The organism is Jannaschia sp. 2305UL9-9 (assembly GCF_041403465.1).
Classification (GTDB): Bacteria; Pseudomonadota; Alphaproteobacteria; order Rhodobacterales; family Rhodobacteraceae; genus Jannaschia.
Genome location: NZ_JBGEHM010000006.1, coordinates 57,672 through 106,165, shown reverse-complemented (window position 1 = coordinate 106,165; position 48,494 = coordinate 57,672). Strand labels below are relative to the sequence as shown.

Below are 48,494 nucleotides of genomic sequence, written 5' to 3'. Positions count from 1 at the left end.
ACGGTGGTGATCGTCGTCATGAAAGTGCCTCCTTGGCTTGGAGCCACAACGGAGGCGCGGTGGCGGTGGTTCCATCACCCTTGCGTCACCGCGCACGCCGTCACCGGCGGGCGATCCGGTCGCCCGTGGCCTCGGCCCCGGCCTGGATCGCACGGCCCAGCACCATGCCGGCAAACAGCATCGCCGCCGCTCCCCCGAACAGCGCGAACTTGCGGGCGAAATCGCCGTCGACGATGATCCCGTCATCCTCGGCCCGACCGTCGAAGGTGCCGTGGGCCGTCGACGGATAGGGGGCGGGCCCGTCCAGGTTGTCGCGGTCATGGGGTGCCGGGCGGTCGTCCTGCTGTGCCTCGACACCCATTTCGGTCAACTGCGCCTCGACCGTGTTCGGGAACAGCATGTTGCCCGCCATCAGCTTGAGCACGGATCGCCCGACGAGGATCTCGCGCGCATTGGTGTCGATCGCGCGCAGCACGGCGCGGGCCGCGACCTCGGGCTGATAGATCGGGGGCGCGGGCTGGGCGTGGTGGTCCATCCGGTTGCGGGCCCATTCGAACTGCGGCGTATTGACGGCGGGCAATTGCACCATCGACAGGGTCAGCGGACGCTTGTCGCGCAACAGCTCGATCCGCAGCGCCTGCGTGAAGCCTTCGATCGCGTGTTTCGCCCCGCAATAGGCGGCCTGATTGGGGACGGAGGTATAGGCAAGGCCGGATCCGACATTGACGATATTGCCCCGCGCCATGACGCGCAGCGCCGCGCGACAGCCGTTGACGGTGCCAAGATAGGTGGTTGCGGTGATCTTGCCGAACTCCTCCGCGTCGACCTTGTCGAAGGGCGAGAAGCTGGTCAGCATGGCGGCGTTGATCCAGATCTCGGGCACGCCGAAGTCGGACAGGATGTCATCGGCGGCGGCCTCGACCGCGGCGGCATCGGACACGTCGACGGACCGTGTCCAGACGCGATCCCCGAACGCCTCCTTGACGGAATCGAGGCGGTCCTGCCCCCGCGCAAGGACGGCGACGTTCCATCCGCGGTCGATCAGGGCGTCGAGGGTGGCGCGGCCGACACCGGCGGTGCCGCCCGCGATGACGGCCACGGGGCTGTGGGAAAGGCTGGGCATCTGAAGATCCTGCATTCTGGTTGAATTGCAGGCAAACGCCGGGGGCCCCCTGCGGGGTTCCCGGCGGGTTGTGCTACACGGTGTCGCCGTGGCACACCTTGGCGAGTGCTGCGGTCAGACGTCCGCTCAGCAGGGGTTTGCCGATGATCGCCACGGGCGACAGGCTGTTGAGGCGCGCGACGCGGGCCTCGTCGATGTTGCCGCTCAGGAAGATGCAGGGCACGTCCAGTTCCTCGCGCAGCCAGCGCGCCGCGTCCTCGCCGCAGTCGCCGCCGCGCAGGCGCAGATCCATCAGGACGACATCGGGCCGCGCCGTGCGCGCCGCCGCCTGGCAACTGTCGACGTCGACGGCCATTCCGACCACGGAATGCCCCGCTTCTTCGATCTGGATTTCCAGATCCATGGCGATCAGGACCTCGTCCTCGACGATAAGCACGTCGAGCGAGGCATCGCTGTCGGGTTTCGGGGCGGAATCGGACGACAAAACGGACCCTCAGTCTTTCAATGGTACGCGCACCAACACCCGATGCCCCGGGCCGGGTCCGCCCTGCGACGTCTTGCCATCGGAAAAATCCGCCGGACCTTCCTGCATGGTGGCGCCCAGCTGCATGACCATCGACGCGATGATCCGGGTGCCGAGGCCCTTGCCGCTGCTGCCCTGCTTGCCGATACCGTCGTCCTGCACGGTCAGCGCCATGCCCTCGTCCGTCGCCTCGCAGGTAACCTCGACACATCCGTCGACGCGGTCGCCGAACGCATGCCCGAAGGCATTCGCCACCAGTTCGTTGGTCAGCAGGGCCAGGCTGATCGCCTTGTCGGTCGAACAATGCAACGTGTCGGAACGACAGGTCACCTTGCCCTGCGTGCTGGCCTGAAGGGTGTCGCACAGATCGGCAAGGTAGCCGCCGATCTCGACGGTCGTGACCTGCCCGGTCTTGTAGATCATCTCATGAACCGAGGCGACGGCCCGCACGCGGCTGGCCGCGCCCTGCAGGCGGCTGCGGGCCTCGTCGCCCACGGCGGCATGCGCATCGAGGTTCAGGATGGACGACACGATCTGCAGGCTGTTCTTGATGCGGTGGTTCACCTCGTCGAGCAGCAGCTGCTTCTGTTCCAGAAGGCGGTCACGCTCCGCGATGGTCGAGGCCAGCGCCTCCTCGCGCCTGCGGGCCGTGGTCACATCCATGCTGATGCCGACGAACCGGGCCGGATCGCGCGGATCCTCGCGCACGAGGTCGCCACGCAGACGGACCCATCTGATGTCCTCATCCGGAATCTGCATCCGGTATTCGACATCGACCGGCGTGCCCGCGGGCGCATCCTCCAGCGAGGCGAATGTTTCGATCAGGCGGGCCCGGTCCTCGGGCAGGTAGCGATTGATGAAGGGTTCCGCCGACGTGACGCCGGGCGTGGGGGGCAGGCCGAACATCCGGCTTTGCGCCTCGGACACGATGGCCGTCCCTTCCGAGGGACAGAACTCCCAGAAGGCGATGTCGGACAGGTTGTCGACCAGCGCTTCGCGAATGTTGGCATCGCGGGCCGTCGTCACCTCGCTGGTGATGTCCATGCTGTTCTGCAGGATGCCGGTGATCACCCCGTCCTGCATCAGCGGGGCATGCGTGATGCGCCACCAGTGGTTGACATAGCGCCCCGGCTGCGTGCGGTCCGGGATCGCATAGCGGACCTCCAGCGTATCGGTCCTGCCATCGGCAAGCACCCCCTGCATCGACAGAAGGACCCGCTGAAACCCGTCGTCGGGATCGTCCGGGTTCGGCGGGAAGGCTTCGAAGACGTTCAGCCCGAGGAGTTCCTGCTCCGTGGCGCCCGTCATCCTGCAATAGGCGGTGCTGACCGCCTGAACGACGAGATCACGATCGAGGATCAGGTAGGAGTGCTGCGTCGTCTCGAGTATCACCCTGGTCGTCAGGTCGAGCGGAGTCTGAAGATCTGTCATAGGGCGCCCTCCCCGAAATGGCATTACGCATTCGGCGCTGCGGCCGGCCGACTGATTCGCTCGCCTACGGGACGTTAGCCAAGAACGTTCTGCTGGTGAAGTTGCAACTTGACGGCATGCCTGCCTGGCCCCCGAACGGGATCATTCCCGGGCAAAGGCCTCCGGCTCCATCTCTTCCCAGAAGGCGGCGATTGCCGGACCGTTCAGGGCCGACCGCCATCCGCGGGTGGCGAAATCCTCCCGCGCAAGGTCATCGTCGATCCGGCTCAGGAACATGCGTCGCGCGGCGTCTCGTTGTGTCGGGGTGCGCGCCTCGACCAATGCCAGGATACGGGTCAACCGGTCCCGACGGGCAAGGCGCTCCGCCTCGCGGGCATCGTCCTCGGCATCCCGCCTGCGGGCCTCCTCTTCGGCGCGGGCGCGGGCCTCGGCGATGGCGGCCTCCTCCTCGGGGGTCGGTGGTTTGGGGCCGGCCTCGTCCGAGGTCCAGCCACCGGCAATCGCGGCCGAAAGATACCGCGCGGGATTGCGCACTCCCTCGCGCCCCGCGACCATGGACAGAAGGTCGGTCACGCGCTCCTCCCCGTGCTCGGCGATCCATTGGCGGGCCAGGCGGTCGGCCACGCCCATGTCGCGCAGGCGGGCATAGACATCGGTGGCCCGGACCGCCCCGCCATCGTCCAGATCCATCAGGCCCAGCTGCGGGTTCTCGGCGATCCTGAACCGGATCGCCGCGACCGCCCTGCCCTCGCGCCGGGTTTCCGGCGTCAGGATGATGTTCGACGTGGCATTCACCTCGGCCACGGATGGTTTGATGATCTTGGCGTTCAGATGCTTGAACGTTTCGTAATAGGCACTGTCCCCGACACCCATCAGGCGCCGGAACAGGGGCATGTCCCACCAGCCGGTGCTGCCGACCCGGTGAAAGCGGTAGCAGTTCTCATAGAGCGCAAGCGCGTGGCCGGAGGTGAAGCGCCGCTGGATGTTCATGTTGATCAGGGCAAAGACCGCCGGATCATGCAGCTTTTCGGCAAGGGCGGGCGAATAGGCATATTCGCAGACGCCATCGACCAGCTTGGCAAAGGACAGCAGCGACGAGACCCCCCATTCCTGCCGCCCCTGCCCGTCCAGCATGTCCCATTCGGCCGTCGTCTCGGCCAGGGACCGCAGCGCGTCCTTCAACGTGGCCGTGTCGTTGGAATTGTAGCCCGCCATGAGGCACAGCGTGCGCGCATCGATCCGGTGGCTGGCCCGGGCGGTCAGGTGGTCATAGGCATTGAGCAGCAGCACGTTCGACAGCTTGCGTTGCAGCAGCGACAGCTTGCCCGAAACATGGATGGCGGCCACGTTCTTCTTGACCGAGTCGCGGCGCAACGCCCCGTGCAATGCGTCACGCGGGATGTCAGCCCGGCTTGCCTTGCCCGCCCCGGATAGATTGCGCGCCATATCGTCCCTCGCCTGCCGATACGCCCTTATGCCATCAAAGCACCTTGCCGCCAATCCCGCGCGGGTGCCTTTCGCAGAACACCGCCTGCGCCCCAAAGGGTACCTGTTTGCGGGATAGCACGGAATCGTCCGGTGTTGCGCTTTGCCGCGATTCGGAGAACGCTGTCCCTGCAAAGGGGTTTTTCGCTTGATTAGGGACGTGTTCGCCGCCTGACGGCATGCAAGCCCCGTGAATGGGTGCCTTTCACCCCGCCCATGGGCGCCTTTTGCCCCGCAAACGGGTGCCCGTGATCCCGCGCATGGGTGCCATTGCGCCCGCTACCGGGTACCCCCTCACCAAATTGTCGAATGTTCTCCGGGGTTTGCAGCTTCCAAAGACTCTAAATCCTCCTAAAGGAAAACAAGCTTTGCGGTCTGCTTTTTCTTCGGGATTCATGGGACAGGGGTTGGTGGCACCAATCCTATTCCGCTGGCGTCCGGGATGTGCGATGTTGACGGCAACATACGAGAAAACGTGTGACATCACGGCGGAGCAGCAGAATGACCAACCGGAAACCGGACTTTCCCCCACCCCCCTATCACAACCTCGACCCCGCTGTCTGTGGTGGAAAGCTGGGCGAACCTGTCGAAACCGTCCGTTTTGCACAGGCCGCCGCGCGATCGGCCCATGGGCGCAGCGAACTGTCGAAGCGGGGGTATGCACCGGATGGCAAGAAGAACCTACGCCGGTTCTCGACATGGGAAATCTGCCGCTACCTGATCCCGCTCGCCACCGCGCATTTCCGCCGCGTGTTGAAGGCGCACCCCGATCTGCCACAGGGCGAGGGGTCCGGCGGAACGCGGTGGTTTACACTGGAGGAGGTGCTGGCCCTGCGCGAACATTTCGCGACCGAGGGCGCCAGCAACAAGGAATACAAACCCTGGCGTCCCGAAGGGGTGCAGGCCAAGGTGACGGCGGTCGCGAACTTCAAGGGCGGGGTCGGCAAGACATCGACAGCGGCGCATCTGGCGATGGCTGCGGCCCTCGACGGGTATCGTGTCCTTGTCATCGACCTCGACAGCCAGGGATCCATGACCTCGATCATGGGGGGCGACGTTCCGGACGAATGGTCGACGATCTTTCCCCTGCTGGCGCGTGACTATGCCCGCGCGGTTTCGCAGCGAAACCGGATCCGCGAGGCGGAAGGCCTGCCACCCCTGCCCCTTGATGAGACGATGACCGCCGCGCTGGACGTGAACGCCGCCGACGTCATCCAGAAGACCCACTGGCCCAACATCGACCTGATCGGCGCGCAGCTGAACCTCTATTGGGCGGAATTCCAGATTCCCGTCTGGCGGATGCAGATGCGCGACTGGCCGCTGTGGGATGCCCTGCCAAATTTCCTCGCGACCGAAGGCATTCTCGACGACTACGATATCGTCATCCTCGATACGCCCCCTGCCCTCGGCTATCTGACGATCAACGCCTTGTCGGCCGCCGATATCCTGCTGGTGCCCCTCGGTGCCTCGTTTCTGGAGTTCGATTCCACGGGTAGGTTCTTCGACATGCTACACGCCACCTTCGCCTCCATCGAGGAGGGGGATAATGCCCAACGCCGGGCGGCCGGCCTGCCGGAGCAGCGGTTCGAATGGGACGCCGTCCGCACCATCCTGACGCGATACGACGCGGGACAGCAGGCGGACATGGCGAATGTCATCCAGGCCTATTTCGACACCCTGATGTCGCCCCACCGGCAGGAGTTCACCGCCCTCGTCGGTCAGGCGGGCGAACGGGTCAGCGGCATCTACGAGGCCGATCCCCGCGACTTCAACCGCGACACCTATCTGCGCGGGCGCGATGCCTTTGATCGGACATATGCCGATTTCAAGGAGTTGCTGCTGGGCTGCTGGTGGCGCGATGCGCAGATGGCCAAGGCCGACGGGACGAAGACGGAGGAGGATATCTGATGGCCCGCAAACGCAACATCATGGCGCCAAGCGCCGAAGACCTCGCCCGTCTCGACCAGGAAACCGCGCAGGGTGGTTTCGCTGCGAAACCGCGGATCGCCCCCATCGCCCAGGTCGCCGCCGAAGCCGCCGGATCCGCCCCGGTCGAAGCTCCGGAGGAGGCCGCCCGCAATCGCGCAGATGCCACCATCCTGCGCCGTGCGCGCGCGGACGGATGGGAGGTGCGCGACCTGCCGATGGCCGAGATCCACGTGGATGCGATGTCGCGTGACCGCATGGACATGCCCGAAAGCCAGATGGAGGAACTGCGCGCCTCGATCCGGGCCAACGGCATGCGGATGCCGGTCGAGGTCACGGCGCGGCGCGGCGGTGGCTATGACCTGATTTCAGGGCTGCGCCGCCTGACGGCCAGCCGCGACATCGCCGGGCCGGACGCCACGATCCGCGCCTTCGTCCGCCCCCCGCGGACGGCGCCCGAGGCCCTCGTGGCAATGGTCGAGGAAAACGAGATCCGCGCGAACCTGTCGTCCTATGAACGGGGGCGGGCCGCCGTTCTGGCGGTGCAGGACGGCGTCTTCCCGACGATCGAGGCGGCGGTGGATGCCCTGTTCGCCACGGCGTCCAAGGGCAAGCGAAGCAAGGTCAGATCCTTCGCCCTGCTGCACGAGGAGCTGGGGGACCTGCTGGCCTTTCCCAATGCCCTGAGCGAGCGGCAGTGTCTGCGCCTGTCCGCCGCCATCAAGGCCGGTCAGGGCGGCGTCCTGCGCGCCGCACTTGCGCCCGGGCCCGAACCGGACGCCGAGGCGGAATGGGCCCTGTTGAACCGGGCATTGTCCGGGTTGGAGAAATCCGACCGCCCTGCCCGACCAAGGCCGCAGGCGGTGCCGACGCAAGGCTACATCCCGCTGTCCCGCGGGCGCGCAATCCGCCATGTGCAGGACGCCGAGGGCCACGCCATCCGGTTCGAGGGGCCGGTGGACGCGGATCTGATCGACCGGGTGATGCGGGAAATCGCCACGCGCCTGACCGGAGATGACCCGGGGGAATGAACCTTGGGAACCGGGCCGTGGCCGTCGGGTTGGGTCCGCATGACCCGCACACCCCTACCGGCCATTTCCATGGCCCCCGTCCTTGCCGCCCTGCTGATGCTGGTGCTCGCCTTTTTTCCGCGGCCCGCGCTGGCCCAGAATGCCGTGTTCGAGGTGCCGGACCTGAACGCAGGGCTGGACGCGCCCCCGGACCGGATCGACCGGCGGACCCCGCGCAGCATGATGGCCAGCTTTCTGACGGCCGCCGACCAGAAGGACTGGCTGACCGCCGCGCACCTGCTGGACCTGAACGACCTCCCGCGGGAGCGGCAGGGCTTGATCGGTCCGATCCTCGCGCGACAGCTTCATGCCGTCGTCGACCGCAAGGCCCTTCTGGATTGGTCCCTGCTGATCGACCGTCCCGACGCCCTTCAGACCACGGGACGGCAAAGCGATGCGACGGCGGGGTCGCCCCGGCGGTCCCTGCTGCTGCGTGATCTGCCGCTGGACCCGGCCCCGGCCGCGATCCGCCTGAACCGGGTTCAGGTCGAGAACGGCGGCGATCCCGTCTGGGTCTTCGCGCAGGAGACGGTCTCCAACGTGCCCGCCCTCTATGCGCGCTATGGGCCGTCGTCGTTTGAACTGGCCCTGCCGGCATCGCTGCGAAACGAGGCTTTCGCCAGCCTCATGTGGTGGGAACTTGCGGGGCTGCCGCTTTTGCTGCTGGCGGCCGTGGTCGTCGGATGGCTGGTCCACAAGATGCTGCAATATTGTTGGCGACGGGCCGAATCGCGGCTGGCGACCGGCGTGCTGCGCGCCATGTCGACGCCCTTCATCATTGCCAGCGTGACGGGCCTTGTCTGGTGGGTGACCAGCACGGTCTTCGCCTTTTCGGGGCGTATCGATTTCGTCCTGACCCCGGCAATCGCGATCGGGTTCGTGACGGCGGCCCTGTTGCTGATCGTCAACGGGGTCGAGGCCGCGCTCGACGGGTTCATGGCCCCGGGCGAGGATGTCGACCTGACCCGCGCCGAACAGGCCGAGGCACGGGCCGTGGCGACACGCTTGAACGCGATCAAGCGCGTCCTGCTGGTCGTGGTGTTCCTTGTCGGGGTCGGCATCGTCCTGTCCTCGGCCAACCTGTTCGAAAGTCTGGGCATTTCCCTGCTGGCCTCGGCAGGTGCGCTGACGATCGTCCTCGGGGTCGCGGCGCGCAGCCTGCTGGGCAATATCCTCGCCTCGCTGCAGATCGCGATGAACCAATCCGCGCGCATGGGCGACCGCATCGTCTACAAGGGTGAAATGTGCCACGTGGAGCGGATCCACATGACCTATGTCCAGTTGCGGTCATGGACCGGTACGCGGCTTGTGGTACCCGTGGGCGAGTTCGTTTCGGAGACCTTTTCGAACTGGACCCTGCAGGAGCCGGAGATGGTGCGCCTGTTGAAATTCAAGCTGGACCCCCGGATCGACATCGCCGCCCTGCGCGCGGCCTTCGATCAGGTTCTGGATGCGATGGCCGAAACAGACCTTGGCGCCGATCTCGGCGATCTGGCCGAGGCCGAGGTCAACATCACCGGTCAGGACGCCTTCGGCATCGACGTATGGTGCAGCGTGCCCTGCAAGGATCCCAACACCTCGTGGGAAATGGCCTGCACCGCCCGAGAAAAACTGGTGACCAGGCTCGTGGATCTGGAAAAGGACAGCGGCAGGCCCGTTTTCCCGGCCCATGTCTCTGCGATGGATGCCTGATCGCTTGCCGCCGCGCGGGCGCCGTGAAACCGTCGCCGCCCCCGCGTCCCCGTATCCCGCCACAGGAGGGCCCCCCGTGACCGAGACACCCCGCATCAACGTGCCCGACCTCTGGGGCGATCGCCTGCCACGGCCCACGACAGAGGGGCACAAGTACGACAGGGGACACGCCGTCCTGCTTGGTGCGCCCGAATTGACGGGGGCCACGCGCCTTGCCGCCGGTGCCTGCAGTCGGATCGGATGCGGCCTTGTCACGGTGCTGGCACGGGCGCGGGGGGATGTGTATCGCATGACCCTCGCCCCGGACATCATGGTGACCGACGCCGTGCCGGACAGCGGCGATGTCCTGCTGGGCGGGCCGGGGGGGATCGCGCCCGAGGACCTGTCGGGGATGCTGGCGGCCCGCGACATGCGCGCGCGGGTGTTCGACGCGGGCGCCATTCCGGGGCCGGACGGGTTCGACGACCTCGATGACACCTGCATCCTGACGCCCCATACCGGCGAATTCGCGCGTCGGTTCGGGTCGGCGGGGCAGGGGGCCGCGCAAAGGGTCGCCGCCGACAGCGGGGCGGTCGTCGTCCTGAAATCGGCCCGCACGGTGATTGCGGGCCCGGACGGGCGGCTGGTCGTCAACGAACACGCCAGCCCCTATCTGGCCAAGGCGGGCACGGGCGATGTGCTCGCCGGGTTGATCGCCGGATTGGCGGGGCAGGGGATGGCCCCCTTCGACGCGGCCTGCGCCGCCGTCTGGATCCACGGCGAGGCGGGGCGGCGCATCGGTCCGGGCCTGATCGCGGGCGACATCGCGGACAGGGTTCCGGCCATCCTCGGCGATCTTCTGTAGCGGCGTTGCCCGGCCGGGGGGGGCGTGCGGAACAAACCTCTGCCCGCCCGTGTTCATCCCGCAACGCAGACCCTGCAACGGAGATTGACCATGAACGCCCCAACCATTCCCGCCCAATCGCAAGATTCCATGCCCGCCGACGAACACAAGATGGATCCGGCCCCCGACTATGCCCCCCGCCACCCCGGTGTCGGCAAGCTGAAGGGCAAGGTTGCCCTGATCACGGGCGGGGACAGCGGCATCGGCCGGGCGATTTCGGTCCTGTTCGCCCGCGAAGGTGCCAAGATCGCCATCGCCTATCTGGAAGAAGACAAGGACGCGCAGGAAACCAAGCGTCTGGTCGAGGAGGAAGAAGGCTCCGAAGCCCTGCTGATCCCCGGTGACCTGGGCGTGAAGGCCAACTGCGACGCCGCCGTGAAGGCCGTGATCGAGGAATATGGACAACTCGACATCCTGATCAACAACGGCGCACAGCAATGGCTGGACAAGGATTTCGCCAGCCTCGAGGAAGACAAGATCGACCGCATGATGGCGTCCAACATCAAGGCCTACATGCATACGACACAGGCCGCGCTGCCGCACCTCAAGGAAGGGGCGAGCATCATCAACACGTCGTCGGTCAATGCCTTTGCGGGCATGGGCGCGCTGATCACCTATTCGATGACGCGCGGTGCGTCGCTGGCGTTCTCGCGCTCGCTGGCCTCGAACCTCGCGGAAAAGGGGATCCGGGTGAACTCGGTCGCGCCCGGCCCGATCTGGACGCCGTTCATTCCCGGCACCATGCCGGCCGAGCAGGTCGAGGATTTCGGCTCCGGCACGCCACTGGGCCGCGCGGGCCAGCCGTGGGAGGTCGCGACCGCCTACCTGTTCCTCGCCAGCAGCGATGGCAACTACTACACCGGTCAGACCCTGCACCCCAACGGCGGCATGGTCGTAGGCGCCTGATTTCGACCTATATCCAAACAGACGGCGCGTCCGGACCCCCGGGCGCGCCGTTTCTCGTTCGCCCCAAGGAGCCGCCCATGACCGACCGCCCCTCGTCCGACCGCCGCTGGCCCGACGCCCCCGTCATCTATCAGATCTATCCCCGCTCATTCCGGGACACGACCGGCAGCGGGATCGGTGATCTGAACGGGATCGTCGAGAAACTGCACCACGCGGCGGACCTTGGTGCCGATGCGGTCTGGCTGTCGCCGTTCTATCCCTCGCCTTGGGACGACGGGGGATATGACGTTGCCGATCACATGGCGGTGCATCCCGCGCTCGGCACGATGCAGGATTTCGATCAACTGGTGGCACGGGCCCATGACCTTGGCCTCCGGGTGATCATCGATCAGGTGTTCAACCATACCTCGACCGATGCGCCGTGGTTCAAGCGTTCGGTCGCGGGGGATCCGGTCTATTCCGACTACTACGTCTGGGCGAACCCCAAGCCGGACGGCACGCAACCCAACAACTGGCTGTCGCAGTTCGGCCCCCCCGCCTGGACCTGGAACCACATCCGGCAGCAATATTATTTCCACAACTTCACGTCCAAACAACCCAGCCTGAACCTGCGCAATCCCGATGTGCAGGCCGAGCTGCGCACCATCATGCGGTTCTGGCGCGACAGGGGCGTGGACGGGTTCCGCATCGATGCGGTGACCTCGCTGCTGTTCGACCCGTCGCTCAAGGACAATCCGGTCGCGGCGCCCGAGGTGCGCGACAAGGTCAGCGGCGAGAATTTCGTCCCCTATACCTATCAGGATCATGTCCATGACCTGCTGCCCGGCGATGGCATCGATTTTGTCTCCAACCTGCGGGAATGGGCGGGCGAGGACGCGTTCATCATCGGGGAAGTTACCTCTGGCAACCAATCGATCGAACTGTGCAGCCGACTTGCCACGGACGGGGGGCTGGATGCGGCCTATGCGACCGACCTGCCCGAATCCGGGGCCACGGCGCAGGCCTATGCCGATATCCTGACGCGGGCGGATGCGCCGGGTCAGATCGGCTGGTGGCTGTCGTCCCACGATCAGCCGCGCCACCTTGGCAAGGCGGGCGACGGCTCTGCGCATGATGCGAAATTCCTGGCCCTCGTTCTGGCCACCGCGCCGGGCACGGTGCTTCTGTATCAGGGCGAGGAACTGGGCCTGACCCAGCCCGAACTGCCGCGCGCGGCGGTCACCGACCCTCTGGACCTGCTCTACTGGCCCGACGGGCCGGGGCGGGAAGGCGCACGCGTTCCGATCCCGTGGGCCGAAGGGGGCAATCGGGCCTTCACGACCGGAACGCCGTGGTTGCCGATGACATGGCCCGAAGGCGCGTCGGTCGCGGTGCAGCACATCGACGAGGGCAGCGTCCTGCGGTTCTACCGCGCCGCCTTTGCCCTTCGCCGCGACCGGATGGGCGATCTGACCCTGTCTGACTGGTCCCGGGACGGACAGATCATCCGCCTGACCTATCCGGATGCGCGCGTCGTCCTGAACTTCGGCCCCGAGGCGGCCAGCATCGACGGCACCCCGGATTTCGCGTCGGTCCCGATGGACGGCGAGATGCCGGGCCGGTCGGCGGGAATCTGGCTGCGCTGATCTGTCCTGTCGGCGCGCACGGACCCGAATGGCCCGCCGCGCGTTGAGCGGCGACCGGGGCAGGGGGGCATCATGCCCGACCGCCCCGAATGCCATACAGGAGACGACAAGATGGATCTGAAGATCAACGGCAAACGCGCCCTCGTGACCGGGGCGACCGGCGGGCTGGGCGAACAGACCTGCCAGTTTCTGGCCGACGAAGGGGTGGAGTTGTTCCTGTCCGACCTCGACGGGGACGAGACCGCGAAGGTCGCGGAGAAATTCGGCGCGGGCCACGCCGCCGCCGACGTGTCCACCGTCGAAGGCTGTGAGGCACTGGTCAAGGCGGCCGGGACCGATTTCGACATCTGGGTCCACGCCACCGGCGTGACGGGCGGCAAGGGCGATCCCCTTCAGATGTCCGAGGAGGAATGGAGCGATGCGCTGAACATCGATTTCCTGTCCGCCGTGCGCCTGGCCAAGCACCTGTGCCCGCCGATGATCGACCGCGGTTGGGGCCGGGTGGTGTTCGTCACGTCCGAAAACGTGGCGCAGCCCTACCCGGAGGAGACGGTCTACAATTCCGCCAAGTCGGCCCTGCTGAGCTTTGCGAAATCCATCGCCATGCGGCACTCCAAAAGCGGAATGCTGGTGAACTGCGTCGCCCCCGCCTTCATCGAGACGCCGATGACCGACGGCATGATGGAAAAGCGCGCCGAGGAGGAGAACGTCTCCTTCGACGAGGCGGTGGAAAGCTTTCTCAAGGAAGAGCGCCCGTATCTCGTGCTGGGCCGTCGCGGCAAGGCCGAGGAAGTGGCCGCCGTCATCGCCATGCTGTGCAGCGATCGTGCGTCCTTCGTGACCGGTGCAAACTGGCGCGTTGATGGCGGCGCGGTCGGGTCGATCAACGTATGATCACCGACATGGACGCCCTGCGCGCGCATATCGCGGCGCATCCCGTCGAGGGGTCGCCCGATGACAAGCGCGCAGGTTTCGCGGCCCTCGCCCCCGCCGGTCCGGCGGGGCGCAGGGTGCGGATCGGCGGCGTGCCTTGCACCGTGCAGGGGCCGCAGGACGGCGCGCCGGTCCTGTGGCTGCACGGTGGGGGGCTGGTCTTTGGCGATGGGGCGACCCATGCGGCGATGACCGCGTGCCTGGCAATGGGCTGCGACCGCCCCGTGATCTGCCCCGACTACCGCCTTGCGCCCGAACATTCGTGGCCCGCGCCGCTGGAGGATGTTCTGGCCGTTCTCGACGCCTTGCCCGGCCCGGTCGACGTGGGCGGGGACAGCGCGGGGGGGCAGCTGGCCCTGTTGGCCGCGCTGCGCAGGCCGGGGCAGGTGCGCAGGCTGGCGCTGATGTCGCCGAACACCGACCGGACGGGGGCCAGCACCACGCGGACCCGCGATACGGATGCGATGAACGATGACGAAGGCGACAGGGCCCTGGCCGAACTGGCGTTCGGGCCCGATCTTGCGTACCACCCCGATGCCTCGCCGCTGGGCGCGGACCTGTCGGGCCTGCCGCCCGTCTGGATCACCGCCGCCACCAACGAGATCCTGCTGGACGACAGCCTTCTGTTGATCCGGGCGCTTGGCCGGGTGGGTGTGCCCGTCACGGCCGAGATCCGTCCGGGCCTGTGCCACCTCTGGCCCCTGTGGGGCGATACCCTGCCCGACGGGCGCGCAACCCTGCGGACGGCGGCGGCCTTCCTGACCGCCGCCGGCTAGGGGGCCGGTCAGGTCAGGTTGCGCGTCAGGACCTGAACCGATTGCCAATCGACCTGCCGGGGCCCGGTGACGACCGCATCGCAGGCCACATCGGCCAGCGCGGTGTCCAGACGCAGGTGCCACTCCCCCTCGGGCAGGGCAAACGTGCAGGCATCGCCCGCGTTCAGCAGGATCAGGACCTGTCCGCCGCCGTCCATGCGCACCAGCTTGGCCATGCAGGCCAGGCCCGCATCGGCCCAGTCGCCCTCGGTCATCTCGCGGCCTTCGGGGTGCAGCCAGCGTGCCGCATGCACGTCGCCATCGACGTCCGCGCGCACGAACCGCGGGGTGATCAGTTCGGGCAGGGCATGGCGCAGGCCGACGATGGCGGCCACCGCCTCGGTCAGATCCTCGCGCGCATTGTCCCAGTCCAGCCACGCGATCTCGTTGTCCTGGCAATAGGCGTTGTTGTTGCCCTGCTGGCTTTGCCCGAACTCATCGCCCGCCAGCAACATCGGCACGCCCTGCGCCATCATCAGGGTGGCGATCATGCCCTTCGCGCGGCGCATCCGCGCCTCGGTGATGGCGGGGTCATCGGTCGGCCCCTCGGCGCCCAGGTTGTGGGACAGGTTGTTGTCATGCCCGTCGCGGCCATCCTCGCCGTTGGCCTCGTTGTGCTTGTTGTCGTAGCTGACCGTATCCCACAGGGTAAAGCCGTCGTGGGCGGACACAAAGTTGATCGAACTGGTGGCGGGGCGGTGCGAATGGTCGAACTGCGTCGGGCTGCCGGCCAGACGTTCGGCCACGCGCGGGAGCAGCCCCTCGTCGCGCCGCCAGAAGGCGCGGATGTCGTCGCGGGCCTTGTCGTTCCATTCGCGGAACGGCCACGGAAAGCCCCCGACCTGATAGCCGCCGTCACCGATGTCCCACGGCTCCGCGATCAGCTTGACGCCGGACAGGACGGGGTCCTGCCGGATGGCGGCGAAAAAGGCGCCCTCCCTCTCGAACCCCTGCGATTCGCGGCCGAGGGTCGAGGCCAGGTCGAAGCGGAAGCCGTCGACATGCATCTCCTGCACCCAGTAGCGCAGGGAATCGAGCACCATGCGCAGGACCATGGGATGCGCCACGTTGACCGTGTTGCCGGTGCCCGTCGTGTCGAAGCAATGACGCGGATCGTCCCCCGACAGGTAGTAGCTGGCGTTGTCGATGCCGCGGAACGATAGGGTCGGGCCGTTCTCGTTCCCCTCGCAGGTGTGGTTGTAGACGACGTCCAGATAGACCTCGATCCCGGCGTTGTGAAACCGGTCGATGGCATTCTTCATCTCGGCGATTTCGCCCGATTGCAGGTAGGGGGCATGGGGCGCGAAGAACGACAGGGTGTTGTAGCCCCAGTAGTTGCCCAGCCCCTTGTCGATCAGGTGCCTGTCGTTGGCAAAGGCATGCACGGGCAACAGTTCGATCGCGGTGACGCCGATCCGGGTCAGATGGTCCAGCACCGGATCCGAGGCGAGGCCCGCAAAGGTGCCCCGGTCGGCCTGTGCCACGCCGGGGTGGCGCATGGTCAGACCCTTCACATGCGCCTCGGAGATGACGACGTTGCGCCAGCGGTGGCGCAGCTGATCGCGGGCGGACCAGTCGAAGGTGCTGTCGACCACGACGCCCTTGGGGACGAAGGGGGCGGAATCGCGGGTGTCGAAGCTCAGATCATCCTGCCCGATGGTATAGCCGAAGACCGCATCATCCCATTGGATCCCGCCGCGCAGCTGGCGTGCATAGGGGTCCAGCAACAGCTTGTTGGCATTGAACCGGTGTCCCTGTTCGGGCGCATATGGCCCGTGCACCCGGTAGCCATAGACCTGACCCGGCGCGATGTCGGGGACGAAGCCGTAATGCACGCCGCCCTCCATCTCGGGCAGGGGGGTGCGCGACAGTTCGGTCTTGCCGTTGGGGTCGAAGAGGCACAGCTCGATCCGGTCGGCATGGTCGGAAAAGATCGCGAAGTTGGTTCCGCCGTCCCGGTATGTCGCCCCAAGGGTATCGGGGCGCGCGATGGATTGGTCGAAGGACAGCGTGGTCCGGTCTTTGCGTGTCATCGTGGGTCAGGGCCTGTGCGGTTGCTGTGCGTGGTGCGGTTTTCGGGTGGAACTGGGGCGGGGTTCGTGGGGCCGCGGCCCGTGGGGGTGGTCAGGATAGCGCCCTTGAACGGTCAATCGATGGATGAGCCGCATTGATCGGCATTCGCCTCACGCGTGTCTACCAAGGCGAAGCATCCGGGCGCAGCTTTTGTTCCCGCCCGGCGCGGTGTTTTTGCGAAACCGTGTCATCCCGCGCGGATCGATGCGCGTCCCGTCAGGCGCAGGATACGGAGACCGCGTCCTGCGGATCGTCCGCATGCGGATGCAGCGTCACCGACAGGGACCGGTCGCCATCGCTGCGCCGCACGGTCAGCGTGCCGTCCGACGCGGTGACCTGCGTGGCGCCCCTGGTGAACAGGTTCGGATGCCGCGCCCTGATCGTCAAAAGCTCTCCAAGCAGGCGGCGTTTCGCACCGGCCAGCCCCCCCTCGGCGTCCAGCGCGCGCAATGCGCCCAGATCGACAGGCAGGCGGTTGTCCGGATCGGTCAGCGCGAAATGCGTACCCTCGCAGCCGCGGTAGATATCCGGGATGCCCGGCAGCGACAGCTTCAGCGCCAGCTGGCACATCGACAGAACCGCGCCCCGCGCGATCAGCCGGGGCAGGGCGGGTGGGGCCGATGCGTCCCACGCGGCCATGACGGCACGGGCAAGGTCCATCACCCGCGCCTCGGCCACCGCATCCGGGTGGGTCCAGCTGGTGATCTGGTCCGCTTCGCGCAGGGCCTTGGTCATGTGATCGCACAGGCGATCCGCCAGGCCGTCCCCGGTGCCCCAGATCGCCAGCGCGGCCTGCACGAGGTACCACTGGACGTCCGCGGGCACATCCCCGGCCTGTGGCAGGGCGGCGGTGCCCTCCAGCAGGGTCAGGGCATCGTGGGGCAGATGCGTCCAGGCGATCAGGCGCATCCGCGCATCCTCCGATCGCTTGGTATCGTGCGACGACGTCAGCAGCAGGCCGGTCCCCGGCTGGGCCCGGGCCCATGCCTGCAGATCCCCGGCATCGGCGGTCGGATGATCGGGGTCGGCCCCCACTTCGCAGGTGGCCAGAACCGGGGTCCAGCGAAAGCCCGCCGTATCCTCGTGCGACTTGGCCAGATGCGCGCCCGTCACCTGCTGGAAGCGGTTGCGAAAGGCCCGCTCCTCCCATGTGTCGGGGTGGGTGATCATGCGCGCCAGCAGGTCCACCTCGTCGGGTGCGCGCAGATCCCGCGCGGCCACCCCGGCGACGTCCCGCATTAGCGCGATGTCCTCGGGCCGGGCCGCGCGGTTGCTGAAATAGGTGCGATAACGCGGAAAGGCCATCAGGAGGGCGATGATCGCCTCGCGCAGCGCCTCGTCCCCCGGATCGATCCGCGCGCGCGCGTCGCAGGCCCGGCGCGCCAGCAGGATCAGGCGGCGCAGCTCGGACGCAAGATCGCGGCGGATCACATGGCCCTTCGCCGTCTGCAACATGGCATGGAACGTCTCGGGGGCGCCCGTCCGTTGCCGCCAGCGGTCCGTAAGGGTCGCGGCGCCCTCGGCGTCGGTCAGGACGCGGGCGATCATGGTCGCCGCCTCGTATCCGGTGGTGCCTTCCACGGGCCACTCGGGCAGCGTTTCATCCCCCGTCAGGATCTTCTCGACCCAGATCGGCGTTTCCGGCAGGGCCGCGCGCAACCGGTCGAGGTAGGCCGCCGGGTCGCGCAGCCCGTCGATATGGTCGATGCGGATGCCCTGCACCTGGCCATTGCGCACGAGGTCGATGGTCAGGGCATGCATGTCGTCGAACACCGGCTGCTGTCCCACCCGCATCCCGATCAGGCCGGTGACATTGAAGAACCGCCTGTGGGTCACGCCATCGCGTTCCCGCTGCCAGTGGACGGCGCGCCAGACCTGCCGGTCGTGCAGGGCGGCAAGGTCGGACCGGTCGCCGTCGTCATCCGCGCGCAGGGGCAGGGACAGGCCGTCGATCACCATCGTGTCTTCGGTGGCATGCACCTTGCCGTCCGTTAGCAGCGCCTCGAAAGGGGCGGTCAGCCACGGCAGAATCAGCGCGCCCTCGTCCCAATGGATGTCGAAATGCCCGCAATAGGCACTGTTCCGACCGTGGCGCAGCACGTCCATCAGCCACGGATTGTCGAGGCAGAAGGCCGTGTGGTTCGGCACGATGTCGATGATCAGGCCGATGCCAGCCGCCTGCGCCGCCGTCGCCAGCCGGTCGAACCCGTCTCTACCGCCAAGAACAGGGTCTATCTGCGACGGGTCGGTGACGTCGTAGCCGTGGGTCGATCCGGGCGCCGCGGTAAAGATCGGCGACAGGTAGAGGTCGGAGATCCCCATGTCGGTCAGATGCGGCAGGAACGCGATGGCCGCATCGAAATCCACCCCGTCGCGCAGTTGCAGACGGTAGGTGGCGGTTGGAATCCTCATGGGGTCGTCGCTTTCACGGCAAGGTAGTTCGGTCCGGCAGGATCGCCGATCGTCAGGTCCGGGTTGCGCAGCGGGGCGGGGGTGTCCGGCACGGTGCCAAGGTGGGCGATCATCTCGACCCGGCCCGCCCCGAAGGTCCAGCGCGCGCGCAGCGCGGCCGTACCGGTCGGCGCGACGTCGGGCGGGGCCGCCGGACCCGAGCGCAGGAGCGGGACGAGAGCCGCCGCGCGCCACGCAAGGCACCGTTTCGTCAGCGCACGCCATTCGGCGGCGTCCGAGGCCGGGGCGGCATAGGGGCGCGACCGCTCGAAGGTGTCGCGCGACAGCGGATCGGGCACCGGCCCGCCAAACTGTGCAAAGGCCGCGAATTCGGCGGCCCGGCCCTTGCGCACCGCGTCCGCCATCTCGCCCTCGTAATCGGCAAAGAACAGGAACGGCGCGCGGGCGCCCTCCTCCTCGCCCATGAACAGCATCGGGATCGCCGGAGCACACAGCAGCATGGCATGCGCCACGCGCAGCGCGCCGGGGTCGGTCAGCGTGATCAGGCGTTCGCCCTGCGCGCGGTTGCCGACCTGATCGTGGGTCTGGTTGGAATTGACGAAGGCCGTCGGCGGCAGATGCGCGGACGGCGCGCCGCGTGTGCCATTCGCGCGGGGCTGTCCCTGTTCGACATGCCCTTCGGCCAGGGCGCGGGCAATGTCGGTGATCGGATCGACGGCGAAGTTGGCATAGTAGCTTTCGTCCTCGCCGGTCAGGAGGCAGTGCACCGCATGGTGATAGTCGTCGTTCCAGTTCGCCGTGATCACGCCCGCGTCGCGCCCTTCCGCAAGGTTCCGCTCGTCCTCGGCGATCAGGGGCACGGGACGGTCGGGCAGGGCGCTGCGCAGGGCCGCGGCCATCTCGGTCAGGATATGCACGGGCGACGGGTCGACGATCTGATGCACCGCATCGAGGCGAAAGGCGTCAAAGCCGAAATCCCGCGCCCAGATCACCGCATTGTCGATGAAGAACCGCCGGACAGGGTCTTGGGTATAGTCTATTCCGGGGCCCCATGGCGTCGTGCGGTCGGCGTCGAAGAAGGCGGGCGCGACGGAGGGCAGGCTCGCCCCCTCGGGCCCGAAATGGTTGTAGACCACATCAAGGATTGCCAGCATCCCCGCCGCGTGGATCGCATCGACCAACCGGGCCAAGTCCTGCGGCGTGCCGTAGTCGGGATGCACCGCATAGGGCATCACCCCGTCATAGCCCCAGCCCCGGTGCCCCGAGAACGCGGCGACGGGCATGATCTCCACCGCCGTGATGCCGAGGGCGGCCACCCCCGCCATCCGCGCGGCGGCGGCGGCAAAGGTGCCTTCGGTCGTGAAGGTGCCGACATGGATCTCGAGGATGGTCACGGCGGGCCAATCCACGGGCGGGGCAGGCACATCGGGCGCGACCGGGGCGCACAACCGCGCGGGGCCAGCCACCCCATCCGGCAACCACCGGGCCGCCGGATCCACATGGGCGGTGCCGTCGACGATCAGGTGATAGGCGTCGCCCGCCCGTCCGGTGACGTCCCCGGCGAACCAGCCACCGTCCCCTTGCGTCAGCGGGGTGTCCCGGTCATCGATCCGCACGACGACATCGGAGGCATTCGGCGCCCAGGTCGCGATCCGCCATGTGTCGCCACCCAGATAGGTCGGCCCCCAATGATGCCCCGCGCGCGTCGTCTGATCATTCATGGCGTCCCCCGTCCCGTCGATCTACGCCCGATCGACCGGAAAGTTCCAGTGCGCTGATCGAGATCGCGAGGGCGGGTGCGTTTTTTCCGGGGATGCAGGGTCCGTGGACCCCGCGCACCGTCAGTCCAGCCGCCCAAGGATCAGATCGGCGCAGCGGTCCCCCAGCATCAGGGCCACCGCGTTGGTGTTGCCCGCGTTGATGTCGGGCACCGCGGACATGTCCGCCACGCGCAGCCCCGAGACCCCGCGCACCCGCATCCGCGCGTCCAGCACCGCCATCGGATCGCCGTCGGCCCCCATCCGGGCGGTGGCGGCGGGGTGATAGTTCGTCTTGACGAAGCGTTTGCAATGGGCGCGCAGGCTGTCGTCGTCGCGCCCCTCGGGCAGGATCACGCGGTCGATGCGGCGCGCCAGCGGATCGGCGTCGAAGGCGCGCAGGAAGAACCGCTGCCCCGCGATCATCTCGGCCATGTCGTCGGGATGGTGCAGCAGGTTGGGCGACACCACCGGCATCGCGCCCGGATCGGCCGAGGCCAGTCGCACTTCGCCCCGCGATTTCGGCTTCACCACGACCGTCGTGATCGTCAGGCCGTAATCGTCCTTCAGGTCCTCGGGCGCGTCCCGGTCCAGATAGACGATCGGCACGCAGAAGGCCTGAATCGTCGGCGGCGCCTCGGGGGAAGTCGGGTTGACGAAGGCCCCTGCCTCGACCCCGGCGGAGGTCACGGGGCCGGTGCCGAACAGCTTGAACTGCACCCCGTTGCGGATCATGCGCCAGCCGTCGCCCTGTCTGAAATAGCCGTGACGCCCGTTTGCATAGGCGGTGATCGGCACCTCGGGGTGGTCGATCAGGTTCTGGCCCACGCCGGGCAGGTCGGCCTGCACCGGGATGCCGTGTTCGGCCAGATGGTCGGCGGGGCCGACCCCCGACAGCATCAGGATCTTGGGCGTGACCAGCGCGCCGGCGGTCACGATCACCTCGCCCTCGGCATGGGCGCGCATCGCGCGGCCGCCTTCGGTCCATTCGACGCCTGTGGCGCGCCCGTTCTCGATCACGACGCGGCCGACCTCGGCGTGCAGACGGACCTCCAGCCTCGGGTCCCCCGCCAGCGGGGCGAGGAAGGCATAGGCGGCGGAGCTGCGGCGCCCGGCGCGGTTGGTAAACTGGTAAAAGCCGACGCCGCGTTGCGAGGGGCCGTTGAAATCGGTGTTGAACGGCTCGCCCAGTGTTTGCACCGCCTGCACGAACCAGCGGGACATGTCGTCGACATGGCCCGGATCGCTGACCAGCAGGGGGCCGTCCGTGCCGTGCAGGTCCGAGGCAAGGCGGTTGTTCCCCTCCATCCCCGTGAAATGCGGCAGAACGTCGGACCAGCCCCAGCCGACGCGGTCGTTGTTGCCTCGCAGCACCGCCTCCCACCCGTCGAAATCGGCGGGCCGTCCGCGCATGTAGACCTGCGCGTTGACCGAGGATCCGCCGCCAAGGACGTTGCCCTGCGGAATGTCGTGGACCCGCCCGTCCAGATGCGCCTGTGGCGTGGTCTGGTGATAGCGCATGTATTTCGACCCGCCGATCATCTTGAAGATGCCGGGCGGCATGTCGAGCAGGGGATGCCGGTGGGAATGCCCCGCCTCCAGCAGGAGGACGCGCGCGCCGCCCTGCACGAGGCGCGCGGCGGCCACGCAGCCGGCGGACCCACCGCCGATGACGATGTGGTCGTAGGTCTTGGTCATGTCGGGCGGTCCTATTCGAGGTCGAAGGTGACGCGCACGTATTCCCAGGCCGCGTTCAGGTGCCGCGACAGCGCCGCCTCGGCGGCATCCGGGTCCCGTTCGAGGATGGCATCGAAGATCGCCTTGTGCGCGAGATAGTTGCCCCGGTTGCGTTCCGGCGACCGCAGCATCCGTTCCCAATGCGGCGCCAGCCAGTTGGTATAGCCCTCGTGCAGGGCCGGGTAGATCGGGTTGCGCCGCATCGCATAGAGCGTGCCGTGAAAGGCCGTGTCGGTGCGGTAGAATTCAAGGGAATCGTCGATCGCCGCCTCGTTCGCGGCCAAGGCCTCGCGCAGGGCCACGATGTCGTCGCGGGTCGCGGCGACGGCGGCCTCGCGCACCAGCGCGCGCTCCAGAAAGACGCGGCTGTCATAGAGGTTCCGGATGCCACCGTCCTGCGTCAGCAGCAGGGGCACCACCTTGCCCGCGGCCTGCAGCACGGCGTCGTAGCCGGGTTTGCGCACGATGGGGCGGAACCGGGGGCGGTTTTCGACGAGGCCACGCGTCGACAGGGCCGAGATCGCCTCGCGGATCACGGTGCGGCTGGCGCCGAATTCCTTCATCAGGTCGCGCTCGGCGGGCAGGGGCTCGCTGTCGACCAGATCCCCGGAGGTGATGCGCGCCTCGAGTGCGGCCACGACGGCATCGGCGGCGCGGGCGGAGGTATCGGCAGAGACGGGTTCCATGGATGCCCCTTATGATCGGACCAAAAACAAACTTTGGTTATGCTGACATACTGGCAGGGTCTGTCAATAGCCGTCTTGGATGGGATAAAATCATGCGTTCGTCGAATTCATGGTTTGACAGGTGGCAAATCCTGATCGTATGGTCGGACCATACTAACGATCGGTTTGGGGATTTCGGCATGCTGGATGCGATCCTGTCCACGGGGACAGTCACGGCGCAGGCACAGTTCATCGGGGGCGATTGGGTGCCCGCCGGTCCGCGCGACGTCATCGAGGTCGACAACCCGGCGAACGAGGCGATCATCGCGACGATCCCCGACGGCACGCCCGAGGATGCCGCAGCCGCGATCGAGGCCGCCGCCGCCGCGCAGCCCGCATGGGCGGCCCTGCCCGCGATCGAACGCGCCGGATGGGTGCGCAGGCTGGCCGCCGCGATCGAGGCCGATGCCGATGCCCTTGCCCGCATCATCACGGCAGAGCAGGGAAAGCCCTTGGATCAGGCACATGGCGAGGTCGGCGCGACCCTGACCTTCCTGACCCATGCCGCCGAATCCGCCCGCCGGATCGAGGGAGAGATCATCACCTCGGACAACCGGAACGAGGAAATCCAGATCCGCCGCCACCCCTACGGCGTGGTGGTCGGGCTGACCGCGTGGAACTATCCGATGGCGCTGGCGGCACGAAAGCTGGGGCCCGCGCTGATCGCCGGAAACACCTTCGTCCTGCTGGGGCATGAGATCACGCCGCTGTCGGGTCTGGCGCTGGCGAAGCTGGCCGAAAAGGTCGGCCTGCCGCGGGGTGTGTTCAACGTCGTGACCGGTCGCGGGCCCGTGGTTGGTCAGACCATGGTGGAACATGCCCGGACCGCGATGGTCACGATGACCGGGTCGACCCGCGCGGGGCAGCAGATTTTCCGCGCCGGGGCCGAGGGGCTGAAGGTGCTGCGGCTGGAACTGGGCGGCAAGGCGCCGTTCATCGTCATGCCCGGCGCCGACATGGACCGCGCCGTCGCCGCCGCCGTGACCGCGCGCTATACCAACTGCGGCCAGATCTGCACCTGCAACGAACGGATGTACCTGCACGACAGCCTTGCGCAGGAATTCCTGGAGAAGTTCACCGCCGCCTCGGCCGCGCTGACCGTGGGCGATCCGATGGGCAAGGTCGACATCGGTCCCAAGGTCAGCCGGCTGGAGGTCGACAAGGTCGCGGACATGGTGGCGCAGGCGCGCGATGCCGGGGCGCAGGTGTTGCTGGAGGGCGGGCCGCTGCGCGACGGCGATCACGCGCGGGGCCATTGGTATGCCCCCACCGTGCTGGAAGTCACCGACAACGCCGCCCCCACCATGCAGCAGGAGGTGTTCGGCCCCGTCGCCACCGCCATGCGGGTCGGCAGCTTCGACGAGGCGATCGCCTGCGCCAACGACACGGCCTACGGCCTGTCGGCCTACCTGTGGTCGGGCGACGCGAGACAGCTGGCGCGCGCGCCCCATGAGCTGAAGTTCGGGGAACTGTATATCAACCGCGCCAACGGCGAGGCGGTGCAGGGGTTCCACACCGGCTGGGGCCATTCGGGGCTGGGCGGCGAGGACGGGCGCCACGGCTTCGACGGGTATCTGCGCAAGCAGACCACCTACAATTTCTGGGGCTGAGGAAGCTTCCGAAAATGTCCGGGGTTTCCCCGGTCGCGTCTCAATGGAGGAGAAGAGACATGAACCGCAGAACAATCCTGATGAGCGTCACGGCAATCGGTCTGGCCCTGACATCCGTAGCCTCTGCCCAGGGTTTGCCGCCCCTGGAGAAGAAGGAGCGCTACAAGGTCGGCTTCAGCCAGATGGAATCGAACAACCCCTGGCGCATCGCCGAGACGAAGTCCTTCGTCGACACGGCCGAAAGCTGCAACTGGGACCTGATCACCACCGACGCCGCCGGGTCCGCCGCCAAGCAGGTGGCCGATGTCGAAAGCATGATCGCGCAGGGCATCGACGTCCTGTTCCTGCCGCCGCGCGAGGAAAAGCCGCTGATCCCCGCCGTCAAGCGCGCACAGGCCGCGGGTATCCCGACCTTCCTCGTGGACCGGTCGGTCGATCCGAACGCCGCCGTCGCCGGTGAGGATTTCGTGGCCTTCCTCGGCTCCGACTTCATCGATCAGGGCCGCCGCGTGGCCGAATGGCTGTCCGAGAACTTCGAGGGCGACAAGGGCGTGATCGTCCAGCTGGAGGGCACGACCGGGTCCAGCCCCGCCAACGACCGCAAGAAGGGCTTCGACGACGCCATCGCCGCCGACGACCGGTTCGAGATCGTGGCCAGCCAGACCGGCGATTTCGCCCGCGACCTCGGCCGCCAGGTGATGGAGACGCTGTTGCAGGCGCATCCGGACGTGAACGTGGTCTATGCCCACAACGATGAGATGGCGATCGGGGCCATCCAGGCGCTGGAACTGGCCGGGCGCACGCCGGGCGAGGACGTTCTGGTCGTGTCCATCGACGGTACGCGCGACGCGCTTCAGGCGATCATCGACGGCAAGATGGGTGTCACGGTCGAAAGCTCGCCGTTCTTCGGCCCGCTCGCCTGCGAGGTGATGAACCGCTACGCCGACGGCGAGACGATCGAGCCTTGGGTGCAGGTGCAGGACCGGATCTTCACCGCCGAGAACGCCGCCGATCACATCGACGAAGCCTACTGAGCCGGCATCGACACGGACAGGGGGGTCGCGTTCGCGCGGTCTCCGACACGGCTTCGGGAGGGATGCCATGAATAACCTTTTGTCCATGGCGTCCATCGCCAAGGCGTTCAACGGGGTGCCCGCCCTGTCCGACGCCTCGCTGGATATCGCGCCGGGCGAGGTGCACGCCCTGATCGGGCAGAACGGCGCGGGCAAGTCCACGCTGATCAAGATCCTGACCGGGGTCTATACGCGCGACGGCGGCACGATCCGCTTCGACGGCCGCGACAGCACCATCTCCAGCCCGCGCGAGGCACAGGAAGCGGGCATCGCCACGATCTATCAGGAACTGAACCTCGTGCCGCTGCGCTCGGTCACGGAGAACGTCATCATGGGCTACGAGCCCAAGACGATGGGCGTCTTCGTCGACTGGAAGGAAGCGCACCGCCGCACCCGCGAGATCCTGACGCGGTTCGGCATCGACATCGACGTCCGCGCCCCGCTGGGCAGCTATTCCACCGCCATCCAGCAGCTGGTCGCCATCGCCCGCGCGGTGTCGCTGGACGCGCGGCTGGTCATCATGGACGAGCCGACGTCCTCGCTGGATACGTCCGAGGTGCAGACGTTGTTCGGCGTGGTGCGCAGCCTGCGCGCTGCGGGGGTCTCGGTCCTCTACGTGTCGCATTTCCTAGACGAGCTTTACGAGATCTGCGACCGCGTCACGACCATGCGCGACGGGCGCACCGTCGATGTCCGCGCAATGCAGGGCAGCACCAAGCTGGACCTGATCGGCGGGATGCTGGGCCGCGATACCAAGGACATCGCCGCCGCCGGCATGACGGAATTCGGCGGGGGCGCCGCCAAGCAGGGCGAGGTTCTGCTGTCCGCCGAGGGCGTGGCCACCGGCCCGCGCCTGACCCGGTTCGACATGACGCTGCACCGGGGGGAAATCGTGGGTCTGGGCGGCCTGCTGGGATCGGGCCGGACGGAGGCGGCGCGCGCCCTGTTCGGGGTCGATCCCCTGACCGGCGGGCGCATCACGATGGGCGACCGCGACGGCGCCCCGGCCACCGCCGCCGAGGCGATCGGCGCGGGCATCGGCTACCTGACCGAGGACCGCAAGGCCGAGGGCATCGTCCCCGGCATGTCCGTGCGCGAGAACATGACGCTGGCCCTGCTGCCGCGCCTGACCCGGCGCGGACAGATCGACCGCGCGCGCGAACGCGAACTGGTGCAGCACTACATCGACGCGCTCGGCATCAAGACCGCCGACATGGAACAGCCGATCCGCGAATTGTCCGGCGGCAACCAGCAGAAGGTCCTGCTGGCGCGCTGGCTGGCGGTGGAGCCGGAGCTTCTGATCCTCGACGAGCCGACGCGCGGTGTCGACGTCGGTGCCAAGCGCGAAATCCAGGCGATCATCCGCGACTTCGTGGCCAAGGGCTTCGGCGTGGTCCTGATCTCGTCGGAGTTCGAGGAACTGGTCGAGGGCGCCGACCGCATCGTGGTCCTGAACGAAGGCAAGTCGGTCACCGAGCTGACCAACCCCGGCATCACCGAAGACATCCTCGTGGGCGCGCTGGCCCATGGGCCCAAGGAAGGAGTGGCGGCATGACCGCGCGGGACATCGACACACCGATCCGGGCCGGCTCTGCCTGGAAACCCTTCCTGCGCAGCAACGGCGGCATCGTGGCCCTTGTGGTGATCGTGCTGTTCAACGCGATGTTCACGCCGAACTTCCTGCAGGCGCAGACCCTGTTCGTGAACATCAGCCAGGTGGCGACGATCGCCATTGTCGCGATGGGCATGACCCTCGTGATCGCCACCGGCGGCATCGACCTGTCGGTCGGCGCGGTCATGGCGCTGTCGGGGGCATTGGCGCCGCTGATCTTCTTGTCGGACTGGGCACAGGGGTCGCCGACGCTGGGCCTGATCGCGGCGATTGCCCTGCCGATGCTGGCGGCGCTGGTCTGTGGGCTGTTCAACGGGATCATGGTGTCGATCCTGCGGGTGCAGCCGATCATCGCGACGCTGATCCTGTTCATCTCGGGGCGGGGCATCGCGCAGGTCCTGACCAACGGCAACCTGCAGACCTTCACCCATGCGCAGTTCAGCTATCTCGGCACGGGCCGGGTGCTGGGCCTGCCGTTCCAGGGGTGGCTGGCGCTGGCCATCGCGGTGGTTCTGTTCCTCGTGATGACGCGCACGGCCTTCGGGCGCTACGTGCTGGCCGTGGGTGGCAACGAACGCGCCGCGGCCCTGTCGGGCGGTCCGGTGCGGCGGGTCAAGGTGGGGGTCTATGTCATCTGTGCCGGTCTGTCGGGTCTGGCCGGCCTGATCGTGGTGGCCATCAACTCCGCCTCGGACGCGGCGCGCAACGGTCAGTTGATGGAGCTGGACGCGATCGCCGCCGCGGTGGTGGGGGGCGCGCTGCTGCAAGGCGGAAAGGCCCCCATCTTCGGCGCCATCCTCGGCGCCGTGATCATCCAGCTTGTGAAATACACCCTGCTTGCCAACGGAGTCGAGGACGAGGTCGCGCTGATCGCGAAGGCCTTCATCATCCTCGCCGCCGTCTACGTGCAGCAGGCCCGGAAGGAATGAGGGCCATGAACCAGGACGCATTCGACCTGCGCCGCTTCGTCGTCGGCAACCCGCAATCGGTGGCCGTCTGGGTCGCGCTGATCGCGCTGATGATCTTCGGGGCGCTGCGCTACGACAATTTCGCGGGGGCCTACAACATCGGCTCCTTCCTCAACTACAACTCCATGTTCATCGTGATCGCGGTCGGCATGTGCTTCGTCATCATGACCGGGGGCATCGACCTGTCGGTGGGATCGGTCGCGGCCTTCACCTCGGTCGTGGCGGCCTATCTGTCGCCCTTGGGCATCCAGGTGGCCCTGCCGCTGGCGGTGCTGGCGGGGGTGGCCTTCGGCGCGTTCAACGCGGTCTGCATCATCGCGCTGCGCATTCCGCCGTTCATCGCGACGCTGGCCACGATGCTGGGCGCCAAGGGCGGGGCGCTGGTGATTTCGGGGGCGTCGACCATTGCCGTCGACTGGGGCTCGAACTTCACCAACATGGGGATGAACAAGGCTTTCGGCCTCGTGCCATGGACCATCATCGTGGTCGCGGTCGTGGTCGTCGTCTTCTGGGTCGTGCTGGAAAAGACCTCGCTGGGCCGCACCGTTCTGGCCATCGGCGGGTCCGAGGACGCCGCGACCCTGATGGGCCTGCCGGTGAACCGGGCCAAGGCCTTCGTCTACATGCTGTCGGGGGGCTGTGCCGGACTGGCGGGGGTGATCCTCGCCTCGGGGTTCGGCGCGGGCCAGCCGTTGGAAGGCATCGGCTGGGAGCTGTCGGCCATCGCCTCGGTCGTCGTCGGCGGCACCCTGTTGACCGGTGGCCTCGGGTCGGTGCCCGCGACGGTGGCGGGTGCGCTTCTGCTGGGTCTCGTGTTCAACATCCTCAACTTCGAGAACGGGCGCGGCACGATCAGCTTTTCGGCCTATTGGCAGATGGTGATCCGTGGCGGGTTCCTGTTCGCCGTCATCCTGTTCCAGTCGCGGGTGATGGCGCGCAGTGCCGTGAAGGGAACCTCCGCATGACCCGGATCGTCTCGGTCGAGCCGCGGCTCTATCACATTCCGCTGGCCGAGGTGCTGGTCGATGCCAAACACGGCGACCACCATCACTTCGAGCTTGTGACCTGCACGATCCGCATGGACGACGGGTCCGAGGGGGTCGGCTATACCTATACCGGCGGCAAGGGCGGACGCGCCATCCTCGTGATGATCGAGGACGACCTCGCCCCCTTCCTGATCGGGCGCGACGGCACGCGGATCGAGGATCTGTTCGAGGGGATGCTCTGGCATATCCATTATGTCGGGCGGGGCGGGATCGCGTCCTTCGCCATCTCGGCGGTGGACATCGCCCTGTGGGATGCGCGCGGCAAGCGCGAGGGGCGGTCCCTGTTGCAGATGGCGGGCGGCGATGCGGCGACCTGTCGGGCGTATTGCGGGGGCATCGACCTCGGGTTCGACCTGCCGAAACTGCTCGACTCCGTGCGCGGATACCTCGCGCGGGACACGGGCGGCGTGAAGATCAAGATCGGCCTGCCGCTGGCCGAGGACGTGGCGCGCATCGAGGCGGTGCGCGACCTGATCGGGCCGGACATGCCCTTCATGGTGGACGCCAATTTTTCGATGACGGTGCCGCAGGCGATCGAGGCCGCCCATGCCTTCGCGCCCTATGACCTGACGTGGTTCGAGGAGCCGATCATACCCGACGATTACGCAGGCTATGCACGGGTAGCGGCCGCTGGTATCCCGGTTGCGATGGGGGAAAATCTTCATATCATTGAGGAGTTCGATCACGCTTTCGCCCGGTCGAACCTCGGCTTCGTGCAGCCGGATGCATCGAACTGCGGCGGCATCACCGGGTTTCTCAGGGTTGCCGACCGCGCCCGCCGCCATGGCGTGACGCTGTGCAGCCACGGGATGCAGGAACTGCACGTCAGTTTGATATCGGGCTGCGCCGGGGATGGCTGGATCGAGGTCCATTCCTTCCCGATCGAAGCCTACACCACCCGACCGCTGGTGATCGAAGGGGGCCGCGCCATCGCCCCCGACGTGCCGGGCATCGGGGTCACTTTCGATTGGGCCAAGCTCGACGCGGCCGATCTGCTACAAAACCAAGGGAGACGACATGACAAGCCAGGCCGCCATTTACAGGGGTGACAGGACGTTCACCGTCGAAACCGTCGAGGTGCCCGCCCCCACCGCCGGACAGGTGCAGGTGGACGTCGCCTATTGCGGCATCTGCGGCACCGACCTGCATATCTATCTGGGCCACATGGATGGCCGCGTCGGGTTCGAGCGGACCATCGGCCACGAGATGTCGGGCGTGATCTCGGCGCTTGGCGACGGGGTCACGGGCCTGTCGGTCGGGGACCATATCGTCGTGCGCCCGCTGGACCATTGCGGCGACTGCCCCGCCTGCCGGGCCGGGCATGAACACATCTGCCACAACCTGACCTTCATCGGGATCGATTCCACCGGCGCGTTCCAGCAGAAATGGAATGTCCCCGCCCACACGATCCACGTCCTGCCCAAGGATCTGGACCTGAGCCACGCCGCCCTGATCGAGCCCTTGGCCGTCGCCTGCCACGATGTCGACCGCGGTCAGGTCAAGCCGGGCGAGGACGTTCTGGTCATCGGGGGCGGGCCCATCGGGATGCTGGTGGCGATGGCCGCGCGCGACGCAGGCGCCAATGTCACCATCTCGGAGATCAACCCATCCCGTCTGGCCCATGCCGAGGGGATCGGATTCGCCGTGATGAACCCCAAGGAGGTCGACGTCGCCCGGGCGATGCACGACGCGACGGGCGGCAAGGGCGCCGACGTCGTCTTCGAAGTGTCCGGCACCCAGCCCGGCGTCGACCTGATGACCGCCGCCGCCGCCACCCGCGGGCGCATCGTCATGGTCGCGATCCACGCGCAGAAGCCGCAGATCGACATGTTCCAGTTCTTCTGGAGGGAGCTGGACCTGATCGGCGCGCGGGTCTACCGCCCCGAGGATTACGACCGCGCGATGGACCTTCTGGCGCGGGGCGTCGTCGATTGCGACAGCTTCATCACCGACATCCAGGGGCTGTCCGACATCCAGTCCGCGTTCGAGGCACTGACCCGAAGCCCGAATGCCATGAAATCCATGATCCGCATCCAGGAGACCGCATGATGCCCGTTCTCGACACGTTCAGCCTTGCCGGAAAGACGGCGCTTGTCACCGGTGCCAAGCGGGGCATCGGGCGCGGCATGGCCGTGGCCCTGGCCGAGGCGGGGGCCGACATCATCGGGGTATCCGCCTCGCTGGAGACCGAGGGTTCGGAGGTCGGCAAGGACGTGACCGCGCTTGGCCGCAGGTTCACCGGCTACAGCTGCGATTTCGGTGATCGCGCGGCGGTTAGGGCGTTCACCGCACAGGTGCTGGCCGATCATCCGCAGATCGACATCCTGATCAACAACGCGGGCACGATCCTGCGCGCGCCTGCCGCCGAACACCCCGACGAGATGTGGGACAAGGTGATCGAGGTGAACCTGAGCGCGCAGTTCATCCTGACCCGTGACATCGGCAAAACCATGGTCGCACGCGGGTCGGGCAAGGTGATCTTCACCGCGTCCCTTCTGACGTTCCAGGGCGGGATCACGGTGCCCGGCTATGCCGCGTCCAAGGGGGGCATCGGACAGCTGACCATGGCCTTCGCGAACGAATGGGCGGGGCAGGGCGTCAACGTCAACGCCATCGCGCCCGGCTATATCGACACCGACAACACCGAGGCGCTGCGCAACGATCCCGACCGGGCCGCCTCGATCCTGTCGCGGATCCCGGCGGGTCGCTGGGGTCGGCCGTCGGATTTCGCCGGGCCGGCGGTGTTCCTGTCGTCCGAGGCCGCGTCCTACATGCACGGTCATGTCATGTTGGTGGATGGCGGCTGGATGGGGCGCTGACGCGCAAACGCAGCGACAACCTGAGTGGCCCCGCCTTCCCCGGACTGCCGGGGGCGGCGGGGCGGTGCGTCACTGATCTTTTTCTTTCGCGACCCGGCCCGCTTTGGGCCTGTGCCCCCGCTTGACGCCGCGCGGTGCAGGGCCGAGGAATGGCACCTGGCCCCGGTCTGCATGGAGGCAGCGGGCGGCCGAAAGACCAGGAAAGACAAGGGAGAGGTCACCATGCGCATTTTCTTTACGGGCGGATCCGGCAAGGCCGGGCGGCATGCCGTTCCCTATCTGCGCGATCGCGGGCATCAGATCCTGAACGCTGACCTTGCCCCCCTTGGGGCGGATGGCGTGTCCGACCTGGCCGTCGATGTCACGGACGCCGGACAGGTCTGGAACGCGCTGACCGGGCCGATCGATCTGTCTGAATTGGAGGATGGGCCCGCCCCCGGTTTCGACGCCGTCGTGCATTTTGCGGCCATCCCGCGTATCGGCCTGCACCCCGACAACGAGACGTTCCGCATCAACACGATGTCGACCTACAACGTGGTCGAGGCTGCGGCCAAGCTGGGCATTCGCAAGGTCATCATCGCCTCGTCCGAGACGACCTATGGCGTCTGTTTCGCGCGGGGGCGGGCCGATCCCCATTACCTGCCCGTGGACGAGGCGTATGACGTCGACCCCGAGGACAGCTATGCCCTGTCGAAGGTTTGCAACGAACATACGGCCCGCGCCTTTGCCCGCCGGACCGGTGCGGACGTCTATGCCCTGCGGATCGGGAACGTGATCGAGCCGCATGAATACGGCGCCTTTGCGGGCTTTCGCGATGATCCCGAATGCCGCCGCCGGAACCTGTTCAACTATATCGACGCGCGCGATCTGGGCCAGATCGTCGATCTGTGCCTTGGCCACGACGGGCTGGGCTTTCAGGTGTTCAACGCCGCCAACAGCTTCAACGCCCCCGATATTCCCGCGCCCGAACTGGCGGAGCGGTTCTTTCCCGGCGTACCGATCAAGGGCGACCTTGGGCCCGAGGACGCGCTGTTTTCAAACGCCAAGATCCGACAGGTTCTCGGCTTTGAAGATCGCCACGATTGGCGGAACGAGCAGGGATAGGGCAGGGGGCCTGCTGGCGGCCCGAGCGGTCGCGCCCTACCAGATCCGGCGCAGCAGGTCGAACGTCTGCGCCAGGATCGGGTCGTCGGCCCGCCGGTCTAGGGCGGCGAAACACAAGGTGGCCGGAACCGACACCGCATCCGCCACGGCCAGTCCGAAGGCCTGTTTCTGGTGCAGGGCGATCGATTCCCGGCACAGGCTGAGCCCGATGCCCGACCGCACCATCTCCAGCATCGATGCCTCCTGATCGACGAGGGCCACGACATTCGGACGCAGGCCCCGGCGTTCGAAGATCCCGGCAAGCAGGCGGTTGTGGGCGGAACTTTCGGGCGTTCCGATCCATGGCAGATCGGCAAGGGCGGGCCAGTCGGCGGCCTGTATCCTCGCCTCCCACCCGGCGGGGGCGATGACGCGGTAGGAAAACGCCGCAAGCCGGATCGTGCGGATGCGGGTCTCGCCGTCGGCCTCCATCCCGGCCACCCCGTCCGCGCCGCCCAGAACATAGCCCGCATCGATCAGCCCCCGCCTCAGCCACCCGATGACATCGCCGCTGACCCCGTGCAGAAGCTCGGTCTTCACCTCCGGATGATCGGCCCGCAACCGCGCCAGCAGCTGGCCCAGGCGGATGAACTCGGGGTCGACCACGGTGCCGATCTTCAACAGGCCGCTCAACCGGCCAGTGCGCTGACCGGCCGTGCGGTGAAAGTCGGTCAGGGCGGCAAGCACCTGTTCGGCCTTTGCCAGCATGGCTTCGCCGTCATCGGTGATGCGGACGCCGGTTGCCGTGCGGGCGAACAGGCGCAGACCCGTCTCCTCGCTCAGCCGCCGGATCTGATGGCTGACGGCGGGCTGGGTCAGGTTCAACACCTCGGCTGCGCGCGACACGCTGCCTTCGCGGGCAACGGTCACGAAGGCCGCGATGTTGTTCACGTTGGACAATCTATCCATATGAATATTGTTAATATGCCGGCACGCCATTTGTCATTGGCAATTGCGCCCCCCACTGGTCAGGACATCCCGCAAGGATGCTCGCACCGACGAGCGGGGGGGGAACGCGCGATGCCGGATGACGATACGACCTTCGACTATATCATCATCGGTGCCGGATCGGCGGGATGCCTGCTGGCCAATCGGCTGAGCGCGGACCCCGATACCCGCGTCCTGTTGCTGGAGGCGGGCAGGCACGATAATTACCACTGGCTCCATATTCCGGTCGGTTATCTCTACTGTATCGGCAATCCGCGCACGGACTGGATGTACAGGACCCGCCCTGCGGCCGGGTTGAACGGGCGCAGCCTGCTGTATCCGCGGGGCAAGACCCTTGGCGGCTGTTCGTCGATCAACGGCATGATCTACATGCGCGGACAAGCGCGGGACTATGACAACTGGGCCGCGCTTTCGGGCGAGGAGGACTGGAACTGGGACCAGTCGCTGCGCGATTTCAAGGCGCACGAGGATCACTACCGGCTGGACGAAGGCGCCGATCCCGCGACGGGTGACAACGGTCGGTTTTCGGACATGCACGGGCATGGCGGCGAATGGCGGATCGAGAAGCAGCGGCTGCGTTGGGATGTGCTCGACGGGTTTGCCGAGGCCGCGACCGAAGCCGGGATCGAGGCGACCGATGACTTCAACACCGGCGACAACGCCGGCGTCGGGTATTTCGACGTCAACCAGCGGTCCGGCTGGCGGTGGAGCACGTCGAAGGCCTTTCTGCGCCCCGCGAAGGTGCGCCCGAACCTGACCGTCTGGACCCAGGCACAGGCGGAACGCCTGACCTTCGCACCGGATGCCGACGGCAAGCCGCGGTGTCGCGGGGCCATCGTGCGCCGGGCGGGCACCTCGGTTGCGGTGCACGCGACGCGCGAGACGATCCTGTCGGCGGGGGCGATCAACTCGCCCCAGATCCTGCAACTGTCGGGGATCGGTCCTGCGGCCCTGCTGCGCGCGCACGGGATCGACGTGGTGCACGATGCCCCCTGTGTCGGCGAGAACCTTCAGGACCACCTGCAGATCCGGGCGGTCTACAAGGTGCGCGGAACGCAGACCCTGAACACGCTGGTCAATTCCACGTTCGGCAAGGCGAAGATCGGGTTGGAATATCTTTTCAGACGTTCCGGCCCGATGAGCATGTCACCAAGCCAGCTGGGCGCCTTCACCCGGTCCGATCCGGGCCGCGCGCATGCCAACCTGCAATACCATGTTCAGCCCCTCAGCCTTGATGCGTTCGGCGAGGACCTGCATGACTTTCCCGCCATGACCGTCAGCGTCTGCAACCTGAACCCGACGAGCCGCGGCCATGTGCGCATCGCCTCGGCCGATTTTCGCAGCCCGCCGCAGATTTCGCCGAACTACCTCGATACCGACGAGGACCGCAAAGTCGCCGCCGACAGCCTGCGCCAGGTCCGCAGGATCATGGCGCAGCCCGCCATGGCCCGTTTCGCCCCCGAGGAATACAAACCCGGCACACAGTATCAGACGGACGCGGATCTGGCGAAACTGGCGGGTGACATCGCAAGCACGATCTTTCATCCCGCCGGAACGGTGAAGATGGGCCATGCGGAGGACCGGACGGCGGTTCTCGACCCGCACCTGCGGGTCAAGGGCGTCGCGGCCCTGCGCGTGGTCGATGCGTCCGTCATGCCCGAGATCGTCAGCGGCAACACCAATTCGCCGACGATCATGATCGCGGAAAAGGCGGCCCGCTGGATAGCGGGCGGGTACTAGCGTCCACCTGCCGGAATATTACATAAATCTGATTATGGGCGGCATGGTTCCGGCGATGCCGCCCCGACCCCGGTCAGGACAGGTCCGCGATGCCCTGGATCTCGATCATCATGCCCGGCGCCACGAGGCCCGCGACGATCAGGCTGGCCCGGTTGGGATAGGGTGCCGTGAAATACCTGCCGTAGACCGTGTCGACGCGGGACATATGTGCCCCGTCGATCAGGAAGACCGTCATCTGGACCATGGCCGACAGGTCGGCGCCGACGTCGTCGAGGGTGGCGATGAAGTTGTTCAGCGTCAGCTCCGTCTGCTCCTCGATCGAGGCTTGCAGGATGGTTCCGTCCGCCTGCACCGGCCCATGGGTAACGAACAGCAAGCCGCTGGACCGGATGGCCCAGCTGAAGGGTTGCGGCGGGGTCGGCAGGCCGCCGGTGATCAATTCCTTCATGGGATGTCCTTTCGCAGGCGGGTCACGCTGGCGTACCAGTCGTGATCGGGATCGATCAGCTGCTGGTGGGTCTCGAAATGGTCGGTGGGATAGACGGCGTGCGTTGCGGGTTTGCCGGCCGCCTCGAGCTTGGCCAAAGCCTCGGGGTTCGAGGATCGCACGCGCGGCATGTCCCGATCGCCCCAGGACAGGAACAGCGGCATGTCGAGGTTCTCGAGCCAGTTCATCGGGCTGGCATCCTTGTCGTCGGCAGGATCTGCCAGCAGATCGGTATAGACCCGCGCCTCCAGACTGCCGGGGACGGGGTCCGGGTGGTGCAGTTGCAGTGCCGCGCTCATGGGGGCGCAGGCGGCGATGGCGCCGGGCGGCAGGCCGTGGTCTGCCCAGAGGTCGGTGCGCAGGGCCGCCAGCAGGGCCAGATGGCCCCCCGCCGAATGGCCCGCCATGATGATCCTGTCCGGGTTGCCGCCATAGTCCGCCGCCCGCGCCCGCACGGCGGCCACGTCGTCCAGAACGTCGTGCAACATGGCCGGATAGCGCACATGCGGCGTCAGCCGGTGGGTGGGCGCAATCAGGATGGCGTCGGTGGCGGTGATGCCCGGCGCCATGAAGCCGTTCATTTCCTTCCAGCCGTTCGACCAGCCGCCGCCGTGGATAAAGATGACGATGTCGCGTCCGCCGTCCGGCGCAGGGCCGTCGGGCATGAACACGTCGAACACCTGCCACGGTTCGGGTCCGAACCGTTGATCGCGCATCTCGCGCACCCCGGGCCAGCCGCCGCGCGACGCCATCAGGACGTCATTGGTATAGGCCTCGGCCACCGCGACGGGCATCGGCGGTTGCGGGCTGAGGGTGAAGCCGTGGTCTGTCATGTGTCGTCTCCGCCGTCGCAGGTCATGTAAAGCCGAAGAAATGCGGCAGGAACAATATGATGCCCGGCACCAGCGTCAGGATCAGCAAGAGCACAATGAGCGCCAGAAAGAAGGGCGTCACGGCCCGGAAGATCCCGGGCAAAGGCACGCGGGTCAGGGACGACAGGACGAACAGGATCAGGCCGTAGGGCGGCGTGATCAGGCCGATCATGAAGTTGATGATCACCACGACACCGAAATAGGTCAGGTCGATCCCGAGGCTGCGCGCCGTGGGCAGCAGCAGCGGCACGACTACCAGCAGGATGACGGAGCCGTCGAGGAAACAGCCCAGCCCCAGCAGCAGCACGTTCATCACCAGCATGAACTGCGTCTGTGTCAGGTCCAGCCGGTCGATCAGGCCGACCAGCGCGGCGGCCAGACCTTCGTTGGCGATGGCATAGTTGACGACATAGGCAGAGGAGATCAGCAGCATCGTCGCCGCCGTCTGGCGCAGGGATTCGTCGAACACCTCGCCGAACTGCCGCGCGCGCAGGCTGCGGAACACGACCGTCCCGAGGATCATCGCCCAAAGCGCCGCCACGGCGGCGGATTCCGTCGGGCTGAACACCCCGGTCCAGATCCCGCCCAGCAACAGGACCGGCAGGGTCATCGGCATGGCCGCGCGGCCCATCACCGGCCCGACCTGTGCAAACGGGATCTTTTCGCCAGGCGGCAGGTCGTAGCGGTCGGCCAGCAACCGCACGGTCAGCATGACGGTCACACCCATCAGCAGGCCCGGAACGATCCCCGCGAGGAACAGGCCCCCGACCGACGTGCCCGACAGCATCGCGTAGATCACCATCGGGATCGACGGCGGGATCACCGGTGCGATCACGGCGGCGGCGGCGGCCACGGCGACGGCCATTTCCGGGGGAAAGCGCCCGATCTGCCGCATCATGCGGATCGCCATCATGCCGGGCCCCGAGGCATCGGTGACGGCGCTGCCGCTCATGGATGAGAACACGAGGCTGACCAGAACGGTGACATGCCCGGTGCCGCCCCGCGCGCGCCCGACGATGACGTTGGCCGCGTTCCACAGACGCTCGGATATGCCCGAGGCGTTCATGACATTGGCGGCCAGGATGAACATCGGGATCGCGACCAGCACGTAGATGCCCGTCATCTGCCCCATCACCTGCCCCGCCAGCAGGCCGATGTCCTGCCCGGTCGAGAAGAAATAGGCGATACCGGCCGCCAGCATGCTGAGCGCGATGGGAAGGCGCAACAGCGTGCCGGTCAGGAACACGAGGACAAGCGCCCAGAGACCGGTCGTCATAGCGACCCCTCCACTTCGGCCGAGGCATCGAGCAGGTCTGCCAGCACGGGTGGCCACGTGGGCAGCAACAGCCGCACCCCGAGGACCGCGGACCGCAACGCGGTGGCGATCAGGAACACCACGAAGATGGAATAGACCAGATCAAGCCGTAGCAGCAGCATGTCCGTCGTCATGATCTTCATGAACATCACGTAGTCGATGATCGGATAGAGGGCCGCACCCACGACCGCCGAATAGGCGATCGCGGAGGCCGCGATCAGAAAGCGCTGAATATGGCGCGGAAAGGCATTGACGAGGATGTCGAAGGAAATCAGCTCGGACCACTTGAGGACGAAGGCCGCGGTCCAGAACACCAGCCACACGGCCAGGATCGTCACCGCTTCGTCCACCCACGACTGGGGCTTGTCGAACAGGTAACGCATGCCGACCCCATAGATGAACATCCCGAAGACCAGCATCATCGCGACGCGCGCAATCAGCGCGGCGGCGACCTGCCAGATATGAACAAGACGGAGCATATCCAGAACCGTTCCGCGCCGCGCCGATCAGGGCATCGCCACGATCTGTTCGTACAGACCGGGCACCCAGTCATCGAGCGATCCGTTCGCCTCGTACTCGGCCGCGACGGCGGCGCGGAAGGCGTCGAGGTCCGGTTCCGCGACGGTCATCCCGGCGGCGGCGAACTGCTCCAGCGCGGCCTGTTCGTCGGCCTTGGTTTCCGCGATCTGCTGATCGACGGCGGCCTCGGTCGCGGCGCGCAGTTCCGTCTGCTGTTCCGGTGTCAGGCTGTCGTAGACCGGCTTGGCGATCGAGATGAACACCGGCTGCACGAGGTGCCGGGTCAGGATGACCTGTTCCGTCTGTTCGTCGAACTTCCAGTCGCGGGTCAGGTTGGCGGGATTGTCCTGGCCGTCGATGGCCCCGGTCTTGAGGGCCAGATAGACCTCGGTGATGGGCATCGACACGGCGGTCGCCCCAAGCGCGCGGGCCAGCGTCTGGAACGCGGGCGCAGGCGGCATCCGCATCTTGGTGCCGGCCAGATCGCCGGGGACCATCACGCTGCGGTCGTCGCGCAGGTTCACGGTGCGCGTGCCCAGATAGGCCGCGTCCAGAATGACGATGCCCAGCTTCTCTGCCACGTCGGCGTAGAATCGTTCGCCCACCTCGCCGTTGAACACCTCCAGCATGTGGTCGGCGTCGCGGAACAGGTAGGCCGCGCTGAAGACGCCGTATTCCGGCATCTGCGCTTCGATCTCGAAGGTCACGGGTGTGGACATTTCGAGGTTGCCGCGCTGCAGGGCGGGCAATTCGGTGCCCTGCTTGAACAGCGCGTTGGAATGGTGAACCGACATGTCGATATCGTCGGGGAAGGCGGTCTCCATCTGCGCCTCGATGGCCTGCAACGCGCGGGTGAGCGAGTTGTCGGCGGGCGACGATGTCGAGACGCGGATCTGAGTCTGGGCGAAGGCCGGGGCTGCGACCGCGATCGTTGCGGACATCAGGGCGGACAGGGCCAGCGAACGGGTCAGGCGTTTGGTCATTGTCTTCTCCAAGTTGGGCGACCTGTCCGGGGGGTGCGGCGGGTCGGGGGCTGTGGCCTGGGCGCGATCTGTTGCCGCGTTGCCGTGCCGGGCCCGGCCTACAGTCAGGTTGGGGAGGATCCCTGCTGTAGGCCGGATTCGTAATGTTTCCACTACTTGACAAGAAAACGGTAACTTTATAAAAAATACCAGTCAACATAATTTTGAAGGCTAGGGTGGCCCGCCGATGTCCAGTCCTGCAAATTCTCTCGGTGGCACGGCATATGATGTCCTGCGCGCCGAAATCCTTGCCGGACATCTGGCGCCGGGGCAAAAGCTGCGGCCTTCGGCGCTGCGCGGACAGTATGACCTTGGCCTGACCCCCATTCGCGAGGCGTTGATGCGCCTGACCAGCGAGGGGCTGGCCACCTTCACCGAACGGCGCGGCGCCACCGTGCGCGCGGCCACGCTGGATGAATTTCGTGAACTCATGGACACCCGCCGCGACGTCGAGACCATCTGCCTGTCGCGCGCCATCGCGCGGGGGGACGACGCATGGGAGGCGGATATCCTGCGGGCCCATCACCTGCTGACGCGTGCGCGGCTGCCCGGCACGGACGATGACCCGCAGACGGCGACGGACTGGGAAACCGCGCACCGGCAGTTCCATTTCGCCCTCGTATCCGCCTGTGGATCGACCTGGCATCTGGATTTCTGGAATACGCTGGCCGACCATTCCGAACGCTATCGCCGCCTGCGCCTGCGCGAGGTGCAATCGTCGCTTCCCGATGTCGAGGAGATGAACGCGCAGCACGAGAACATCATGAAGGCGGTCATCGACCGGGATCCCGCGCGCGCCTGCAACCTGATGTCGGACCACCTTGCCGGCACGGAGAGGTTCGTCGTCAACCTGTTCGAGAACAGGACAATGGGCGATCCGGCCTGACCCCCGCATCGCCACTGCACGAGGGACCGACATGACCACTCTGATCACCGGCGCCGGATTGATAGGAACGCGGGCCGCGCGCCTGCTGCTGGACCGGGGCGAGGCCGTCGTTTTGTGCGATGTGCGCGCCCCTTCGGCCCTGCCCGACGGGGCCGGGTTCGTGACCTGCGACGTCACCGATACGGCGGGCCTGTCGGATGTCATCACAGGCAACGGGATCACGCAGATCGTGCATTGCGCGGCGGTCCTGTCGACGGGTCTGCGCGCCGATCCGGTCAAGGGTCTGGGGGTGAACCTGATGGGCACGGTCAACGTGTTCGACCTTGCGCGGACCCACGGCATCCGGCGGGTGGTGAACATCAGCTCCGCGACCGTGCTCTATTCCGGTTTCGGCAGCTTTGGTCCCGCCCCGATCGAGGAGGACGCCCCCCTTCGCAACCTGTCCGAAGGCCCGGCCAGCATGTATGCCCTGACCAAGCAGACGGGCGAACACCTCGGCCTGCTCTATCGCAAGCTCCATGGTTCCGACATCGTGTCGCTGCGGTTCGGGGCGGTCGTGGGCGGTGACGGCGATGCGGTCACCAGCGTGCCGGGACGCCTGCTGCACCAGCTTGTCACCGCCGCCAGATCGGGCACGCCGCTGCATCTCGACGATCCGTTCCTCGTCTGGGACGGGGTGGAGGAATTCATCGACGTGCGCGATTGCGCCGCCGCGATCGTCGCCGCACTGGATGCGCAGGCGCCGACGACGGGTGTCTACAACATCGCCCACCCCGGTCAGCACAGTCTGGACAGCCTCTCCGCGCTGCTGCGCGCGGCCTACCCGGATTTCAAGCTGACCTGGCCCGAGGATGTCAGGGCCGGGTTCGCCGGCTTTCCCCACACACGGCCCGCGCCGACCGCCACCGACGCCGCGCGCGCGGAATTGGGCTTCGCGGCGCAGCACGACATGGCGGATACGCTGCGCCACTGGTATCGCGTCGGTTAGGGCGGGACGCCGGGCCGGCCCGGCAAGGGGATGTCCCTAACCGGGAATGTCGGGACATCCGAGGCTGCGCGACAGGTCCTTTGCGGCCTCGCGCACGCCGGCCTCGATCTCGGCGCTGCGGGGGGTGCCGACGGTGAAATCCGCGGCGCCGCCCGACACGTTGATCGCCGCGATCACCTTGCGTTCATGATCGAAGACCGGACAGGCGCAGGACCCGATGCTCGGCTCGAAGTTTCCATCGCTCCAGACGAGGCCGGCTTCGCCATCGGCGGCAAGCTGTCGGCGCAGCTCGGCGCGCGTGGTGGCCGTCGCCTTGGAATAGACCCGCATCTTGCGGTCCTTGTAGAGGGCGTTGATCTTGTCCTCGGGCAGATGTGCCAGCATCATGCGCCCCATCGTGGTGGCATAGGCCGGCAGGCGCGATCCCTCGCCCACGTTCGACACGAGGTGCGTGCGCGGCACCTCGCGGATCAGGTAGACGACCTCGTGATTGTCGAGGACACCCAGATGCGCCGAAAGGCCCAGATCCGCGGCCAGCCTTGCCAGACGCGGACGCGCGACGCGCAGAAGGTCGCGCTCCGAAATGGCCTGTGCCGCCAACCCGATCAGACCGAACCCGAGGGCATAGCCGCGTCCGTCGTCGCGCCGTTCGATCATCCGTTCTTCGGACAGGGTGTGCAGCAGGCGGATCAGGGTGGTGCGGTTGATCCCGATCTCCTTGGCCGCGTTGGTGATGTTGCTGCAGGTCTGGCCCGCCGCGATATAGCGCAGCACGCGGATCGCCCGTTCGACCGGCGGCACGCCGCTGGTGTCGGGGCGGGCGGGCTGTTCCGTGGCATCGCCTTGGGGGCGCATGTCCATCGTCACGCGGCCCAGGACTGCGTTGCGGCGGTCTGCACCTGTGCATCGACCCATTCGATGGCCATGTCCTCGGCCAGGTCGCTGCCCGATGCGTCATGGACCAGACGCTCGCCCAGCTGCGTGGCCCCCTGCCCGATCAGCAGCGAGGCCAGCTTGTCGGAGCCGAGGCCGAAGGTCTCGTATTCGCGGTCGCCCAGCCCGAAGATGGCAAAGCGCACCTGCGACAGGTCCGGCGCGGTCGCCTTTATCCTGTCGGCGAAGGGCTGTGCCGAGGCGGGCAGATCGCCTTCGCCATAGGTCGAACAGACAAGGACGTTCAACGCATCGACGGCCAGCGCCGCGGGATCCGCATCCGACAGGTTCGTCAGCGTGACATCGTGATCACCGGACAGATGCGCCTCCAGATCCTCGGCCAGCATCTCGGCGTTCCCGGTTTCGGTGCCGTATAGAATCTCGATCTTCATTCGGTCTTTTCCTGTTCTGTCCCTGCAATGTTCAACATCCGGTCGAGATCGTCCAGTTTTCCGCGCACCCGCCCCGGTGGCGGGTCGGCGGTCTCGACGGCATCGATCCGCTGCCACCCGGCGTAATCGACGACGCGGGCCAGCCGGCCCATCAGGGCGTCGGCCAGGCCGGGATCGATGGCGTCCTGCCGGGAAATTTCGGTATGGATCCGGTCGGCCAGCGCCTTGGCGGCGGCGCGGTGGTCGGGAATGGTGCCGCGCGGGCCGTGGGCGAACCATCCGGCGGCGTGGACGCCGGGCCGGTCGGCGGCGAGGGGCGCGGCATTGCCATCGCGAAACCCGATGGCCGTGATCACGGCATCGCAGGGGATCACCTCGCCACCGGCCAGCCGCACGCCGCGCACGGCATCGACTCCCTCGATGGCGTCCGGTGCGCGCCCGAAGCGGAAGGCCACGGTCAAGGCAGCGCCCTCGGGGCGGGGCAGGTCGGACAAGGCCGCGATACGGGGATCATGTGCATGATCGGGATCTAGGTCATGGACGTCAAAGGCAACATGCGGCAGCTTGCTCAACTCGCGGATCATGACCGGATCGAATTTCGCCAGATGCGCGGGCGCGCGGCCGATCACCTCGATCCGCCGCAGACCGGCGGCGGCGATGCGGTCGCTGTGACGGACGGCAAGGTCGGAGCCTTCGAGGTCGTCCGCCCGCTTGGCCAGAATGCGCAGGACATCGACCGCGACGTTGCCGTTGCCGAGGATGGCGACACGGTCCGCAAATGCCGGGTCGAACGATGCCTCGTCGGGGTGGTCGTTCCAGTGCCGCGTCAGGCGCCCCGCGCCGATCACCTGCGGCAGGTCCTGCCCCGGCAGGTCGGGCCGCCGGTCGCCATGCAGGCCAAGCGCCAGCACCACCGCGTCATAGGCCCCGCGCAGATCGTCCAGCGTCACCTGACCCGGCCCGTCGCCCAGCGTGACATTCCCGGCAAATCCGACGTTCTGACGTTCGAACAGGCGCGAGAACTGCCGGATGACGGCCTTGGTCCCCTGATGGTCGGCGGCCACCCCGTAGCGGATCAGGCCATAGGGCACCGGCATCCGGTCGAAGATGTCGATCCGCATGTCGGGATCCAGCTTGCGCAGCGCCTGCGCGGTATAACACCCCGATGGCCCGGCCCCGACGATGGCGACACTGCGCGGCATGATCTCTCCTCAGTTGAATACGAAACCGTGGTTGACCGGCAATGTCTGGCCGGTCAGCGTCAGCGCCCCTTCGGACACGAGGAACGCGATGGTCTCGGTCACTTCGCCGGCCGCGACCGGGCCGGGCACGGCGCGGCCCGTTTCATACAGGTCATGGCGCGCGCGGGGCACGTAGTCGGTGCTGGGCGTGGTCAGGATGCCGGGTGCGACGGTCGTCACGCCGATGCGTTTCGGTCCCAGCTCGCGCGACAGGGACCGTGTCATCGACATCACCGCACCCTTGGACGCGGTATAGGCCAGCAGGTTCGGCGCCCCCCACAGCGCGGTGTCGGAGGCAAGGTTCACGATCCGCCCCGACCCCGACGCGGCCAGATTGCCCGCCATCGCCCGGATCATCAGCCAGGTGCCGCGCACGTTGACGGCCATCACCTTGTCCCAGACGTCGATGTCGATCCCGTCGAAGGGGATGCCGCCGATGCCGGTCGCGATGGCGCCGTTGTTGATCAGCCCGTGCAGCGGCCCCTCGATGCGCGCGCCGAATGCGGCGATGGCGGCGGGATCGGACAGGTCGAGGGGTTCGCAGCGCGCGTCCGCGCCAAGCGTGGCGACGGCGTCGCGCGTCCGCTCCAACCCCTCATGGTCGAAATCCGAAAGGATCAGCGATGCGCCCTGTCGCGCGCAGGTCAGGGCGATTTCGCGGCCAAGTCCCCCGGCGGCGCCGGTGATCAGGATGGTTCTGTCTGTCAGCATCATGCGTCCTGCTCCAGCCGGGCCCACGGGTGGGGTGCGCCGGTCATATCCACGTAAAGTCCCTTTTGCCGCTGCCACACGCGCAGGCCATCGCGGCCCTTTTCGCGGCCCATCCCCGAGGCGCCGTCCCCGCCGAACGGGGTCGAGATCGAGAACGCCTTGTAGGTGTTGATCCAGACGGTGCCCGCCCGGATGGCCGCGCCGACGCGCCATGCGCGCGGGAAATCGCGGGTCCAGATGCCGCAGGCCAGCCCGTATTCGTTGTCATTGGCCAGGGCGATCACCTCGTCCTCGTCGCTGAAGGGCAGGACGGACAGGACGGGGCCGAAAATTTCCTCGCGGCAGGTTTCGGCGGTGTTGGGCAGACCGGCGATGATCGTCGGGTTCAGGTAGTATCCCCTTGCCAGATCCGGCGCGTCGGGGCGTGTGCCGCCGGTCAGGATCTGTCCGCCTTCGGCGATGGCGCGGGCGATATGCGCCTCGACCCCGTCTCGGTGGCGGGCGCGGATCATCGGGGCGACCTGCGTGGCCGGATCGGTGGGCGCGCCGACGGTCAGGGCGCGGGTGGCCCGGACCAGCCGGTCGATGAACGCCGCGCGGATGCCGTCCTGCACGAACAGGCGCGACCCCGCGATGCAGCTTTGGCCCGTCGACGAGAAGATACCGAACAGCACCCCCGCCACGGCCAGATCCAGATCGGCATCGTCGAACACGATGGTGGGCGACTTGCCCCCCAGTTCCAGCGAGACGGGCATCAGCTTCGCCCCCGCCTTGGCGGCCAGCGACCGGCCCGTCGACGTGCCGCCGGTAAAGGCGACGCGGCCGATATCCGGGTGGTCGACCAGCAGATCGCCGATCTCGGCCCCGGCCCCCGGCAATACCGACAACAGGCCCCTGGGCAGGCCTGCCGCCTCTGCGATGCGCGCCAGTTCGAGGCTGACCAGCGGCGACCAGCTGGACGGTTTGACGATCACGGCGTTGCCGGCGGCCAGCGCGGGCGCGACCTTCTGCGCATCCGACGCGATGGGCGAATTCCACGGCGTGATCGCGGCCACCACCCCGATGGGTTCGTGGACGGACGCCGTCAGCGCCCCGGCCCGCCGCGTGGTCAGGGCCTCGTCCGCCGTCTCGCAGACGGCGGCGAAATAGCGGAAGGTGGCACAGGCCGAGGCGGCAAGCGCACCGGTTTCCGTCAATGTCTTGCCGGTGTCGCGGCTTTGCAGGCGGGCGATGCGGTCCTTGTTCGCCTCGATCCCGTCGGCAATGGCATGCAGCAGGCGCGCGCGGTCGTGGGGCGCCATGTTGCGCCATGCCGGGTCCGCCTGCGCGGCCCGGGCGCGCGCGATCGCCCGTTCGCCATCGGCGCGCGAGGCCCCGTTCAGCACCATGTTCTCGGACCCGTCGTGCGGATAGACCGAAGTGATCGGTGCGCCGGTCCCCTCCTCCCATTCGCCGCCCACGAACAGGCGGCCATCGGGCAGGACATCGGTGATCTCGGCGGGGATGTGGGCGAAACGGGTCATGGCACCTCAGATGGCCAGCGGCGCGGCGCGGTTCAGAACGGCGCGGGCCAGCGAATAGATGGTCGACAGCGAGGTCTTGGGATTGTCCGGCGCGGGCAACCCTTCGAGGCGCAGGTCGAAATTGACGGCGCCCGAGCGGACGGACACCTCGTGGATGTTGGCGGTGACGCCGGGGTCGGCAATCATCTGCACGTCCGTCGCGTCGAACCCCGCACCGGCCAGCGCGACGGTCGCGGCGACATTGGCGTTCTTCGGGTATTGCGCCGCCGCGTCGCGGGCGGTGCCGGTATAGAACGTCGTGGGTTCGGTCAGGGCGGCAAGGTCGAGCATGTCCTCGGCCCGCGTTCCCTTCCACGCGCCCGGCGGCTTGCGGGAGGTATATGTCACACGCGCGAGACCGGACAGGCGCGCCGCCCCCAGCATGTCGATGCCGCCGACCGCCCCGTTGCACAGGAACGCCTGCGTGCCGCCCGCGATGGCGGCTTCGCGGACCGATGCCTCCACCTCCGGGTTGGCCAGCGCGCCGATGGACACGATCAGGACCGGCAGGCCCGCGCGCAGGCATGCGCAGACGGGGCCCGCGACGGCCTCGTGCGTGGCGGCCTCGACCACCAGATCGGGGCGCGCCGCGATCAGGTCGGCAGCATCCACGTGGATCTGTCCGCCGCCCAGCCGGGCGCGCGCCGCATCCACGCGGCCCGCCCGCGCCAGCACGTCCAGCGCGGCGGGTGCCGCCCCTTCTGCCGCCAGCACGCGCAGCAGGTCAGCCGCGATGGTGCCGTATCCGATCAACCCCAGATGCATGGATCAGCCCGCCTTGCCGGAGGCACCGGCCGGCGGCCCGCCGAAGGCCTGCGCAAACGGGCCGATGGCAACCATGTCGACCTCCAGCACGCGGGGGCCATCGGCGGCGATGGCGGCGTCCAGCGCGGCCTCGAACTCCTCGATCCGCGCGACCTTGTGATGCGGCATGCCGACCGACCGGCACAGCATCCCGAAATCGGGCGTGCGCAACGCCGAGTAGTGGCGGCGTCCGTCGTATTGCGCGTCCTGGATGTTCTGGATCACGCCATAGGCGCCGTCGTTCATCAGCACATAGACCAGCGGGGCCTCCTCCTCGACCGCCGTGATCAGTTCGGCGATGCCAAGCTGCGCGCCGCCGTCCCCGACCAGCGTGATCGCCTTGGGCCCGTCCGACGCAAGCGCCGCGCCGACACCCATGGCGATGCCCTGACCGATCCCGCCGCCAAGCGCATGCACGCCAAGGCGGGGTGCGGCAAAGGAGACATAGCGGTTGCCGAAGGTGGAGTTGGAGATGGTCACGTCGCGCACCCATGGGTGGCGCCCCTGCGGGACACGGGCCAGCAACGCATCGGCCACCACCTGATAGGGCCCAAGCGTGGCGCGCAGGGCGCCCTCGGATTCGACCCGCGCGACGGTGATGTCGTGGACGAGGTTCGCATCCACGTCCAGCCTGTCGGGCAACAGAGCCAGCAGGCGGCCCAGCGTGTCGGCGGCATCGCCGTGCAC

Annotated in this window: 42 protein-coding genes (1 of these 42 only partly in view); 20 read left to right on the top strand and 22 right to left on the bottom strand. The window is 67.4% G+C overall.

Annotated features, from left to right (window positions below; translation table 11 throughout):
• Positions 1-100: 100 nt before the first annotated feature.
• The 4 genes from V6N07_RS17345 to V6N07_RS17330 all read right to left on the bottom strand — a co-directional run bounded on the left by V6N07_RS17345 (position 101) and on the right by V6N07_RS17330 (position 4,523).
• Positions 101-1,123, bottom strand: a complete 1,023-nt coding sequence (locus V6N07_RS17345) for an SDR family oxidoreductase (RefSeq protein WP_371158118.1) — start codon at positions 1,121-1,123, stop codon at positions 101-103.
• 73 nt (positions 1,124-1,196) lie between these two features.
• A complete protein-coding gene (locus V6N07_RS17340) occupies positions 1,197-1,607 on the bottom strand; it encodes a response regulator (protein WP_371158116.1) in 411 nt (136 codons plus the stop codon).
• 9 nt (positions 1,608-1,616) lie between these two features.
• Positions 1,617-3,077, bottom strand: a complete 1,461-nt coding sequence (locus V6N07_RS17335) for a sensor histidine kinase (protein WP_371158115.1) — start codon at positions 3,075-3,077, stop codon at positions 1,617-1,619.
• Between the two features lie 141 nt (positions 3,078-3,218).
• Positions 3,219-4,523 (bottom strand): replication initiation protein, encoded by a 1,305-nt coding sequence (locus tag V6N07_RS17330; RefSeq protein ID WP_371158113.1) that lies wholly within the window; start codon positions 4,521-4,523, stop codon positions 3,219-3,221.
• Between the two features lie 540 nt (positions 4,524-5,063).
• Between V6N07_RS17330 and V6N07_RS17325 the strand changes: the two genes are divergently transcribed.
• From V6N07_RS17325 to V6N07_RS17290, 8 genes are all read left to right on the top strand, one after another.
• Positions 5,064-6,470, top strand: coding sequence for an AAA family ATPase (locus tag V6N07_RS17325; RefSeq protein ID WP_371158112.1), 1,407 nt, complete (start codon positions 5,064-5,066; stop codon positions 6,468-6,470).
• Positions 6,470-7,519: a ParB/RepB/Spo0J family partition protein gene (locus V6N07_RS17320; RefSeq protein ID WP_371158110.1), complete on the top strand. Its 1,050-nt coding sequence runs from the start codon at positions 6,470-6,472 to the stop codon at positions 7,517-7,519. Before V6N07_RS17325 ends, V6N07_RS17320 begins: the two co-directional genes overlap by 1 nt.
• A gap of 39 nt (positions 7,520-7,558) precedes the next feature.
• Positions 7,559-9,250, top strand: a complete 1,692-nt coding sequence (locus V6N07_RS17315; protein ID WP_371158108.1) for a mechanosensitive ion channel family protein — start codon at positions 7,559-7,561, stop codon at positions 9,248-9,250.
• A gap of 76 nt (positions 9,251-9,326) precedes the next feature.
• Positions 9,327-10,094: an NAD(P)H-hydrate dehydratase gene (locus V6N07_RS17310; RefSeq protein WP_371158106.1), complete on the top strand. Its 768-nt coding sequence runs from the start codon at positions 9,327-9,329 to the stop codon at positions 10,092-10,094.
• A 90-nt stretch (positions 10,095-10,184) separates the two neighbouring features.
• A complete protein-coding gene (locus V6N07_RS17305) occupies positions 10,185-11,039 on the top strand; it encodes an SDR family oxidoreductase (protein ID WP_371158104.1) in 855 nt (284 codons plus the stop codon).
• 77 nt (positions 11,040-11,116) lie between these two features.
• Positions 11,117-12,664, top strand: a complete 1,548-nt coding sequence (locus tag V6N07_RS17300; RefSeq protein ID WP_371158102.1) for an alpha-amylase family glycosyl hydrolase — start codon at positions 11,117-11,119, stop codon at positions 12,662-12,664.
• Positions 12,665-12,775: 111 nt separating this feature from the next.
• Complete coding sequence (locus V6N07_RS17295; protein WP_371158100.1) at positions 12,776-13,558, top strand: SDR family NAD(P)-dependent oxidoreductase; 783 nt, start codon at positions 12,776-12,778, stop codon at positions 13,556-13,558.
• On the top strand, positions 13,555-14,373 hold the full coding sequence (locus tag V6N07_RS17290) for an alpha/beta hydrolase (RefSeq protein WP_371158098.1): 819 nt from the start codon (positions 13,555-13,557) through the stop codon (positions 14,371-14,373). The genes V6N07_RS17295 and V6N07_RS17290 overlap by 4 nt, the downstream gene beginning before the upstream one ends.
• Positions 14,374-14,381: 8 nt before the next feature.
• Here V6N07_RS17290 and glgX read toward each other — a convergent pair whose 3' ends face one another.
• The 5 genes from glgX to V6N07_RS17265 form a co-directional block, all read right to left on the bottom strand.
• Entirely contained in the window at positions 14,382-16,445 is a 2,064-nt protein-coding gene (glgX, locus tag V6N07_RS17285; protein ID WP_371158096.1) for a glycogen debranching protein GlgX, read from the bottom strand.
• 256 nt (positions 16,446-16,701) lie between these two features.
• Positions 16,702-18,897 (bottom strand): malto-oligosyltrehalose synthase, encoded by a 2,196-nt coding sequence (gene treY / locus V6N07_RS17280; protein WP_371158094.1) that lies wholly within the window; start codon positions 18,895-18,897, stop codon positions 16,702-16,704.
• Positions 18,894-20,618 carry a malto-oligosyltrehalose trehalohydrolase gene (treZ, locus tag V6N07_RS17275; protein ID WP_371158092.1) on the bottom strand — a complete coding sequence of 575 codons (1,725 nt, stop codon included), beginning with the start codon at positions 20,616-20,618 and terminating at the stop codon, positions 18,894-18,896. The genes treY and treZ overlap by 4 nt, the downstream gene beginning before the upstream one ends.
• A gap of 120 nt (positions 20,619-20,738) precedes the next feature.
• The gene (locus tag V6N07_RS17270) at positions 20,739-22,352 is read right to left on the bottom strand and encodes a GMC family oxidoreductase (RefSeq protein WP_371158090.1); all 1,614 of its coding nucleotides are present in this window, start codon (positions 22,350-22,352) and stop codon (positions 20,739-20,741) included.
• An 11-nt stretch (positions 22,353-22,363) separates the two neighbouring features.
• Entirely contained in the window at positions 22,364-23,077 is a 714-nt protein-coding gene (locus tag V6N07_RS17265; protein ID WP_371158088.1) for an FCD domain-containing protein, read from the bottom strand.
• 179 nt (positions 23,078-23,256) lie between these two features.
• Here V6N07_RS17265 and V6N07_RS17260 point away from each other — a divergent pair, with 179 nt between their 5' ends.
• The 9 genes from V6N07_RS17260 to V6N07_RS17220 all read left to right on the top strand — a co-directional run bounded on the left by V6N07_RS17260 (position 23,257) and on the right by V6N07_RS17220 (position 33,348).
• Complete coding sequence (locus V6N07_RS17260; protein ID WP_371158086.1) at positions 23,257-24,726, top strand: aldehyde dehydrogenase family protein; 1,470 nt, start codon at positions 23,257-23,259, stop codon at positions 24,724-24,726.
• A gap of 59 nt (positions 24,727-24,785) precedes the next feature.
• Complete coding sequence (locus V6N07_RS17255; RefSeq protein ID WP_371158084.1) at positions 24,786-25,760, top strand: ABC transporter substrate-binding protein; 975 nt, start codon at positions 24,786-24,788, stop codon at positions 25,758-25,760.
• A gap of 67 nt (positions 25,761-25,827) precedes the next feature.
• The gene (locus V6N07_RS17250) at positions 25,828-27,354 is read left to right on the top strand and encodes a sugar ABC transporter ATP-binding protein (RefSeq protein WP_371158082.1); all 1,527 of its coding nucleotides are present in this window, start codon (positions 25,828-25,830) and stop codon (positions 27,352-27,354) included.
• Positions 27,351-28,340 carry an ABC transporter permease gene (locus tag V6N07_RS17245; protein WP_371158080.1) on the top strand — a complete coding sequence of 330 codons (990 nt, stop codon included), beginning with the start codon at positions 27,351-27,353 and terminating at the stop codon, positions 28,338-28,340. The genes V6N07_RS17250 and V6N07_RS17245 overlap by 4 nt, the downstream gene beginning before the upstream one ends.
• 5 nt (positions 28,341-28,345) lie before the next feature.
• Positions 28,346-29,344, top strand: a complete 999-nt coding sequence (locus tag V6N07_RS17240; RefSeq protein ID WP_371158078.1) for an ABC transporter permease — start codon at positions 28,346-28,348, stop codon at positions 29,342-29,344.
• Complete coding sequence (locus tag V6N07_RS17235) at positions 29,341-30,474, top strand: mandelate racemase/muconate lactonizing enzyme family protein (protein WP_371158076.1); 1,134 nt, start codon at positions 29,341-29,343, stop codon at positions 30,472-30,474. The genes V6N07_RS17240 and V6N07_RS17235 overlap by 4 nt, the downstream gene beginning before the upstream one ends.
• Positions 30,443-31,474: a zinc-binding dehydrogenase gene (locus V6N07_RS17230; RefSeq protein ID WP_371158074.1), complete on the top strand. Its 1,032-nt coding sequence runs from the start codon at positions 30,443-30,445 to the stop codon at positions 31,472-31,474. The genes V6N07_RS17235 and V6N07_RS17230 overlap by 32 nt, the downstream gene beginning before the upstream one ends.
• A complete protein-coding gene (locus V6N07_RS17225) occupies positions 31,474-32,244 on the top strand; it encodes an SDR family NAD(P)-dependent oxidoreductase (protein WP_371158072.1) in 771 nt (256 codons plus the stop codon). The genes V6N07_RS17230 and V6N07_RS17225 overlap by 1 nt, the downstream gene beginning before the upstream one ends.
• 222 nt (positions 32,245-32,466) lie before the next feature.
• Positions 32,467-33,348: an NAD-dependent epimerase/dehydratase family protein gene (locus V6N07_RS17220; protein WP_371158070.1), complete on the top strand. Its 882-nt coding sequence runs from the start codon at positions 32,467-32,469 to the stop codon at positions 33,346-33,348.
• A 36-nt stretch (positions 33,349-33,384) separates the two neighbouring features.
• On the opposite strand, the gene V6N07_RS17215 is transcribed toward V6N07_RS17220, so the two are convergent.
• Complete coding sequence (locus tag V6N07_RS17215; protein ID WP_371158068.1) at positions 33,385-34,296, bottom strand: LysR family transcriptional regulator; 912 nt, start codon at positions 34,294-34,296, stop codon at positions 33,385-33,387.
• Positions 34,297-34,407: 111 nt separating this feature from the next.
• On the opposite strand from V6N07_RS17215, the gene V6N07_RS17210 reads away from it, so the two are divergent.
• Positions 34,408-36,075: a GMC family oxidoreductase gene (locus V6N07_RS17210; protein ID WP_371158066.1), complete on the top strand. Its 1,668-nt coding sequence runs from the start codon at positions 34,408-34,410 to the stop codon at positions 36,073-36,075.
• Between the two features lie 73 nt (positions 36,076-36,148).
• Here the strand turns inward: V6N07_RS17210 and V6N07_RS17205 are convergent, their stop codons facing one another.
• Genes V6N07_RS17205 through dctP form a run of 5 tightly spaced genes read right to left on the bottom strand, consistent with a single transcriptional unit; the run spans position 36,149 to position 40,251 of the window.
• On the bottom strand, positions 36,149-36,523 hold the full coding sequence (locus V6N07_RS17205; RefSeq protein ID WP_371158064.1) for a RidA family protein: 375 nt from the start codon (positions 36,521-36,523) through the stop codon (positions 36,149-36,151).
• The gene (locus tag V6N07_RS17200; RefSeq protein WP_371158062.1) at positions 36,520-37,395 is read right to left on the bottom strand and encodes an alpha/beta hydrolase; all 876 of its coding nucleotides are present in this window, start codon (positions 37,393-37,395) and stop codon (positions 36,520-36,522) included. The genes V6N07_RS17205 and V6N07_RS17200 overlap by 4 nt, the downstream gene beginning before the upstream one ends.
• A 22-nt stretch (positions 37,396-37,417) precedes the next feature.
• Complete coding sequence (locus V6N07_RS17195; RefSeq protein WP_371158060.1) at positions 37,418-38,710, bottom strand: TRAP transporter large permease; 1,293 nt, start codon at positions 38,708-38,710, stop codon at positions 37,418-37,420.
• Positions 38,707-39,228 (bottom strand): TRAP transporter small permease, encoded by a 522-nt coding sequence (locus tag V6N07_RS17190; RefSeq protein WP_371158058.1) that lies wholly within the window; start codon positions 39,226-39,228, stop codon positions 38,707-38,709. Before V6N07_RS17190 ends, V6N07_RS17195 begins: the two co-directional genes overlap by 4 nt.
• Positions 39,229-39,255: 27 nt before the next feature.
• Positions 39,256-40,251: a TRAP transporter substrate-binding protein DctP gene (gene dctP / locus V6N07_RS17185; RefSeq protein ID WP_371158056.1), complete on the bottom strand. Its 996-nt coding sequence runs from the start codon at positions 40,249-40,251 to the stop codon at positions 39,256-39,258.
• A 226-nt stretch (positions 40,252-40,477) separates the two neighbouring features.
• Here dctP and V6N07_RS17180 point away from each other — a divergent pair, with 226 nt between their 5' ends.
• Both V6N07_RS17180 and V6N07_RS17175 read left to right on the top strand, forming a co-directional pair.
• Complete coding sequence (locus tag V6N07_RS17180; RefSeq protein WP_371158055.1) at positions 40,478-41,176, top strand: GntR family transcriptional regulator; 699 nt, start codon at positions 40,478-40,480, stop codon at positions 41,174-41,176.
• A gap of 31 nt (positions 41,177-41,207) precedes the next feature.
• Positions 41,208-42,164 (top strand): NAD-dependent epimerase/dehydratase family protein, encoded by a 957-nt coding sequence (locus tag V6N07_RS17175; protein ID WP_371158053.1) that lies wholly within the window; start codon positions 41,208-41,210, stop codon positions 42,162-42,164.
• Positions 42,165-42,200: 36 nt separating this feature from the next.
• Here the strand turns inward: V6N07_RS17175 and V6N07_RS17170 are convergent, their stop codons facing one another.
• The 7 genes in view from V6N07_RS17170 to V6N07_RS17140 are tightly spaced (at most 9 nt apart) and all read right to left on the bottom strand, a layout consistent with a single transcriptional unit that may run on beyond the window.
• The gene (locus V6N07_RS17170) at positions 42,201-43,019 is read right to left on the bottom strand and encodes an IclR family transcriptional regulator (RefSeq protein WP_371158051.1); all 819 of its coding nucleotides are present in this window, start codon (positions 43,017-43,019) and stop codon (positions 42,201-42,203) included.
• 8 nt (positions 43,020-43,027) lie between these two features.
• A complete protein-coding gene (locus tag V6N07_RS17165; RefSeq protein WP_371158049.1) occupies positions 43,028-43,489 on the bottom strand; it encodes a flavodoxin domain-containing protein in 462 nt (153 codons plus the stop codon).
• Complete coding sequence (locus V6N07_RS17160; protein WP_371158047.1) at positions 43,486-44,691, bottom strand: FAD-dependent oxidoreductase; 1,206 nt, start codon at positions 44,689-44,691, stop codon at positions 43,486-43,488. The genes V6N07_RS17165 and V6N07_RS17160 overlap by 4 nt, the downstream gene beginning before the upstream one ends.
• A 9-nt stretch (positions 44,692-44,700) precedes the next feature.
• A complete protein-coding gene (locus tag V6N07_RS17155; RefSeq protein ID WP_371158045.1) occupies positions 44,701-45,441 on the bottom strand; it encodes an SDR family oxidoreductase in 741 nt (246 codons plus the stop codon).
• Complete coding sequence (locus tag V6N07_RS17150) at positions 45,441-46,964, bottom strand: aldehyde dehydrogenase (RefSeq protein ID WP_371158043.1); 1,524 nt, start codon at positions 46,962-46,964, stop codon at positions 45,441-45,443. The genes V6N07_RS17155 and V6N07_RS17150 overlap by 1 nt, the downstream gene beginning before the upstream one ends.
• Before the next feature lie 6 nt (positions 46,965-46,970).
• Complete coding sequence (locus V6N07_RS17145) at positions 46,971-47,768, bottom strand: aspartate dehydrogenase (protein WP_371158041.1); 798 nt, start codon at positions 47,766-47,768, stop codon at positions 46,971-46,973.
• A gap of 3 nt (positions 47,769-47,771) precedes the next feature.
• On the bottom strand, positions 47,772-48,494 hold the end of the coding sequence (locus V6N07_RS17140) for a thiamine pyrophosphate-binding protein (RefSeq protein ID WP_371158040.1). It continues 978 nt past the right edge of the window; 723 of the gene's 1,701 nt are visible here — the last part of the coding sequence; the start codon falls outside the window, past its right edge — the gene reads right to left on this strand; its stop codon occupies positions 47,772-47,774.

Coding starts and splice junctions, on each gene's coding strand:
- V6N07_RS17200 (WP_371158062.1), bottom strand. CDS start 37,395: ATGACAGACCACGGCTTCACCCTCAGCCCGCAACCGCCGATGCCCGTC.
- V6N07_RS17210 (WP_371158066.1), top strand. CDS start 34,408: ATGCCGGATGACGATACGACCTTCGACTATATCATCATCGGTGCCGGA.
- glgX (WP_371158096.1), bottom strand. CDS start 16,445: ATGACACGCAAAGACCGGACCACGCTGTCCTTCGACCAATCCATCGCG.
- V6N07_RS17190 (WP_371158058.1), bottom strand. CDS start 39,228: ATGCTCCGTCTTGTTCATATCTGGCAGGTCGCCGCCGCGCTGATTGCG.
- V6N07_RS17345 (WP_371158118.1), bottom strand. CDS start 1,123: ATGCCCAGCCTTTCCCACAGCCCCGTGGCCGTCATCGCGGGCGGCACC.
- V6N07_RS17335 (WP_371158115.1), bottom strand. CDS start 3,077: ATGACAGATCTTCAGACTCCGCTCGACCTGACGACCAGGGTGATACTC.
- V6N07_RS17170 (WP_371158051.1), bottom strand. CDS start 43,019: ATGCGCCCCCAAGGCGATGCCACGGAACAGCCCGCCCGCCCCGACACC.
- V6N07_RS17260 (WP_371158086.1), top strand. CDS start 23,257: ATGCTGGATGCGATCCTGTCCACGGGGACAGTCACGGCGCAGGCACAG.
- treZ (WP_371158092.1), bottom strand. CDS start 20,618: ATGAATGATCAGACGACGCGCGCGGGGCATCATTGGGGGCCGACCTAT.
- V6N07_RS17250 (WP_371158082.1), top strand. CDS start 25,828: ATGAATAACCTTTTGTCCATGGCGTCCATCGCCAAGGCGTTCAACGGG.
- V6N07_RS17290 (WP_371158098.1), top strand. CDS start 13,555: ATGATCACCGACATGGACGCCCTGCGCGCGCATATCGCGGCGCATCCC.
- V6N07_RS17325 (WP_371158112.1), top strand. CDS start 5,064: ATGACCAACCGGAAACCGGACTTTCCCCCACCCCCCTATCACAACCTC.
- V6N07_RS17220 (WP_371158070.1), top strand. CDS start 32,467: ATGCGCATTTTCTTTACGGGCGGATCCGGCAAGGCCGGGCGGCATGCC.
- V6N07_RS17315 (WP_371158108.1), top strand. CDS start 7,559: ATGACCCGCACACCCCTACCGGCCATTTCCATGGCCCCCGTCCTTGCC.
- V6N07_RS17235 (WP_371158076.1), top strand. CDS start 29,341: ATGACCCGGATCGTCTCGGTCGAGCCGCGGCTCTATCACATTCCGCTG.
- V6N07_RS17230 (WP_371158074.1), top strand. CDS start 30,443: ATGACAAGCCAGGCCGCCATTTACAGGGGTGACAGGACGTTCACCGTC.
- V6N07_RS17255 (WP_371158084.1), top strand. CDS start 24,786: ATGAACCGCAGAACAATCCTGATGAGCGTCACGGCAATCGGTCTGGCC.
- V6N07_RS17225 (WP_371158072.1), top strand. CDS start 31,474: ATGCCCGTTCTCGACACGTTCAGCCTTGCCGGAAAGACGGCGCTTGTC.
- V6N07_RS17160 (WP_371158047.1), bottom strand. CDS start 44,691: ATGCCGCGCAGTGTCGCCATCGTCGGGGCCGGGCCATCGGGGTGTTAT.
- V6N07_RS17240 (WP_371158078.1), top strand. CDS start 28,346: ATGAACCAGGACGCATTCGACCTGCGCCGCTTCGTCGTCGGCAACCCG.
- V6N07_RS17145 (WP_371158041.1), bottom strand. CDS start 47,768: ATGCATCTGGGGTTGATCGGATACGGCACCATCGCGGCTGACCTGCTG.
- V6N07_RS17175 (WP_371158053.1), top strand. CDS start 41,208: ATGACCACTCTGATCACCGGCGCCGGATTGATAGGAACGCGGGCCGCG.
- V6N07_RS17305 (WP_371158104.1), top strand. CDS start 10,185: ATGAACGCCCCAACCATTCCCGCCCAATCGCAAGATTCCATGCCCGCC.
- V6N07_RS17150 (WP_371158043.1), bottom strand. CDS start 46,964: ATGACCCGTTTCGCCCACATCCCCGCCGAGATCACCGATGTCCTGCCC.
- V6N07_RS17320 (WP_371158110.1), top strand. CDS start 6,470: ATGGCCCGCAAACGCAACATCATGGCGCCAAGCGCCGAAGACCTCGCC.
- V6N07_RS17300 (WP_371158102.1), top strand. CDS start 11,117: ATGACCGACCGCCCCTCGTCCGACCGCCGCTGGCCCGACGCCCCCGTC.
- V6N07_RS17205 (WP_371158064.1), bottom strand. CDS start 36,523: ATGAAGGAATTGATCACCGGCGGCCTGCCGACCCCGCCGCAACCCTTC.
- treY (WP_371158094.1), bottom strand. CDS start 18,897: ATGAGGATTCCAACCGCCACCTACCGTCTGCAACTGCGCGACGGGGTG.
- V6N07_RS17195 (WP_371158060.1), bottom strand. CDS start 38,710: ATGACGACCGGTCTCTGGGCGCTTGTCCTCGTGTTCCTGACCGGCACG.
- V6N07_RS17180 (WP_371158055.1), top strand. CDS start 40,478: ATGTCCAGTCCTGCAAATTCTCTCGGTGGCACGGCATATGATGTCCTG.
- dctP (WP_371158056.1), bottom strand. CDS start 40,251: ATGACCAAACGCCTGACCCGTTCGCTGGCCCTGTCCGCCCTGATGTCC.
- V6N07_RS17265 (WP_371158088.1), bottom strand. CDS start 23,077: ATGGAACCCGTCTCTGCCGATACCTCCGCCCGCGCCGCCGATGCCGTC.
- V6N07_RS17165 (WP_371158049.1), bottom strand. CDS start 43,489: ATGAAGATCGAGATTCTATACGGCACCGAAACCGGGAACGCCGAGATG.
- V6N07_RS17270 (WP_371158090.1), bottom strand. CDS start 22,352: ATGACCAAGACCTACGACCACATCGTCATCGGCGGTGGGTCCGCCGGC.
- V6N07_RS17330 (WP_371158113.1), bottom strand. CDS start 4,523: ATGGCGCGCAATCTATCCGGGGCGGGCAAGGCAAGCCGGGCTGACATC.
- V6N07_RS17155 (WP_371158045.1), bottom strand. CDS start 45,441: ATGCTGACAGACAGAACCATCCTGATCACCGGCGCCGCCGGGGGACTT.
- V6N07_RS17245 (WP_371158080.1), top strand. CDS start 27,351: ATGACCGCGCGGGACATCGACACACCGATCCGGGCCGGCTCTGCCTGG.
- V6N07_RS17295 (WP_371158100.1), top strand. CDS start 12,776: ATGGATCTGAAGATCAACGGCAAACGCGCCCTCGTGACCGGGGCGACC.
- V6N07_RS17215 (WP_371158068.1), bottom strand. CDS start 34,296: ATGGATAGATTGTCCAACGTGAACAACATCGCGGCCTTCGTGACCGTT.